Annotated in this window: 36 protein-coding genes and 1 pseudogene (1 of these 37 cut by a window edge); 19 read left to right on the top strand and 18 right to left on the bottom strand. The window is 62.7% G+C overall.

The annotated features are described in order from the left end of the window. Positions 1-280: 280 nt before the first annotated feature. Positions 281-3,019, bottom strand: a complete 2,739-nt coding sequence (secA, locus tag ACFO24_RS11000) for a preprotein translocase subunit SecA (protein WP_377738378.1) — start codon at positions 3,017-3,019, stop codon at positions 281-283. Between the two features lie 179 nt (positions 3,020-3,198). Between secA and ACFO24_RS10995 the strand changes: the two genes are divergently transcribed. Continuing rightward, a complete protein-coding gene (locus ACFO24_RS10995; RefSeq protein WP_207575613.1) occupies positions 3,199-3,510 on the top strand; it encodes a DciA family protein in 312 nt (103 codons plus the stop codon). A gap of 64 nt (positions 3,511-3,574) precedes the next feature. On the opposite strand, the gene ACFO24_RS10990 is transcribed toward ACFO24_RS10995, so the two are convergent. The 6 genes from ACFO24_RS10990 to ACFO24_RS10965 all read right to left on the bottom strand — a co-directional run bounded on the left by ACFO24_RS10990 (position 3,575) and on the right by ACFO24_RS10965 (position 9,298). After that, a complete protein-coding gene (locus ACFO24_RS10990; RefSeq protein ID WP_377738377.1) occupies positions 3,575-4,558 on the bottom strand; it encodes a chemotaxis protein in 984 nt (327 codons plus the stop codon). Between the two features lie 153 nt (positions 4,559-4,711). Beyond that, on the bottom strand, positions 4,712-6,130 hold the full coding sequence (locus tag ACFO24_RS10985) for a sulfite reductase subunit alpha (protein ID WP_377738376.1): 1,419 nt from the start codon (positions 6,128-6,130) through the stop codon (positions 4,712-4,714). Then, positions 6,123-7,154 carry an FAD:protein FMN transferase gene (locus ACFO24_RS10980; protein WP_377738375.1) on the bottom strand — a complete coding sequence of 344 codons (1,032 nt, stop codon included), beginning with the start codon at positions 7,152-7,154 and terminating at the stop codon, positions 6,123-6,125. The genes ACFO24_RS10985 and ACFO24_RS10980 overlap by 8 nt, the downstream gene beginning before the upstream one ends. A 133-nt stretch (positions 7,155-7,287) precedes the next feature. Continuing rightward, positions 7,288-8,100, bottom strand: a complete 813-nt coding sequence (locus ACFO24_RS10975; RefSeq protein WP_377738373.1) for a DUF4198 domain-containing protein — start codon at positions 8,098-8,100, stop codon at positions 7,288-7,290. A gap of 26 nt (positions 8,101-8,126) precedes the next feature. Beyond that, positions 8,127-8,663, bottom strand: a complete 537-nt coding sequence (locus ACFO24_RS10970) for a DUF2271 domain-containing protein (RefSeq protein ID WP_377738372.1) — start codon at positions 8,661-8,663, stop codon at positions 8,127-8,129. A 23-nt stretch (positions 8,664-8,686) separates the two neighbouring features. Next, complete coding sequence (locus ACFO24_RS10965; protein ID WP_377738371.1) at positions 8,687-9,298, bottom strand: PepSY-associated TM helix domain-containing protein; 612 nt, start codon at positions 9,296-9,298, stop codon at positions 8,687-8,689. Between the two features lie 162 nt (positions 9,299-9,460). On the opposite strand from ACFO24_RS10965, the gene nagZ reads away from it, so the two are divergent. Both nagZ and ACFO24_RS10955 read left to right on the top strand, forming a co-directional pair. Further along, positions 9,461-10,555: a beta-N-acetylhexosaminidase gene (nagZ, locus tag ACFO24_RS10960; protein WP_377738370.1), complete on the top strand. Its 1,095-nt coding sequence runs from the start codon at positions 9,461-9,463 to the stop codon at positions 10,553-10,555. 14 nt (positions 10,556-10,569) lie between these two features. Beyond that, positions 10,570-11,637, top strand: a complete 1,068-nt coding sequence (locus tag ACFO24_RS10955) for a 6-phosphofructokinase (protein WP_377738369.1) — start codon at positions 10,570-10,572, stop codon at positions 11,635-11,637. 23 nt (positions 11,638-11,660) lie between these two features. On the opposite strand, the gene ACFO24_RS10950 is transcribed toward ACFO24_RS10955, so the two are convergent. Further along, positions 11,661-12,581 (bottom strand): LysR family transcriptional regulator, encoded by a 921-nt coding sequence (locus tag ACFO24_RS10950; RefSeq protein WP_377738368.1) that lies wholly within the window; start codon positions 12,579-12,581, stop codon positions 11,661-11,663. Positions 12,582-12,771: 190 nt separating this feature from the next. On the opposite strand from ACFO24_RS10950, the gene ACFO24_RS10945 reads away from it, so the two are divergent. Next, positions 12,772-13,806 (top strand): DMT family transporter, encoded by a 1,035-nt coding sequence (locus ACFO24_RS10945; RefSeq protein WP_377738367.1) that lies wholly within the window; start codon positions 12,772-12,774, stop codon positions 13,804-13,806. 264 nt (positions 13,807-14,070) lie between these two features. Here ACFO24_RS10945 and ACFO24_RS10940 read toward each other — a convergent pair whose 3' ends face one another. Next, positions 14,071-14,562 (bottom strand): Lrp/AsnC family transcriptional regulator, encoded by a 492-nt coding sequence (locus ACFO24_RS10940; RefSeq protein WP_377738366.1) that lies wholly within the window; start codon positions 14,560-14,562, stop codon positions 14,071-14,073. A gap of 177 nt (positions 14,563-14,739) precedes the next feature. Here ACFO24_RS10940 and glmS point away from each other — a divergent pair, with 177 nt between their 5' ends. Both glmS and ACFO24_RS10930 read left to right on the top strand, forming a co-directional pair. Further along, positions 14,740-16,638, top strand: a complete 1,899-nt coding sequence (glmS, locus tag ACFO24_RS10935) for a glutamine--fructose-6-phosphate transaminase (isomerizing) (RefSeq protein WP_377738365.1) — start codon at positions 14,740-14,742, stop codon at positions 16,636-16,638. A gap of 641 nt (positions 16,639-17,279) precedes the next feature. Continuing rightward, positions 17,280-17,444, top strand: a pseudogene (locus ACFO24_RS10930) (flagellin); the annotation flags it as partial. A 14-nt stretch (positions 17,445-17,458) separates the two neighbouring features. Here the strand turns inward: ACFO24_RS10930 and mdeB are convergent. Then, positions 17,459-20,089, bottom strand: coding sequence for an alpha-ketoglutarate dehydrogenase (gene mdeB / locus ACFO24_RS10925; RefSeq protein ID WP_377738364.1), 2,631 nt, complete (start codon positions 20,087-20,089; stop codon positions 17,459-17,461). Between the two features lie 118 nt (positions 20,090-20,207). Between mdeB and ACFO24_RS10920 the strand changes: the two genes are divergently transcribed. Further along, entirely contained in the window at positions 20,208-20,675 is a 468-nt protein-coding gene (locus ACFO24_RS10920; RefSeq protein WP_377738363.1) for an Lrp/AsnC family transcriptional regulator, read from the top strand. 94 nt (positions 20,676-20,769) lie between these two features. Here the strand turns inward: ACFO24_RS10920 and ACFO24_RS10915 are convergent, their stop codons facing one another. Together ACFO24_RS10915 and hyi are read right to left on the bottom strand one after the other, a co-directional pair. Then, a complete protein-coding gene (locus tag ACFO24_RS10915; RefSeq protein ID WP_377738362.1) occupies positions 20,770-22,050 on the bottom strand; it encodes a glycerate kinase type-2 family protein in 1,281 nt (426 codons plus the stop codon). Between the two features lie 9 nt (positions 22,051-22,059). Continuing rightward, on the bottom strand, positions 22,060-22,845 hold the full coding sequence (gene hyi, locus ACFO24_RS10910; protein ID WP_377738360.1) for a hydroxypyruvate isomerase: 786 nt from the start codon (positions 22,843-22,845) through the stop codon (positions 22,060-22,062). Positions 22,846-22,994: 149 nt separating this feature from the next. Here hyi and ACFO24_RS10905 point away from each other — a divergent pair, with 149 nt between their 5' ends. The 12 genes from ACFO24_RS10905 (at position 22,995) to ACFO24_RS10850 (ending at position 40,337) form a co-directional block, all read left to right on the top strand. Then, positions 22,995-24,878: a histidine kinase gene (locus tag ACFO24_RS10905; RefSeq protein ID WP_377738359.1), complete on the top strand. Its 1,884-nt coding sequence runs from the start codon at positions 22,995-22,997 to the stop codon at positions 24,876-24,878. A 12-nt stretch (positions 24,879-24,890) separates the two neighbouring features. Beyond that, positions 24,891-25,589 (top strand): response regulator, encoded by a 699-nt coding sequence (locus ACFO24_RS10900; protein WP_377738358.1) that lies wholly within the window; start codon positions 24,891-24,893, stop codon positions 25,587-25,589. Between the two features lie 201 nt (positions 25,590-25,790). Further along, on the top strand, positions 25,791-27,077 hold the full coding sequence (locus ACFO24_RS10895; RefSeq protein ID WP_377738356.1) for an MFS transporter: 1,287 nt from the start codon (positions 25,791-25,793) through the stop codon (positions 27,075-27,077). Between the two features lie 47 nt (positions 27,078-27,124). After that, complete coding sequence (locus ACFO24_RS10890; RefSeq protein ID WP_377738355.1) at positions 27,125-28,483, top strand: MFS transporter; 1,359 nt, start codon at positions 27,125-27,127, stop codon at positions 28,481-28,483. A 27-nt stretch (positions 28,484-28,510) separates the two neighbouring features. Next, positions 28,511-32,299, top strand: coding sequence for a nitrate reductase subunit alpha (locus ACFO24_RS10885; protein ID WP_377738354.1), 3,789 nt, complete (start codon positions 28,511-28,513; stop codon positions 32,297-32,299). A 17-nt stretch (positions 32,300-32,316) separates the two neighbouring features. Beyond that, a complete protein-coding gene (gene narH, locus ACFO24_RS10880) occupies positions 32,317-33,840 on the top strand; it encodes a nitrate reductase subunit beta (protein WP_207575635.1) in 1,524 nt (507 codons plus the stop codon). A gap of 16 nt (positions 33,841-33,856) precedes the next feature. Beyond that, positions 33,857-34,549, top strand: coding sequence for a nitrate reductase molybdenum cofactor assembly chaperone (gene narJ, locus ACFO24_RS10875; RefSeq protein WP_207575636.1), 693 nt, complete (start codon positions 33,857-33,859; stop codon positions 34,547-34,549). Next, positions 34,546-35,265 (top strand): respiratory nitrate reductase subunit gamma, encoded by a 720-nt coding sequence (gene narI / locus ACFO24_RS10870; protein ID WP_377738353.1) that lies wholly within the window; start codon positions 34,546-34,548, stop codon positions 35,263-35,265. The genes narJ and narI overlap by 4 nt, the downstream gene beginning before the upstream one ends. A 404-nt stretch (positions 35,266-35,669) precedes the next feature. Beyond that, positions 35,670-36,452 (top strand): peptidylprolyl isomerase, encoded by a 783-nt coding sequence (locus ACFO24_RS10865; RefSeq protein ID WP_207575638.1) that lies wholly within the window; start codon positions 35,670-35,672, stop codon positions 36,450-36,452. Positions 36,453-36,476: 24 nt separating this feature from the next. Next, positions 36,477-37,163 carry a carbonic anhydrase gene (locus ACFO24_RS10860; protein ID WP_377738352.1) on the top strand — a complete coding sequence of 229 codons (687 nt, stop codon included), beginning with the start codon at positions 36,477-36,479 and terminating at the stop codon, positions 37,161-37,163. Positions 37,164-37,177: 14 nt separating this feature from the next. Further along, positions 37,178-37,603: a ribonucleotide reductase subunit alpha gene (locus ACFO24_RS10855; RefSeq protein WP_377738350.1), complete on the top strand. Its 426-nt coding sequence runs from the start codon at positions 37,178-37,180 to the stop codon at positions 37,601-37,603. A gap of 217 nt (positions 37,604-37,820) precedes the next feature. Next, positions 37,821-40,337 carry a heavy metal translocating P-type ATPase gene (locus ACFO24_RS10850; RefSeq protein ID WP_465251391.1) on the top strand — a complete coding sequence of 839 codons (2,517 nt, stop codon included), beginning with the start codon at positions 37,821-37,823 and terminating at the stop codon, positions 40,335-40,337. A 573-nt stretch (positions 40,338-40,910) separates the two neighbouring features. Here the strand turns inward: ACFO24_RS10850 and ACFO24_RS10845 are convergent. The 6 genes in view from ACFO24_RS10845 to pilB are tightly spaced (at most 58 nt apart) and all read right to left on the bottom strand, a layout consistent with a single transcriptional unit that may run on beyond the window. Then, positions 40,911-41,132 carry a DNA gyrase inhibitor YacG gene (locus ACFO24_RS10845; RefSeq protein ID WP_207575642.1) on the bottom strand — a complete coding sequence of 74 codons (222 nt, stop codon included), beginning with the start codon at positions 41,130-41,132 and terminating at the stop codon, positions 40,911-40,913. 23 nt (positions 41,133-41,155) lie between these two features. Next, on the bottom strand, positions 41,156-41,920 hold the full coding sequence (gene zapD, locus ACFO24_RS10840; protein ID WP_207575643.1) for a cell division protein ZapD: 765 nt from the start codon (positions 41,918-41,920) through the stop codon (positions 41,156-41,158). A gap of 58 nt (positions 41,921-41,978) precedes the next feature. Then, the gene (gene coaE / locus ACFO24_RS10835; protein ID WP_377738349.1) at positions 41,979-42,587 is read right to left on the bottom strand and encodes a dephospho-CoA kinase; all 609 of its coding nucleotides are present in this window, start codon (positions 42,585-42,587) and stop codon (positions 41,979-41,981) included. Beyond that, positions 42,587-43,435, bottom strand: a complete 849-nt coding sequence (locus ACFO24_RS10830; protein ID WP_377738387.1) for a prepilin peptidase — start codon at positions 43,433-43,435, stop codon at positions 42,587-42,589. Before ACFO24_RS10830 ends, coaE begins: the two co-directional genes overlap by 1 nt. A 35-nt stretch (positions 43,436-43,470) precedes the next feature. Beyond that, positions 43,471-44,685: a type II secretion system F family protein gene (locus ACFO24_RS10825; protein ID WP_207575646.1), complete on the bottom strand. Its 1,215-nt coding sequence runs from the start codon at positions 44,683-44,685 to the stop codon at positions 43,471-43,473. Between the two features lie 28 nt (positions 44,686-44,713). After that, positions 44,714-45,353, bottom strand: the end of a protein-coding gene (gene pilB, locus ACFO24_RS10820) for a type IV-A pilus assembly ATPase PilB (RefSeq protein ID WP_377738347.1). The gene runs 1,079 nt beyond the window's last position; 640 of the gene's 1,719 nt are visible here — the last part of the coding sequence; the start codon falls outside the window, past its right edge; it ends in the stop codon at positions 44,714-44,716.

Below are 45,353 nucleotides of genomic sequence, written 5' to 3'. Positions count from 1 at the left end.
TATAGCAAAGCAAACCCCCAGTCCCAAAAGACTGGGGGTTTTGTTTTTGTAGCGCCTTGCGCTTGCTGGGTAAGAGTTCAGGGCTTATTGGGCACTAAAAGTGGCTAAGGAGCTGCGCAAATAGCTATTGAGAAAATGCTGCAGCGCTCATCCCCTGAGTTAATTTCCTGCGCTAGCCCCTGGGTAATCCGGTAACCTCCCCGACAAAAAAATGCCAGTCAGTGGTGAACTGACTGGCATTGTGGGTTGAAGCGAATCTTTTATTTAGCAGTGGGTTGGATTACGACAGCTTGCCGTGGCATTGCTTGTATTTCTTGCCGCTGCCGCAAGGGCAGGGGTCGTTGCGACCTACGCGCACGCCTGCTGGCAGGGGGGGGAGTTCGTCGTCTGCAGGGGTGTCGCTCTTGTCGCCATCAGCGCTGGCGTATTGCATGCCGGGAATATGGCCGGCGCGGTCTTCGATGCTGTCGGCGGCCTGCTGTAGGGCTTCGGGTTCGCGAATGCGGACGGTGAGCAGCACGCGTGTGACTTCGTTCTTTACCACGTCGATGAGTTGGCTGAACAGCTCAAACGCTTCACGCTTGTACTCTTGTTTGGGCTGTTTTTGTGCAAAGCCGCGCAAGTGAATGCCTTGGCGCAGGTAGTCCAGTGCGGCCAAGTGGTCGCGCCAGTTGGTGTCAAAGCTTTGCAACATCACGGCGCGTTGGAAGTGCATGAATTGTTCGCTGCCTGCCAAGTCAAGCTTGCTCTCGTACTGGGCGATGGCGGCTTTTTGTACCAGCTCCAGAATATCTTCGTCGGTGATGCTTTCGTTTTTGGCCACTTGTTCTTGCAGGTTGAGCTGCAAATGCCATTCACCCAATGCTTTTTCGAGAGCAGGCAGCGCCCACTGCTCCTCCATTGATTCCTCTGGAACGTATTGGCGCACCAAGTCTTCTGCGCAGCCAGCTATCATTTTCTTTATCAGCCCGGTCAGATCGGGCGTGTCCAAGATGGCGTTGCGCTGTTCGTAAATGACTTTGCGCTGCTCGTTGGCCACGTCGTCGTATTCCAGCAGTTGTTTGCGCACGTCAAAGTTGCGGCCTTCGACCTTGCGCTGGGCGCTTTCGATGCTGCGTGTGACCATGCCAGCCTCAATGGCCTCGCCTTCGGGCATTTTCAGGCGGTCCATGATGGCGCGGACGCGGTCGCCCGCGAAGATGCGCATGAGCTGGTCATCCAAGCTGAGGTAAAAGCGCGAGGAGCCGGGGTCGCCTTGGCGGCCCGAGCGGCCCCGCAGCTGGTTGTCGATGCGGCGGCTTTCGTGGCGTTCGGTGGCAATGATGCGCAGGCCGCCCAGCGCTTTGACCTCTTCATGGTCTTTTTGCCATTGGCTGCGCAGGGCTTCGATTTGTTGCTGTTTTTGGCTTTCAGTCAGTTCTGCGTTGGCTTCAATGGCGGCAACTTCTTGGCTGATATTGCCGCCCAGCACGATGTCGGTGCCGCGACCGGCCATGTTGGTGGCGATGGTGATCATGCCCTTGCGGCCAGCCTGGGCGATGATGTCGGCCTCTTTGGCGTGCTGTTTGGCATTGAGCACCTGGTGCGCCAGTCCGGCCTTGGTCAGCAGTTCGTCGATGATTTCCGAGTTCTCGATCGAGGTGGTGCCCACCAGCACCGGCTGGCCGCGCTCGTGGCAGGCGCGGATATCGTCGATGGCGGCTTTGTACTTCTCGGGGGTGGTCTTGTAGACGCGGTCGAGTTGGTCCTCGCGGCGGCTGGGTTTGTTGGGCGGGATGACGATGGTTTCCAGTCCGTAGATTTGCTGGAATTCGTAGGCTTCGGTGTCGGCCGTGCCGGTCATGCCCGAGAGTTTGCTGTACAGGCGGAAGTAGTTCTGGAAGGTGATCGAGGCCATGGTTTGGTTCTCGGCCTGGATGTTTACCCCTTCCTTGGCTTCGACGGCCTGGTGCAGGCCATCGCTCCAGCGGCGGCCCGACATCAGGCGGCCGGTGAATTCATCGACGATCACCACTTCGCCGTTTTGCACCACGTAATGCTGGTCGCGGTGGTAGATGTGGTGCGCCCGCAGCGCAGCGTACAGGTGGTGCACCAGCACGATGTTCGCGGGGTCGTAGAGTGAGGCTCCTTCGGGCAGCAGACCTGCTTTGGTCAAGATGGCTTCGGCGTTTTCGTGGCCTTGCTCGGTCAAGAAAACTTGGTGGGATTTTTCATCCACCGTGAAGTCACCAGGTTTGGTCACGCCCTCACCAGTGCGTGGGTCGGCTTCGCCTTCTTGGCGGGTGAGCTGTGGGGCGATTTGGTTGATGGCCAGGTACAGCGAGGTGTTGTCGTCGGCTTGCCCGCTGATGATCAGGGGGGTGCGCGCTTCGTCGATCAGGATGGAGTCCACCTCATCGACGATGGCGAAGTTCAGCGCCCGCTGCACCCGGTCGCCTGCGTCGTACACCATGTTGTCGCGCAGGTAGTCAAAGCCGTATTCGTTGTTGGTGCCGTAGGTTACGTCGGCCAGGTAGGCCAGCTGCTTTTCTTCGCGCGGTGCTTGGGGCAGGTTCACCCCTACCGACATGCCCAAAAAGTTGTACAGCGGGCGCATGGTTTCTGCGTCGCGGGCTGCCAAATAGTCGTTTACTGTGACGATGTGCACGCCTTTTCCGGTCAGTGCATTCAGGTACACGGGCAAGGTGGAGGTCAGTGTTTTGCCTTCGCCGGTGCGCATTTCGGAAATCTTGCCTTGGTGCAGGCCGATACCACCCATCATTTGCACGTCAAAGTGGCGCATTTTCAGCACGCGCTTGGAGGCTTCACGCACCACCGCAAAGGCTTCGGGCAGCAAATCGTCCAGGGTTTGGCCTTGGGCTAAACGGTCTTTGAATTCTTGGGTTTTGCCGCGCAAGGCCTCGTCGGAGAGCTTTTCAAACTCAGGCTCTAGCGCATTGATGCGGGCAACGGTTTTGCGGTATTGCTTGAGCAGCCGGTCATTGCGGCTACCAAAGATGGAGGTCAGGAATTTGGCCATGCACGTTCAGCCCGCCAAGCGCTGCCAATCGCCTTCGATCGCTGCGGCTCAGGGGCCATCCTTTACGAGTTGTGTTTACGGTTGCAACGGTTCAAAAGTGGGGATGTATTGCGCCGTTGCAAGCGGGTTATCTGGCAAAAAGCCAATCGGTAATTCTACCTGCCTCGGATAATGGGGCTATGCAGCATCGACGACACCATGCCATTAGTGTGCAACAAGCCAGCCAAGAAGCGCCTGAATTGGTGCAGCTGTTGCGCCTGAACCAAGAGTCGCAGCAGCGGCTGCGCAGCATCATGGCCCTGGTGCCGCCGGGGCTGCGTGCGAGCGTGCAGGCGGGGCCGATTGAGGGCAGCACCTGGAGCGTGCATGTGCCCTCGCCCACGGCGGCGGCCAAGTTGCGCCAGTTGCTGCCGGCCTTTGCCGCCCATTTGCGCAGTAAAGGGTGGGATGTGCAGCACATTCGGGTGTATGTATTACCGCAAAACCGATAGCGCATGGGGCATAAAAAAAGCTGCCTCAGGAGCAGCTGGGCAGCTTTTTTTGAAGTGGCTGGGTTTATTCGGCCATCATCGGATTTTTGGCCAGTGCTTCACGAATGGCATAGGCCAGCTCGGCGGGCTGGAATTTGGAGACATAGCCGTTGGCACCGACTTTTTGGACCAAGTCTTCGTTGGTGGTGCCTGAGAGCGAAGAGTGAATCAGCACCGGCAATTGGGACAGGCGCGAGCTTTGTTTGATTTGGCTGGTGAGGGTGAAGCCATCCATTTCGGGCATCTCCAGGTCGGTGAGCACCATGCCGACTTTTTCATAAACACTGCCCCCTTCGCTGGCGGCTTGGTCGGCCAGGGCATTGAGGCGATCCCAGGCTTCTTTGCCCGATTTGACGATTTCAAAGGGTGCCTCTAGCTCTTTGAGGGTTTGCTCAATCAAGGCACGGGCCACAAAGGAGTCGTCGGCGGCCAACACGATGCTGTTGCCTTTCATTTTGACCTTGGCACCAATGTTTTTCCCGGCCACGGAGGGGCGCTCTTTTTCTGGGGTGACCATGTTCACGATGGCCTCTACGTCCAGGACTTGGGCCAGGCGCTGTTCGCCGGTGGCCTCGTCTTTCATGCGGGCAAAGCTGGTGACCAGGGATTTGACAGAGCCGCTCGATTCGGCAGGAACGACTTGCGTCCAGTCCAGTCGGGCAATGTCTTCCACGGATTCGACCGCGAAGGCTTGCACGGTGCGTGCGTATTCGGTGACCAGCAAGATGTTCAGGCCGGTCTCGGGCTTGCAGCCGACGATGGCGGGCAGGTCAAACACGGGAATCACTTGCCCGCGCAGGTTCAGCACCCCCAGGGAGGAAGGGTCGGCCCCCACCACGGGCGTGATTTGGGGCATGGCCATGATTTCGCGGATTTTGAAAACGTTGATGCCAAACAGCTCCGACTGCCCCAGCGTTTTGTCTTTGCCCAGGCGAAACATCAGCATTTCAAATTTATTGGAGCCAGCAAGGTTGGTGCGTTCGTCGATATCGGATTGGTGTGTGCTCATGGTCAGTTCTCCTGCAAGGGCAGCGGGCGGTTAGCCGCAGATCATAGTTGGTATTGCGGATTGTTACTGTGCTGATGCCCGTGATTGTGCGAGCGCTTTGCGCCGGGCGGTTACTGGGCAAGCCCGTAGCAGCAAGGGTGCGCCGGTATTTTTTTAATACACATCGCGCCGATAGCGGCCTTGCTGCAGCAGGTCGTCCACCGCAGCGCTGCCCAAAATGCTGCGCAAAGCGGTATCCACCCCTTCGGCCATGCCGTGCAGGCTGCCGCACACGTACAGGGCGGCGCCACGGGTTTGTACCCATTCGCGCAAGCGATTGGCGTGCTGGTGCAGGCGGTCTTGCACATAGGTTTTTGCGTCACCATCGCGCGAAAAGGCCCAATCCAGGTGCTGCAGGTGGCCAGTGGCGTGCCAGGCGTGCAGTTCGGCCCCGTAGAGCTGGTCGTGTGCGGCTTGGCGCTCCCCGGCGATGAGCCAGTTGGCGTGCTGGCCCTGCGCAGCGCGGGTGCGCAGGTGGGCCCGCAGCCCGGCCAATCCGGTGCCATTGCCAATCAGAATGAGCGGGCGCTGGGCGTTGCCCTCCAGCCGAAAGCCGGGGTGGGCCCGCAGTTGCAGGGTGAGCGTGGCACCCACGTCCAAGCCGGTGGTGAGCCAGTGCGAGGCCTGCCCTGGTGTGCCGTCGTCGCGCCAGGTTTGGCGCACTAGCAGGTGCAGGCGGCCATCGGCGGGGATGGAGGCGATGGAGTAGCTGCGCGGCGCAGGCGGCTCTTGCGCCTCTGTTGCCTCTGTTGCCAGTGGTGGCAGCAGCTCGACCAAATCGCCGGATTCCCACGTGGTGTTCGGCGCCTGCGTGGCCAGCTCCAGGTGAAAGACGGCGCCGCCTTGGCTGCCGGGGTTCAGGTGCTGGCGCTGCACCAGCGTCCAGGTGGAGCGGGCGGGGGCGGGGGCACCGGGGGCGTTGGCCAGGGCGCTGGCATCCAGGTGCAGCGCGGCGGCCAGGGTGTTTTGCCAGTGGGTCAGGGTGGCAGCGGCGTTGCCGGATTGGTCGGCCTCAAGGCGTTCGTGCAGTGGCTGGGCTTGTTGGGCCTGCAGCCACGCATCCAGCGTGCGGCCAAAACCGCAAAACTGGCGGTAGTGGCGGTCGCCCAGGGCCAGCAGGCTGTACTGCAGCGCGGATAAATCGAACGCTTGCGCCATGCACTGGCGCTGGAACAGGGCGGCATTGTCGGGCGCATCGCCCTCGCCATAGGTGCTGACGATAAAAAGGGCGTGCGTGGCCGCTTGCAGTTGCGCGGGCGTAGTGTGGTTGAGCGCCTGCACGGTGACGGCCCAACCAGCGGCGTGCAGTGGCTGGGCGCATTGCTCGGCCAACTGCTGGGCCTGCCCGGTTTGGCTGGCGTAGGCGATGAGGATGGGGCGATGGCCGCTGGCCAGCGCGGCGGCTTGCGCCTGGGCGTGCAGGCGGGCGCGGCGGTGGCGCTGGTAGAGCACCAGGCACAGCAGGGCGTAGGCCAGCAGCAGGGCCAATGCCCAGGCCCAGCGGGTGGGGTCGGGGGTGAGCAGGTCAGACATGGGGCTCAAGGGCTGGCGCGAAGGGGGGGTTCCCAAGCGCTGCCTCCCAGGCGCGGCTGCATCGGGTGACTGCGGGGCTGCTTAGCAGGGCGGCAATGCCATGCTGCTCGGCAAATTCCCAGCCCGCTTCGGGGCCGAGCACGGTCAGCAGCGTGGCCAGGGCATCAGCGTGCAGGCATTCGGCGTGCAGCACGGTGACGCTGGCCAGCGCGTGCGCAATGGGTGCGCCGGTGCGCGGATCGAGGGTGTGCGAATAGCTGCGCCCCTGCCACTGGTGGCAGTGGTAGAGGCTGCCCGAGGTGGCGATGGCGCAGTCGCGCAGGGCGATGGCTTGTGGCGGCGCATCGGGGGCCGGGCCGACAGCAGCAGGTACAGGGGCGATGGCCACGCGCCAGGGCTGGCCATCGGGGCGCTGGCCGCTGCCGCGCAGTTCGCCGCCGATTTCGACCAGGGCGTTGCGCAGGCCCAGGGCGTGCAGGCGCAGCAGCACGGCATCCACGGCGTAGCCCTTGGCGATGCCGCTTAAATCCAGCTGCAGGCCGCCGTGTTGCCGCCAGCCGCGTTCCGGGTGGTAGTGCAGGCCTTGCCAGCCGCTGCACGCTTGTGCCTGAGCGATGGCGTGCGGGCTGGCGGGCCGCCAATCGGCAGCATCCAGGGGCGCGTGCGGGCCAAAGCCCCAGGCGGCCACCAAAGCGCCCAGAGTGGGGTCGAATGCGCCGCCGCTGGCCTGGGCCCAGTGCAGGCCCGCGTGCAATACGGTGCTCAGATCGGCGGGCAACGCGTGCCAGGTATCGGCCGGGGCGCGGTTGAATTGGGCGAGGGTGGAGTCGGCAGCCCAGTGGCTCATGTGGCGCACCACGCTGGCCAGCACGTCCTCAATGGCGCTGCGCAGGGTTTGCAGCGGCAAAAACTGCGGATTGCCAACGCGCACGCGCCAATGCGTGCCCATGCTGGTGCCGTTCAGGCTGTGCAGCGTGTCCGGGTCGGCGCGGCGCAGGCGCTGGGGGGCTGCCAAGGTGGGCAAGGCGGGTGCTGCGTGCGCAAAGCTGACGTTCTTTAAAAGAGGAGCTTGTTCCGCTGAATTTACGGGGTTTTCAAGCTTTAAAGCCTCTAAAGAGTAATGAATGCGCACGCTAGAAGCTCACTTTTATAGGCTTTTAGGGCAGCACTTCCAGCGTGCCAGCGTAGGTCAGGCGGCGCTCTTTGGCCTGGGGCAGGCTGGTTTTATCGTCCTTCAGCTCCGCTTCCAGCCAGTAGGCACCGGCCGTGGGCCAGGTGACGGTGAATTCGCCTTGGGCATTGGTGGTTACTTTGATCTCATTGATGCTGTCGCGGTAGCGCGAGCCGCCCGGGGTGAGGGTGACGGTGATGTTGGCGGCCGGCTGGCCGTCGGCAGTCAAGCGCAGGGTGGCGGCTTCACCGGCGACCAGATCGTTGGGGTGGTGGCCTGGGGTGGGCAGCAGCTCCAGCCCCTGGCCGGTGGCGGCAATGGCGCTGGGTTTGCCCAGGGTGACGAAGGTTTCGATACGGCCCACGGCTTGGGTGACTTTCAGCTCCTGGGCATCGGCGGGCACTTCGGCGGCGAATTTCTCCGGGGTGCCGCGCCAGCGCTTGGGCTGGCCCTTGGCATCTTTGTAGCTGGCGAACAGGCCGCTGTTTACCGTGGCGATGCGGTAGGTGCCGGGCTGCTGCAGGTGCAGGTCAAACACGTTGCGCAGCTTGCCCTGGTGTGGGTTTTGTGGCTGCAGGGCGCTGCCGTCGGGGGCGGTGATCTGCAGGCCTTGCACATTCAGCGGCACGTGGTTGAAGAAGAACAGGTCGTTGGAGACGGCGGCATCCACGGTGATCCAGTCGGCTTTGGACAGCACCGTGGTGGAAGGCAGCAGCCAGGCGTTGTGCGCCTGGGCAGGCAGGGTGGCTGCGCAGGCCAGGGCCACGGCGGCGGTCAGGCGGGTGAGGGTTTTCTTCATCGTGAACTCCAGGGAAGGGGACAAATTTACGGTTTGACTTGCAAGGTGATGGCCCCCAGCTCCGTCTGGCCTTGGGCCTGCAGGCTGGTGGCCTGGGCGGCGGGCCAGGTGAAGGGGATGCTGACCAGCTCGCGCCCGCCCACTTCACGGGCGGCCTCCACCACCAGCTTGTAGTGGCCGGCGGGCAGGGCGGCCAGGGGGGCTTTGCCTTCGGTGAACTCCAGGGTGTGCTTGCCCACCGGGCGGGTGGGGCTGGTCACGCCGTCAATGGGCAGGTCCAGCTCGCGCCCGGTGCGCCGCCACCATTGGCGCATGTCTTTGAGCCATTTGGTGCCTTCGGCGTTTTTCAGCTTCAGGTCGTACCACACGGCCAGGGTGCTGGCCACGCTGTTGTCGGCCCGCTCAATCCACACGGCCACGTAGGGGCGGTGGTATTCAGCCACTTGCAGGCGGGGAATTTCCACGCCCACCGTCAAACTGGCCGCCAAGGCCGGGGTGCCCAGGGCGGTAAAACCGGCAGCGGCCAGGGCCGCAGTGCCAAAGCGCAGGTGCAGGGGGGTCATCGGTTCGCTTTCCTTCTTTTCAATCAGTGGATAAACAGCAGCGCCAGCAGCGCCGGCAGCAGCAGGCCCAGGCCCAGCACCGGCCAGGCCATGGGCCGGTTTTTGGCGTGCAGGTACAAGATGCCCACGCCGGTGGCGCTGAACAGCACGCAGGCGATGGCAAAAATGTCAATAAACCAGCGCCAGGCTGCGCCGGTGTTGCGGCCTTTGTGCAGGTCGTTGAAATACGAAATCCAGCCCCGGTCGGTGCGCTCGTATTCGGCCTGGCCATCGGGCAGGCTGATGCGCAGCCAGGCATCGCCACCGGGGCGCGGCAGGGACAGGTACACCTCGTCCTCAGAGAATTCGGCCTCGCGCCCGGCGGTGGCAATCTGCCAGGTGCTGTCCAGCCAGGCCTGCAAGGCCGGGGGCAGGGGGGCAGGGCCGGTGGGCAAATCGTGCAGCAGCGCGGCGGGCACCTGCGCCTGCCGCTGGGTCACCTGGGGGCGGCCCTCAATATCGGCGGCGTGGTTCAGCGTAAAGCCGGTGATGGAAAACAGCAGCATGGTCACCAGGCTGACGGCGGCGCTGACCCAATGCCATTGGTGCAAAGTTTTCAGCCAGCGGGCGCGAACAGAGGGGGCAGAGGTGGTCATGCAAAAAAGGTGGGCAATCAGCGTGCAAAGCCGTGCATTCTAGCGAATCTAAATGAAAATGAATCCTATCTACAAAGATTTGCCAACTCTTTACATCCGCGCCAGCGTGCAGCGCTGGCGTACCATTGCGGGCTTCGTTTTTTGCGACTTACGGATGCTTTTATGCCCACTGCTTTTGCTGCCCCGCCTGCCTGCCATGCCCCGTTGATCATTGATATTGCGGGCACTGCGCTGACGGACATCGACCGCCAACGCCTGGCCCATCCGCTGGTTGGCGGCATGATTTTGTTTGGCCGCAACTGGCACGACCGTGCCCAGCTCACGGCCCTGTGTGCCCAGATCAAGGCGCTGCGGCCCGACCTGCTCATTTGCGTCGATCACGAAGGCGGGCGCGTGCAGCGCTTTCGCACCGATGGGTTCACCCACCTGCCCGCCATGGGTGTGCTGGGCCAGTTGTGGACGCAGGCCAGCCCCGAACGCGCCCGCCAGGCAGCGCTGGCCTGCGGCTACGTGCTGGCGGCCGAATTGCGCGCCTGTGGGGTGGATTTGAGCTTTACCCCCGTGCTGGATTTGGACTGGGGCACCAGCAGCATCATTGGCGACCGCAGCTTTGGCCGCGACCCGGCCACCGTCACCAGCCTGGCGCAAAGCCTGATGCACGGCCTGCTGCAGGCGGGCATGGCCAACTGCGGCAAGCATTTTCCGGGGCACGGCTTTGCCGCAGCCGATTCGCACGTGGCCATGCCGGTGGATGAGCGCAGCCTTGCGGCCATCCTGGCCGATGATGCTGCCCCCTATCCCTGGCTGGCGCAGGTGCTCACCAGCGTCATGCCCGCGCACATTGTTTACCCCGAGGTGGACAGCCGCCCCGCTGGCTTTAGCGCCCGCTGGCTGCAAGACATCCTGCGCGGCCAGCTTGGCTTTGACGGGGTGATCTTCAGCGACGACCTGAGCATGGAGGGCGCGCGCGTCATTGACGGCGCACCCGTCAGCTACACCGCCGCCGCTCTGGCCGCCTTGCACGCGGGCTGCGATGCCGTGCTGCTGTGCAACCAAAGCGTGGGCGATGGCCAGCCGGTCGATGCCTTGCTGGCCGGTTTGGCCGCCGCGCAAACCGCTGGGCGCTGGCAGCCCAGCGCCTCCAGCGCCCAGCGCATGGCCCGCTTGCGGCCCACGGCCCCGGCGCAAGATTGGGCTGCCTTGCAGCAGGATGCGCGTTACCAGCAGGCGCTGCGTTTACTCCCAGCCCTTGAATAAGAAAGACTTCCCCCATGAAAGTAGGCATCCTCACCGGCGGCGGCGACTGCCCCGGACTGAACGCGGTCATCCGCGCCGTGACCAAATCCTTGATTGGCTATGGCCAGTGCGAGGTGCTGGGCATTGCCGACGGTTTTGAAGGCCTGATGGCCCCGCAGCCGCAGGCACGGCCTTTGCGCTGGGACGATGTCTCGGGCATCTTGCACCGGGGCGGCACCATTTTGGGCACCAGCAACAGCGCCAATCCCTTGAAAGATGCCGCCACCTTGGCCCAGGTGCAGGCCAATGTGCAGGCGCTGGGGCTGCAGGTGGTGGTGGCCATTGGCGGCGATGGCACCATGAGCCTGGCACACGGCGTGGCCCAGGCCACGGGCATGCACTGCGTGGGCGTGCCCAAGACCATTGACAACGATATTGCCCACTGCGAGCGCAGCTTTGGCTTTGATACGGCCGTGGCCACCGTCACTGAGGCCCTGCACCGCGTCGAAAGCACGGCCAACAGCCACCACCGCGTGATGATTGTCGAAACCATGGGCCGCCACGCCGGCTGGTTGGCGCTGGAGGCAGGGCTGGCCGGCGGGGCCGATGTGATCTTGCTGCCCGAGCTCGATTACGACGTGCCCACCATCGCTGCCACCTGCCGCCGCCGTGAAGAGCGCCAGCGCTACACCATCATCTGCATTGGCGAAGGGGCCAAGCAAAGCGGTGATCGCCAAACCGTGCAAGCGCACGTGCCAGGCAGCCCCGACCCAGTACGCCTGGGCGGTGTTGGCCACGTCTTGCGCGAGCAATTGCAGCCCTACCTGAACAGCGAGGTGCGCACCACCGTGCTGGGCCACGTTCAGCGCGGCGGTGATCCCACGCCCTACGATCGCGTGCTGGCCACCCGCTACGGCCACAAAGCCGCGCAACTGGTGCTGGCCGGGCAGTTTGGCCAGATGGTGACCCTGCAAAACGGCCAGATCGGCAGCGTGCCGATTGCCCAGGTGGCCAACACCCAGCGCAAGGTGCCGCTGGACCATGAGCTATTGGTCATGGCGCGGGACATCGGCATGTGCTTGGGTGAGCGGGCTGCTGGGTGATGCCTGTCTGCCTGCCTGCCGACTCAGCCCAGCGCAGGGTGCTCCAGGGGCTGGGCGCACACCTGCAAATGCGCCACCAGCGCTGCAGCAAAGCCGGACAGCGCCCGGCCTTGGCGCGTGCAAATATGCAAGTCGCGCTGCGCCCAGGGCTCCTGCAACTCCAGCACCGCCAGCGGATGGCGTGCGCTGGTGGCTGGTAAGGCGCTGCGCGGCACCATGCCGATGCCCACCCCGGCGCTGACCATGCGGCAGACGGCCTCGAAGCTGCGCACCTGAATGCGCACATCCAGATGCTGGCCCAGCGCGGCAGCGGCGTTCATGGTGAAGGTGTGGATGGCCGAGCCGGTGTGCAGCATGACAAAAGGATGCTCCAGCACCTGGGCAAAGCGCAGCGGCCCGCGCCCGGCCAGGGCGTGGTCTTGCGGGGTGATGAGCACCAACCGGTCGCGCCGGTAGGGCTGCAACTGCACGCTGCTGCCATCAATGGCGCTGCTATCGGCCAGCACGCCCAGCTCGATATCGCCGTGGGCCACGGCCAGGGCAATGTCGCTGCTGGTGCGCTCTTCCAGCGTCACGCTGACCTGGGGGTGCTGGCGCAAAAAGCTGGCCAGATCGTCCGGCAGAAAAGTGTGCGTGGCATGGGTGTTGGCCCACAGGCTGACATGGCCGCGCACGCCGCTGGCAAAGGGCGAGAGGTTGGCGTGCATCTGCTCCAGCGCCGCCAACACCTGCCGGGCATTGCGCAGCAGGGCCTCCCCGGCGCGGGTCAGGGCTACGCCCCGGGCCTGGCGTTGAAACAATTGGGCCCCCAGGGCCGCCTCCAGCCGTTGCAAACGGTGGCTGGCCGAGGACGGGGCCAAAAACGCCCGCGCTGCACCGCGCGTGAGGTTGCCCTCTTCGGCAATGGCGACAAACAGGCGCAGGTCGGTCAGGTCGTAGTGCATGGCGGTGCTGGGTGGTGAAGCTGGTGGTTAAGTGGCTAAGCATTAAGTGGCTAAGCATTCGTTTTTGACGAATTCTGTGCTGGGTGATGGGCAATTGTGCAATGGGTGGCGGGCGGGCACCATTCGCGCCCATCGTATGTCCGCTGGGTGGTCGGCGGATGGTTCCCGGATTTTTTTGCACTGTTCTCGTATGCCTTGGAAACATTGGTCTGCCGAACGCCTCGGGCTGGCGCTTGCCGTGCTGGCGGCGCTGGGTTTCTCGTTCAAAGCCATTTTTGTCAAGCTGGCCTATGCCGTGCCTCAGCCGGTGGCCGTCGATGCGGTCACGCTGCTGGCGCTGCGCATGGCGTTTTCGCTGCCATTTTTCGCCTGGATGGGCTGGCGTGCGCACCGGGCGGCCGGTGGTGCCGGGCTGGATCGGCGCAGCCTGGTGTGGGTGGTGGCGCTGGGGCTGCTGGGGTACTACGGTGCCAGCATTCTGGATTTTTTGGGGCTGCAATACATCAGCGCCAGCCTGGAGCGGCTGATTTTGTTCACCTACCCGCTGCTGACCATTCTGATTGGCGTGTTCTTTTTTGGTAAGCGCCTGGGGTGGCCAGAGGGCGCAGCGCTGCTGCTGTCGTATGCCGGGATTGGGCTGGCCTTTGCCCACGACCTGCACCTGGCCGCCGATATGCGCACCGTGCTGCTGGGGTCGGCGCTGGTGCTGGGCTCGGCCCTGTCCTATGCGTTTTACCAGGCGGGCAGCGAACCGGCCATTGCCCGGCTGGGGGCCATGCGCTTCAGCGCCCTGGCGCTGCTGGTGTCCACCTTCGCCACCCTGGCGCACTTTGCCGCCACCCAGCCGCTGGCCGCCTTGCAGCAACCGCTGCCGGTGTACGGCCACGCGCTGGGCATGGCGGTGTTCTCCACCGTGCTGCCGGTGCTGATGACCTCGGCCGCCATCCGCCACATTGGCGCAGGGCGCACGGCGCTGGTCGGCTCGCTGGGGCCGGTGATGACGATTTTCTTCAGCGCCTGGTTGCTGGGCGAAGCCCTGTCCTGGTGGCAACTGGGCGGTGCCGCCCTGGTGCTGTCCGGCGTGCTGCTGATCGGCATCAGCCGCCAACGCACCACAACAAACAGCCCGGCTGCAGCGGAGCAGCCAGCAAAGCCGCTCCCCCACAACCACAGCGCATCGGTAAGAGCGCAGCCGTCCAAGCCGCATCGAGCGCATCCCGTCTGACTCACCGCAGTTGTCCGAGCGCAGCGCCGCAAAGCGGCGCGTAGCGAGTTCTGCGGTGCCAAAGCTGCGCCAGCACGCTTTCTTTGCTGACTTTCTTGCGCGTGCAAGAAAGCCAGTCGCCCGCCGGGGCGAGTCCCGGCCAGCAGACAAACAATCAAAAAAGAAAGCTACTACCGCACACAACCATTAGCTTTCAAAGAAAAAAAGCAAAAAAACTAATAAATACAAGCGCAACAAGCTGCAAAAAACATAATAAACCCCTGCTCACCCCAAGTCCCACTGCGTCCCAAACTTCGCCCGCTTGGTCGCAAAAAACGCCTTCGCATTGCGCACATTGGCCGGTTGGGTAAACAGCGCCTGGCTGACGCGCAGGTAATCGGGCATATCGCGGCAGGCCAGCACCAGCACAAAGTCGGGGCCGGGGCTGACGCGCCAGCACTGCTGCACCGCCGGGTGGGCGCAGGCCAGGTGCTCAAAAGCATCCAGCGCCTCGGCGTGCTGGCGCTCCAGCGTCACCTCGACCAGGGCCTGCAGGCCCGGCCCGTGCACCGCGCTGAGGGCCTGCGGGGCGAGGATGGCCACTTGCTTCTCCAGCACGCCGCGCTCCCACAGCCGTTTGACCCGGCGCAAACAGGTGGGGGCCGAGATGCCAACGGCGGCGGCCAGCGCTTGGTTGCTGCGGCTGGCATCGGTTTGCAAAAGGGTGAGCAATTGCAAGTCGATGGCATCGAAATCGGTGTTTTTAATTTCATCCATAAACTAATTATGAAATTATTTTTCAGAATCAAGGGTACTTGAATTTAAATTTCATCTTCGCTAGAGAAGTTAATTTTTATTTCTTTTGGCTTCTTCTAGGATGGCGCACATTGCAGTTTTTATGCGGTTTTTGTGCGCTTTTCGCGTGGTTTTGGCTTTCTTGGAAGGAATGGTTGTATGTGTGGCATCGTCGCGTCTGTCTCGAATCGCAACATCGTGCCCCTGCTGGTGCAGGGCTTGCAGCGGCTGGAATACCGGGGTTATGACTCCTGTGGCGTGGCCGTACACCGCATGGTCAGTGGCTCGCCCATCAGCCAGGGCCTGGAGCGCACCCGCAGCACGGCGCGGGTGGCGCAATTGCTGGCGCAGGTGCAGACCGAGGATTTTCAGGGCCTGACCGGCATCGCCCACACCCGCTGGGCCACGCACGGCGCACCGGCCGTGGCCAATGCCCACCCGCACTTTAGCTACGGCCCCGGCCTGGATGCGGGCAGCGGCGTGCCCGCGCGCGTCGCCCTGGTACACAACGGCATCATCGAAAACTACGAGGAACTGCGCCGCCAGCTGCAGGCCAAGGGCTATGTGTTTAGCAGCCAGACGGACACCGAAGTCATCGGCCACCTGGTCGATAGCCTGTACAACGGCGACCTGTTTGAGGCCGTCAAAGCCGCCCGCACCGAACTGCGCGGGGCCTACGCCATTGCCGTGCTGCACAAGGACGAGCCGCACCGCGTGGTGGGGGCGCGTGCCGGTTCGCCCCTGGTGCTGGGTGTGGGGCGCGATGAAAATGAATTTTTCCTGGCCAGCGACCCCATGGCCATTGCCGGGGTGACCGATCAAATCGTGTACCTGGAAGAGGGCGATTTGGTCGATTTGCAGCCGGGCCGCTACTGGCTGGCCGATAAAACCGGCCATGTGCTGCTGCCCGAGCAGCGCCCGGTCAAAACCGTGCAGGCCTTCAGCGGCGCGGTGGAGTTGGGGCCGTACCGCCACTACATGCAAAAAGAGATTTTTGAGCAACCCGATGCCATCGCCAACACGCTGGACGGCATCAGCGCCATCGTGCCGGAGCTGTTCGATGGGGCCGATGGCAACGCTGCCTGGCGCGTGTTCAAAGACATTGACCGCGTGCTCATCCTGGCGTGTGGCACCAGCTACTACAGCGGCTGCACCGCCAAATACTGGCTGGAGTCGATTGCCGGCATCCCCTGCAGCGTGGAGGTGGCCAGCGAATACCGCTACCGCACCAGCGTGCCCGAGCCGCGCACCCTGGTGGTCACCATCAGCCAATCGGGCGAAACCGCCGACACCCTGGCCGCCCTGCGCCACGCGCAAAGCCTGGGCCTGACGCAGACGCTGACCATCTGCAACGTGGCCACCAGCGCCATGGTGCGCGAGTGCAAGCTGCGCTACATCACCCGCGCGGGGGTCGAAATTGGCGTGGCCAGCACCAAAGCCTTCACCACCCAGCTGGCCGGGCTGTTTTTGCTGACGCTGGTGCTGGCGCAAACCAAGGGCCGCTTGACCGAGGCGCAAGAGCAGGACTATTTAACCGCCATGCGCCACCTGCCCATGGCCCTGCAGGCTGTGCTGGCGCTGGAGCCGCAAATCGTCAGCTGGGCCGAAGACTTCGCCAAGCGCGAAAACGCCCTGTTCCTGGGCCGGGGCCGCCACTACCCGATTGCGCTGGAAGGGGCATTGAAGCTCAAAGAAATCAGCTACATCCACGCCGAGGCCTACCCGGCTGGCGAGCTCAAACACGGCCCGCTGGCGCTGGTCGATGCCGCCATGCCGGTGGTGACCGTCGCGCCCAACGATGAGTTGCTGGAAAAGCTCAAAAGCAATATGCAAGAAGTGCGCGCACGCGGCGGCGTGCTCTATGTGCTGGCCGATGCCGACACGCACATTGAAAGCGCCGAGGGCCTGCATGTGATTCGCATGCCCGAGCACTACGGGGCGCTGTCGCCCATCCTGCACGTGGTGCCGCTGCAGCTGCTGGCGTACCACACCGCCGTGGCCCGCGGGACGGATGTGGACAAACCGCGCAATTTGGCCAAAAGCGTGACGGTCGAATGACCGTTGCGCTTTTGAAGCGGCATAGCCGCTGCGCGTAGCGCCCAAATTGCGCGGTTTGGACGCCGCTCACTTCGCGCAGCGAAGTTATGCGGCGGCACAAACCCAGGAACCTTGCCAAGAGTGTGACGGTTGAATAACCGTCGCGCTCTTGGGGGCGCGTAGTGCCCCGCCGCAGGCGCAAGGTTGATGGGCTTGCGGCGTAAGCTCATGTCGGCGTAGCCGACGTGAAGCTGCGTAGCAGCGTGCTGGAGCCACAACCGCGCAATTTGGCCAAAAGCGTGACGGTGGAGTGAGGGGCAGTACTGCTGCTGGTTTTGTTCGATTGAGGTCTGCTGGCCGGGTTTCGCCCCGGCGGGCGACTGACTTTCTTGCACGCGCAAGAAAGTCAGCAAAGAAAGCGCTGCTGCGCAGGCTTGGGCGCTGTGGAACTCACTTCGCGCCTGCGGCGCTACGTTCAGACAGCCACAGCAAGTCAGACGGGAGGCGCTTTGCGCTATCTAACCGCTGTGCCTTGATGGATGTGCTGTTGTGCAGGGCTTCTTCGCTTGCTACGCAGTTTCAAAAGGTGCAGCCCAGCCAACTGCGTATGCCTATCGTGGCGTTATTTCGCTTGGCGCTCTGCTTCGCTGGCCTGCTGGTCAACCAACCAAAACCTCTCTGCCGCCCGTGGGCGCATCGTGGATGCCGACTTTGCCAAGGAAACCGCCAACCTGGCACGCGTGCAAATCCTGCAACAGGCGGGGATGGCCATGGTGGCCCAGGCCAACCAGATTCCGCAAAACGTCTTGCAGCTGCTGCAAGGCTGACGTACCAGAACGGATTACCCCCTGAGCAAGCCCTGTGCCGTGGCAGCAATATTTTTTGCATCCACGCCAAACGCCTGGCGCAAGGCGGCCCGGGTGTCGCTGCGGCCAAAGCCGTCGGTGCCCAGGGTGCGGTAGGCGCGGCCTGGGGGCAGGTAGGCCCGCACGGTTTCGGGCACGGCGCGCACGTAGTCGGTGGCGGCCACGATGGGGCCTTGTGTGTGCGCCAGCACCTGGGCCAGCCAGGGCGTGGCGGCACCGTCTGCATGGCCCTCGCAGGCCTGGCCGTCGCGGGCCAGCTCGCTCCAGCTGGTAACGCTGACCACGTGGGCGTTGATGCCCTGGGCGGCCAGTTGCTCGGCCGCTTGCAGCACTTCGGTCAGGATGGCGCCAGAGCCCAGCAGGGTGACGTGTTTTTCGGATGAAATAGCGCCTGAGCCGTTGCTGGTATTGCGGAGATAGCTCTTAAAAAGATAAGCGCCGCGCAGCACGCCGGCATGGGCGGTTTCTGGGAGGTCGGGCTGGGCGTAGTTTTCGTTCATCGTGGTGAGGTAGTAGAAAACATCGCGCTGCTCGACCAGCATTTCGCGCATGCCGGTGTCGATGATGACGGCCAGCTCCCCGGCAAAGGCCGGGTCGTAGGCCTTGCAGTTGGGGATGGTGGCGGCCACCAGGTGGCTGGTGCCGTCTTGGTGCTGCAGGCCTTCGCCGCCCAGGGTGGTGCGCCCGCTGGTGGCCCCGATCAAAAAACCCCGGGCGCGTTGGTCGGCAGCAGCCCAGATGGCATCGCCCACGCGCTGAAAGCCAAACATCGAGTAGTAGATATAAAACGGCAGCATGGCCAGGCCGTGCACGCTGTAGCTGGTGGCAGCGGCCGTCCAACTGGCCAGGGCACCGGCTTCGCTGATGCCTTCTTCCAGAATTTGTCCATCTTTGGCCTCGCGGTAAGCGAGGATGGAGCCGATGTCTTCGGGCGCATATTGCTGACCAGCGCTGCTGTAAATGCCCACTTGCTTGAACAAATTGGCCATGCCAAAGGTGCGCGCCTCGTCGGCCACGATGGGCACGATGCGCGGGCCCATCGTGGCATCTTTGAGCAAATTGGTCAGCAGGCGCACAAAGGCCATGGTGGTGCTCATCTCCTTTGCTTGCGGGGCCAGGGCGAACTGGGCGTACTGCGCCAGCGGCGGCACGGGTACGGTGGCGCACTGGGTTTGGCGCCGGGGCAGGTAGCCGCCCAGTTTGGCCCGCTGGGCGTGCAGGTAGCGCATTTCGGCGCTGTCGGCACCGGGCTGCAAAAACTCCAGGTTCAGCGCCTGTTCGTCGGTCAGGGGCAGGTGAAAGCGGTTGCGAAAGGCGATCAGCTCCGTGTCATCGAGCTTTTTCTGGCTGTGCGTGGTCATCTTGCCCTGGCCGGCGGTGCCCATGCCGTAGCCTTTTTTGGTGTGCGCCAAAATCACCGTGGGCTGGCCCCGGTGCGTGGCGGCAGCGGCGTAGGCGGCGTAAATCTTCACCAAATCATGGCCGCCGCGCTTTAAGCGGTCGATTTGCTCGTCGGTCATGCCCTGGGCCAACTGCTCCAACTCGGGGTGTTGGTGAAAGAAGTGGTCGCGGTTGTAGCGCCCATCCTTGGCGGCAAAGGTTTGCATTTGGCCATCCACCGTCTCGCCCAGGGTGCGCACCAGGGTGCCGGTCAGGTCGCGGGCGAACAGGCCGTCCCAGTCGCTGCCCCACAGCAGCTTGATCACGTTCCAGCCGCTGCCGGTGAACAGGCGCTCGAGTTCATCAACGATGCGGCCATTGCCGCGCACCGGGCCATCCAGGCGCTGCAGGTTGCAATTGACCACCCAGACCAGGTTGTCCAGCCCCTCGCGCGCGGCCAGGGTCAGGGCGCTGGTGCTTTCGGGCTCGTCCATCTCGCCATCGCCAAACACGCCCCAGACTTTGCGGCCTGCGCAATCGAGCAGGCCCCGGTCGGTCAAAAAGTGCATGAAGCGGGCGTGGTAAATGCTGCTGATCGGCCCGATGCCCATCGAGCCGGTGGGGAACTGCCAAAAATCAGGCATGGCCCAGGGGTGCGGGTAGCTGCACAGGCCACGGGCCCCGGCGCTGGGGGCGGTGATTTCTTGGCGGAAATGCAGCAGGTCTTGCTCGGTCAAAAAGCCTTCCAAAAACGCGCGGGCGTACACGCCAGGGGCGCTGTGCGGCTGGAAAAACACCAAATCGCCCCGGTGCTGACCGGCATCGAGGCCCTCGCGGGCGTGGAAGAAGTGGTTAAAGCCCACCTCAAACAAATCGGCGGCGCTGGCGTAGCTGGCAATGTGGCCGCCCAGCTCGCCATAGGCTTTGTTGGCGCGCACCACCATGGCCAGGGCGTTCCAGCGCATCAGGCTGGCCAGGCGCTCTTCCACCGCCAAATCGCCGGGGAAGGCGGGCTGCGCCGGCGCGGCAATGGTGTTCACGTAGGGGGTGTTCAGCGCCGGTTGCCAGCCCACCTGGGCGCGGTGGGCGGCATCGGCCAGGGTGTCCAGAATGAACCGGGCGCGGGCCGGGCCGTGGGTGGCCACCAGGGCGGTGAAGGCATCGCGCCACTCGGCGGTTTCTTGCCCGTCGGTATCCAGGGCAGCGGGGGCAGGTAAGAGGGCCATGAAATTCTCCAATAGTGAGAAAAACTGTAGCAAAAAATCTCCGAAATAGGCTACTGAAAACGCAGTGGCTGCCCTGGTTTGCAGCACAATATGCCGCAAAAAAAAGGATTGAAAGCATATGAAGCTGGATAGCACCGATTTGCGTATTTTGGCGGCGTTGCAGGCCGATGGCGCTTTGTCCAATGTGGAGCTGGCCCGGCGCGTGCATTTGTCGCCCTCGCCCTGTCTCACGCGGGTCAAAGCCCTGGAGTCCGCCGGGGTGATCGAGCGCTATGTGGCCCTGGTCAATGCCAAAAACTTGGGGCTGGGGCTGAACGTGTTCATCAGCATCAGCCTGAAAACCCAAAGCAAGGAGGTGCTGGCCGACTTTGAGCGGCGCATCGCCGAGCACGACGAGGTGATGGAGTGCTATTTGATGAGCGGCGATTCGGATTACCTGATCCGGGTGGCCTTGCCCGATATTGCCGCGCTAGAGCGCTTTATCTTGGAGCAGCTCACGCCGATTGCGGACATCGAAAAGATTCGCTCCAGCTTTGCCTTGAAGCAGGTGCGCTACAAGACGGCGCTGCCGCTGGCGCATCTTTAAGAATGTGATAGCGCTTCCCGCACGGATACCTAGAAAAATATAAAAAAAAGCCTTGATTTTGTTATATATAAAGCGCCAATAGCTATTGATTTGGTTATTTGTTCAAGATCAGAATCGCCCGGAAATCATTCACATTGGTCAGCGTTGGCCCCGTCACCACACTGGCCCCCAGGGCTTGAAAAAAGCGGTGCGCATCGTGGCCGTCCAAGTGGGCCAAGGGGCTGAGGCCCTGGGCAAAAGCCTGCGCCAAGGTGTGCGGCCCGCTGCTGGCCCCGGCAATCTCGGCCCCGCCATCCACCCCATCGGTATCGCCCATCAGGGCATGGATGCGCGGATGCCCCCGCGTGGCCAGGGTAAAGGCCAGCAGGCATTCGACATTGCGCCCGCCCAGGCCCGCCGCTTGCGGGGTGCTGCGCAGGGTGACGGTGGTTTCTCCGCCACTGAGCAGCACACACGGCGGCTGAAAAGGCTGGCCGCGCTGGGCCACTTGCAAGGCCAGGGCGGCGAGCACTTGGCCCACATCGCGGGCCTCGCCCTCGATGGCATCGCTCAGGATGTGGCAGGCAATGCCGTGCTGCTGCGCCACCCGGGCGGCCGCTTCCAGGGCCTGCTGGGGCGCGGCAATGAGGTGGGTGCGGGCAGTGGCCAGGCGCGGGTCGTTCGGTTTGATGGATTCGCCCGCGCCGCTTTCCAGTGCGGCCAGCACCTGGGGCGGCAGCTGCAGGCCATAGCGCTGCACGATGGCCAGCGCATCGGCGCAGGTGCTGGCATCGCCCACAGTGGGGCCAGAGGCAATGTCGGCCGGGTGGTCGCCGGGCACGTCTGACAGCAGCAGGGTGATGACCCGGGCCGGGTGGCAGGCGGCGGCCAGGCGGCCGCCTTTGATGGCCGAAAGGTGGCGGCGCACGGTGTTCATCTCGCCAATGCTGGCCCCGCTGGCCAGCAAGGCGCGGTTGATGGCCTGCTTGTCCTGCAGCGTGATGCCCGGCAGCGGCAAAGGCAGCAGGGCCGAGCCGCCGCCCGAAATCAGCGCCAGCACCACATCGTCCGCCGTCAGGCCCTCGGCCAGGGCCAGCATGCGCTGGGCGGCGTGCAGCCCGGCGGCATCGGGCACAGGGTGGGCGGCCTGCACCACTTCAATGCGCTGGCACGGCACTTGGTAGCCGTAGCGGGTGACGACCAGGCCACTTAAGGGCCCGGGCCAGTGTTGCTCGACCACCTGGGCCATGGCGGCCGAGGCTTTGCCTGCGCCCAGGACGACCAAGCGGCCTTTAACCTCCTCAGGCCGGGGCAAATAGGGCGGTACGCACTGTGCGGGCTGGGCGCTGGCGATGGCGGCGGCGAACAGGTGCTGGAGCAGGTCAGGTGGCAGCATGGTGAAAACTCAATTGGAGTGCAAAAAATTTTTCAACCACACCAGCCCGGCCTGGGTATCGCCCAGGGGGTGGTATTCGCAGCCGACCCAGCCCTGGTAACCGATGGCATCCAGGTGGCGCAGCACAAAGGGGTAGTTGATCTCGCCTGTGCCCGGCTCGTGGCGGCCTGGGGTATCGGCAATTTGGATGTGGCCAATGTGCGGCAGCAGGCGCTGCAAGGTGGTGGCCAGCTCGCCCTCCATGCGCTGCATGTGGTAGATGTCGTACTGCAGTTGCAGGTTGGGGTGGGCCACGGCGTGCAGCACGTCCAGGGCCTGGGCGCTGCGGTGCAAGTAGAAGCCAGGCATGTCCACGGTATTGATCATCTCCACCACCAGGCCGATGCCGTGCTGGGCCAGGGCCTCGGCGGCAAAGCGCAGATTGGCCACCAGGGTGTGGCGCACCAGCACCGGATCGGTATCGGCGGGAGTGCAGCCGGCCAGGCAATTGAGGCGCGGCACCTGCAGTGCGCTGGCGTAGGCGATGGCCTGGGCCACGCTGTCGCGAAATTCTTCTATGCGATCGGGGTGGCACGCAATGCCCCGGTCACCGGCATCCCAATCGCCGGGGGGTAGGTTGTGCAGCACCACACGCACCTTGCTGTGGGCGATGGCATCGCGCAGGTCGGCGATGGCAAAAGCGTAGGGAAACATGAACTCCACTGCGCTAAATCCGGCCTGGGCGGCGGCGGCAAAGCGCTGCAAAAAGGGGCGCTCAGGAAACAGCATGCTCAGGTTGGCACTGAATTGCGGCATAGGAAAAATATTTTCAGTACAAAAAAGTGGCCCAAGCTTAGCGGGGTTGGGGCTGGGTTGGGGACAATGCACAGCGCCAGCGTGCTGCGCTTTTGCGCTGTTGTTCATTTTCCACTTCTCTGGCGCACGCCGTGCGCAAGGTGCCGCCCATGTTTCGTTTGCTGTCGCTGTCGGCCAAGATCAAAGCCGTGAGCTTGGTGTTCTTGCTGGCCGGGTTGGCCTCGGTCAGCATTACTTTGTGGGTGACCTGGCAGCTTGAAGGCGGCGCGGCGGCGGTGAATGAGGCGGGGCGCTTGCGCATGCAGGTGTTTCGCATGCAGCTGTCGTTTCAAAACCATGAGCAGCACTTGCTTGACCAGGGCAATGCGCGGTTTAGCGCCAGCCTGCAGTTGCTGCGCGAGGGCGATCCGTCGCGGCCTTTGCAAATTTTGTGGACACCGCCGCTGCGCGCGCAGTTTGCCCGCATCGAAGAGGGCTGGCAGCACCTGAGCCGCATGCAAACGGCGGCCACCTTGCCCGAGTTTCGCGCCCAGGGCGATGCCCTGGTGCAGGTGATTGATGACTTGGTGACGTTGCTGGAGCGCGAAATGGTGCGCTGGACGGCGGGCCTGCACCTGTTCCTGCTGATGATGGTGGCGCTGGTGATTGGGGCGACCATCGTGTTCTGGATGATGAGTTACTGGGAGGTGCTCTACCCCCTGGAGCGCCTGGAAGGCGGCATGGCCCATATCCGCCAGGGGCAGCTGCAAACGCGCTTGCAGCTGGAGTCCAGCGGGGAGTTTGGCCGCGTGGCCTCGGGCTTTAACCTGATGGCCGCTTCGCTGCAATCGGCCCGGGAGAATCTGGAATTCAAAGTGCGCGAGAAAACCGCCAGCCTGCAGGCCCAGCACGCCCAGTTGCAGGCGCTGTACACCGTCAGCGCCCAAATGGCCGAGGCCGACAACCTGCAGACGCTGGCCCAGGGCTTTGTCCACCAAGTGCGTGCCAGCGTGCAGGCCGATGCCGTGGCGGTGCGCTGGTCGGACGAGGCCAATGAGCGCTACGTGCTGCTGGCCAGCGAGGGCCTGCCGCCCAGCCTGAGCACCCAAGAGCATTGCCTGCCCACGGGCGCGTGCATTTGTGCGCCGCCCAAAGAGGGGGCCAAAGCGCGGGTGATTCGCCTGCACACGGACGAGGTCGTCACCCTGCCCCATTGCCGCGAGGCCGGCTACGTCACCCTGGTGGGGGTGCCGCTGCGCCACCAGCAGCGCCTGCTGGGCGAGGTGAATTTGTACTTCGTGCAAGAGCAAACCCTGACCCCCGAAACCCATGCCCTGCTCACAGCCATGGCCGAGCACTTGGCCAGTGCGATGGAGAGCCTGCGCGTCACGGCCCTGGAGCGCGAGGCCGCCGTGGCGCAAGAGCGCAGCCTGATTGCCCGCGAGTTGCACGATTCGATTGCCCAATCGCTGGCGTTTTTAAAAATCCAAACCCAGCTGCTGCGCGATGCCATTGCCAAAGGCAACACCGCCGCCCGCGACCGCAGCGTGAGTGAATTGGAGGTGGGCGTGCGCGAGTGCTACGCCGATGTGCGCGAGCTGCTGGTGCACTTTCGCACCCGCACCAGCGATGAAGACATTGGCCATGCCCTGCGCTCCACCTTGTCCAAGTTTGAGCACCAAACCGGCCTGAAAGGGGTGCTCATCATGGGCAGCGCCGAAGGCTTGCCGCTGCCCCCCGATGTGCAAGTGCAGGTGCTGCACATCGTGCAAGAGGCGCTGTCCAACATCCGCAAGCACGCCCAGGCCACCCAGGTCACGATGAGCGTGCAGCGCCACCCGGTGTGGACTTTCAGCATTACCGACAATGGCTGCGGCTTTGCCTCGCAAGAAGTGGCACCAGATTCTTTGCACGTGGGCCTGGGAATAATGAAGGAGCGCGCTGCGCTTATTCATGCTGATTTACAGGTGATTTCCACCTCAGGATCGGGTACTACCGTGCGGTTGCAGCTGCCATCTTTAGCCGCTTTGCCCGCCTTGGGCGACCCCCTTTGATTTTTGACCGCCATGCCTGCTTACCCTGACCCGATCACCGTTTTTGTTGTCGATGACCACACCTTGTTTCGCCGGGGGCTGATGGCCTTGATTGGGCAGGATGCCGGGCTGCAGGTGATTGGCGATGCCAGCGATGCCAGCGAGGCGCTGCGCCAAGTGCCACAGCTGCAGCCGCAGGTCATCTTGCTGGACAACCACCTGCCCGGCGTGCTGGGGGTGGATGCCATTGCCGGGCTGCGCCAGGCCAGCCCCACCAGCCGGGTGGTGATGCTCACGGTGAGTGAAGACGGGCAGGATTTGGCCACGGCACTGCGCAATGGGGCGCAGGGCTATTTGCTCAAAACCATGGATGGCGAACTGCTCTTTGAAGCCATCCGCCGCGCGGCGGGGGGCGAGCCGGTGGTCAGCCCCGAGCTGCTGGGCAAGCTGGTGACCGCCTTTCAAAGCCAAGGGGCCCCCGAACCCGCCGCCGTGGCCGAGGGGGCGCAGGGCACACCGGCCGCAGCGGCTTCGCCTTCGCCTTTGTCGCCGCGCGAAGAGGAGGTGCTGCGCGAAATTGCCCAGGGTGCGAGCAACAAGGAAATTGCCCGGCGGCTGGATATTGCCGAAACCACGGTGAAGATTCACGTGCAGCACATTTTGCGCAAGCTGGGCCTGTCTTCGCGGGTGCAGGCGGCGGTGTACGCCTCTGACCGCATACGCAGTGAATAATTGATAGCTGCATCCGCTTTACACATAAGCAGTTAAAGCGGTTTTTATTGAAAAATTAATTCCAAGGGACTACTCCTTTGGAACGAGGGTACCTGCAGCCCTATCGTTCTTCTGCCTTGCCTTTTAGCCCCACTGGCGGATAGGCAGCGCCAGGGCGAACGGGGAGGATGCAGGCCATTGCTGCTCTACCGGATTTTTGCAATGGCCTTCGCTTCTACCCCTTCTGTCAGTGCTGAGCGTTACAGCCGCCAGGCTTGGTCGGTGCTGATTGCCAGCACCTTGGCGTTTACCGTGTGCTTCATGGTCTGGATGATGTTCGGTGTGATCGGCATCCCCATCAAGAAGATGCTGAACCTGAATTCCACGCAATTCGGTCTGCTCATGTCCATGCCCGTGCTAACCGGCTCGCTGGTGCGCGTGCCGTTGGGCATCTGGACGGACAAGTACGGCGGCCGCATCGTCATGGCCTGCGTCATGGCCATCACTGTGCCAGCCATCTGGCTGATGACCTACGCCACCGAATACTGGCACTTCCTGGTGATCGGCCTGTTCGTCGGCCTGGCCGGTGGTTCTTTCTCGGTGGGCACCCCGTATGTGGCCCGCTGGTTCCCCAAGAACCGCCAGGGCATGGCCATGGGCGTGTACGGTGCCGGCAACTCGGGCGCCGCGGTCAACAAGTTCGTCGCGCCGGTGCTGCTGGTGGCCTTCGGCTGGGCCATGGTGCCTCAGGTGTATGCGGCCATCATGCTGGGTACGCTGGTGCTGTTCTGGCTGTTCAGTCACAGCGATCCGTCGCACCTGGTGCCCAGCAACGTCAAGTTCACCGACCAGCTCAAGGCGTTGAAGGACCCCAAGGTGCTCAAGTACTGCCAGTACTACAGCATCGTGTTTGGCGGCTACGTGGCCCTTTCGTTGTGGATGGTGCAGTACTACGTGGGTGAATACGGGCTGGATATCCGCGTCGCGGCCCTGCTGGCCGCCTGCTTCTCGCTGCCCGGCGGCGTGCTGCGCGCCATCGGCGGGGTGCTGTCCGACAAATACGGTGCGCACAAGGTCACCTGGTGGGTGATGTGGGTCAGCTGGATCTGCCTGTTCCTGCTGTCCTATCCGCAGACCGACTTCACCGTCACCACCGTCGACGGGCCCAGGACCTTCCACATCGGCCTGAACGTCTACGCCTTCACCGCGCTGATGTTCGTGCTGGGCATCGCCTGGGCCTTCGGCAAGGCCAGCGTGTTCAAGTACATCAGCGACGACTACCCCGGCAACATCGGCGCCATCAGCGGCATCGTCGGCCTGGCCGGTGGCCTGGGCGGCTTCATCCTGCCGATCATGTTCGGCGCGCTGATGGACTGGACGGGCATCCGCTCCAGCGCCTTCATGCTGATGTATGGCGTGGTCTGGGTCTCGCTGATCTGGATGTACTGGACCGAAGTGCGCCGCACCGAGGTCATGGGCAGCAACGCCGCTGCCTCGCCGTTGGCCTAGACGGTCAAGTGACGCTTCACACCCCCATTCACCCGCAAGGAAACACCATGGCTACCCTCAATCCTTCGGCCACCACCGATGGCACCTGGCTGTCGCGCTGGGAGCCCGAAAACACATCATTCTGGAGCGCCGGCGCGTCCAGACTGGCCTGGCGAACACTGACCATCACCACCCTGAATCTGACGATGGCCTTCATCGTCTGGTTCCTGGTCTCGGCCCTGGTCGTTCGCCTGCCGCAGATCGGTTTCAAGTTCACGCCGCAGCAGCTGTTCTGGCTGGCGGCCATGCCCGGCCTCGCTGGCGGCACCCTGCGTCTGGTGCACATGTTCCTCACGCCCATGTTCGGCACGCGCCTGGTGGTCAGCCTGTCCACCCTGAGCCTGTTGATCCCGCTGGTGGGCTGGTTCTACGCGGTGCAGGATCCGGGCACCCCGTACTGGATGCTGATGCTGCTGGCCTTCCTGGCCGGTCTGGGCGGCGGCAACTTCTCGTCCTTCATGCCGTCGACCAGCCTGTTTTTCCCCAAGCGGCTGCAGGGCACGGCGCTGGCCATCCAGGCCGGTATCGGCAACTTCGGTGTGTCCATCGTCCAGTTCGTCACGCCCTGGATCATCGGTTTCGCGCTGATGGGTGGCGCCGCCTTCATGGGTGACTCGCAGACGCTGACCAAGGCGGGCGTGCAGAGCCAGGTCTACCTGCAGAACGCTGCCGCCGTGATGATCCCCTTCACCTTCGTCTTCGGTGTCAGCGCCTGGCTGATGCTCAAGTCGGTGCCGGTCAAGGCCAACTTCGCGCAGCAGTTCGACATCTTCCGCTCGCGCCACACCTGGAGCATGACCTCGCTGTACGTCATGACCTTCGGTGCCTTCTCGGGCCTGGCCGCCACCTTCCCGCTGCTGATCAAGCAGATCTATGGCGGCTTCGAAGGTGCGCCCGATCCGCTGGCCTGGGCCTTCTACGGTCCGCTGGTGGGTTCCGCTGCCCGCGTGGTGGCCGGTCCGCTGTCCGACAAGCTCGGCGGTGCCCGCGTCACGCACTGGGCTGGCCTGGGGATGCTCGCCTCCACCGTCTGGGTGACCACACTCACCAGCCCCACCGGTCTGGACAGCTTCCCGATGTTCGTGGCCGGCATGCTGACCATGTTCTTCTTCGCCGGCGTGGGCAACGCCAGCACCTTCAAGCAGATGCCCATGCTGTTCGAGCCGCGCCAGGCCGGTGGTGTGATCGGCTTCACCGCCGCCATCGCCGCCTACGGGCCCTTCCTGTTCGGCATGCTGTTTGCCGCCTCCTTCGGCGCCTTCAAATCCGCCACGCCGGTGTTCTACGGCCTGGCCGCCTTCTTCGCCTTCAACGTCGTGCTGAACTGGTGGATGTATGCCCGCCGCGGCGCTGCCAATCCCTGCTGACCCCAAGAAAACTCACTGGAGCCCACGATGAGCCATTTTCTCGACCGACTCACTTATTTCTCTCAACCGCGCGAGACCTTTGCCCAAGGCCACGGCGAAACCAACGGTGAAGACCGCACCTGGGAAGACGCTTACCGCGACCGCTGGGCGCACGACAAGATCGTGCGCTCCACCCACGGCGTGAACTGCACGGGCTCTTGCTCGTGGAAGATTTACGTCAAGGGCGGCATCGTCACCTGGGAAACCCAGCAGACTGACTACCCGCGCACCCGCCCCGACCTGCCCAATCACGAGCCGCGCGGCTGCGCCCGGGGCGCGTCGTACAGCTGGTATTTGTATTCGGCCAACCGCGTGAAATACCCCCTGGTGCGCGGCCGCCTCTTGAAGCACTGGCGCGCGGCGCTGGCCGTGGCCAACAGCCCGGTCGATGCCTGGGCCGCCATCGTGCAAAACCAGGAAGCCCGCCAGGAATGGCAAAAGCAGCGTGGCCTGGGCGGCTTTGTGCGCAGCACCTGGGACGAGGTGAACCAGATGATTGCCGCGGCCAACGTGTACACCATCAAGCAGCATGGCCCGGATCGCATCATTGGTTTTTCGCCCATCCCGGCGATGTCGATGATTTCGTATGCCGCCGGCAGCCGCTACCTGAGCCTGATCGGCGGCGTGTCGATGAGCTTTTACGACTGGTACTGTGACCTGCCGCCGTCCAGCCCGCAGACCTGGGGCGAGCAGACCGACGTGCCCGAGAGCGCCGACTGGTACAACTCCAACTTCATCATCGCCTGGGGCTCCAACGTGCCGCAGACGCGCACGCCCGACGCCCACTTTTTCACCGAGGTGCGCTACAAGGGCGCCAAGGTCGTGGCCGTGACGCCCGATTACTCCGAGGTGGCAAAGCTCGCCGACCTGTGGATGCACCCCAAGCAGGGCACGGATGCGGCGGTGGCCATGGCCATGGGCCACGTCATCTTGAAAGAGTTCTACTTCAACAAGCGCAGCAGCTACTTTGACGACTATGCGCGCCGCTACACCGACCTGCCGCTGCTGGTCGTGCTGGAGGACAAAACCCTGCCCGATGGCCGCGTGGTCAAGGTGCCGGGCCGCTACGTGCGGGCCAGCGACTTTGTCGGCCAACTGGGCCAGGCCAACCACCCGGACTGGAAAACCGTGGCCTACAACGTCGATGGCCAGGTGGCGCTGCCCAATGGCTCGATCGGTTTCCGCTGGGGCCAAGACGGGCGCGATGACCAAGGGCTGTGGAACCTGGAGAACAAAGATGCCCGCCAGGGCAACACCGTCAAGCTCAAGCTCTCGGTGCTGGAAGACGGGGCGCAAGCCCATGAAGTGACCGATGTGGCCTTCCCCTACTTTGGCGGGATTGATACCCCCAACTTCAACGCCAACGACCAGGGCAACGATGTAATGCTGCGCCGCGTGCCCATTACTTATTTGGATTTAAGCGGCGAAGGCGTTACTGGGCGTGTGGCAGTAGCTACGGTTTTTGATTTGCAAGTGGCCAACTACGGGGTGAACCGGGGCCTGGAGGGCGAGGGGGCCGACGGCGGATACGATGCCAACGCCCCCTACACCCCGGCCTGGCAAGAGCGCATCACCGGCGTGCCGCGCGAGCAAATCGTCACCATTGCCCGCCAGTTTGCCGACAACGCGGACAAGACCCACGGCAAGTCCATGGTCATCATTGGCGCGGCCATGAACCACTGGTACCACTGCGACATGAACTACCGCGGCATCATCAATATGCTGATGCTGTGCGGCTGCATCGGCCAATCGGGCGGCGGTTGGTCGCACTATGTGGGCCAAGAAAAACTGCGCCCGCAAACCGGCTGGACGGCGCTGGCCTTTGCGCTGGATTGGATTCGCCCGCCGCGCCAGCAAAACTCCACCAGCTTCTTTTACGCCCACACCGACCAGTGGCGCTACGAAAAACTGGGCGTGGAAGAAGTGCTCTCGCCCCTGGCCGACAAGGCCGCCTACCAGGGCAGCATGATCGACTTCAACGTGCGCTCCGAGCGCATGGGCTGGCTGCCCAGCGCCCCGCAGTTGGAGATCAACCCGCTGCAAGTCGTCAAAGACGCGGCCGCCAAAGGCGTGGATGCCAAAGACCACGTGGTGCAGGGGCTGAAAGACGGCAGCATCAAACTCAGCTGCGAAGACCCGGACAACCCGCTGAACTGGCCGCGCAACATGTTTGTCTGGCGCTCCAACATCCTGGGCAGCTCGGGCAAAGGGCATGAATACTTCCTCAAGCACCTGCTGGGCACCACCCACGGCGTGCAGGGCAAGGATTTGGGTAAGGACGAGGCCAAGCCCCTGGAAGTGAAGTGGCACGACAAAGCACCCGAGGGCAAACTCGATTTGCTGGTGACGCTGGACTTTCGCATGAGCACCACCTGCTTGTATTCGGACATCGTGCTGCCCACGGCCACCTGGTACGAGAAGAACGACCTCAACACCAGCGACATGCACCCCTTCATTCACCCGCTGTCGGCGGCCGTGGACCCGGCCTGGCAGGCGCGCAGTGACTGGGAGATTTACAAAGGCTTTGCCAAAGCCTTCAGCGAAGTGTGCGTAGGCCACCTGGGCGTGGAAAAAGAGGTGGTGCTCACCCCCATCATGCACGACACCGCCGGCGAGCTGGCCCAGCCCTTTGATGTGAAAGACTGGAAGAAGGGCGAGATCGACCTGATCCCCGGCGTGACCGCGCCGCAAATCACCGTGGTCGAGCGCGACTACCCCAATACCTTCAAGCGCTTTACCGCCCTGGGCCCGTTGCTGGACAAAGTGGGCAACGGCGGCAAGGGCATTGGCTGGAACACGCAGACCGAGGTGGAACAGCTGGGCGACTTGAATGGCCGTGTGCGCGAAGAAGGCGTAACGCAGGGCCGCCCAAAAATCGTCACCGACATTGATGCCACCGAGGTGGTGATGATGCTGGCCCCCGAGACCAACGGCCACGTGGCCTGCAAGGCCTGGGAGGCGCTGGGCAAGCAAACCGGGCGCGACCACGTCCACCTGGCGCTGCACCGCGAGGACGAGAAAATCCGCTTTCGCGACATCCAGGCGCAGCCGCGCAAGATCATCAGCTCGCCCACCTGGAGCGGGCTGGAGAGCGAGAAGGTCAGCTACAACGCCGGCTACACCAACGTGCATGAGCTGATTCCATGGCGCACCCTGACGGGCCGCCAGCAGTTCTACCAAGACCACCCCTGGATGCGCGACTTTGGCGAGGGCTTTGTCAGCTACCGCCCGCCGGTACACCTCAAGGCCCTGCACGAGGTGCAAGGCAAGATGCCCAACGGCAACCCCGAGATCGCGCTGAACTTCATCACGCCGCACCAGAAATGGGGCATCCACAGCACCTACAGCGACAACCTGCACATGCTCACCCTCAACCGGGGCGGGCCGGTGATCTGGCTGAGTGAAGACGATGCCAAGCGCGGCGGCATTGTCGATAACGACTGGGTCGAGCTGTTCAACGCCAACGGCGCGATTGCCGCCCGGGCCGTGGTCAGCCAGCGGGTGAACAACGGCATGGTGCTGATGTACCACGCGCAGGAAAAGATCATCAACACCCCCGGCTCAGAAATCACCGGCACGCGCGGCGGCATCCACAACTCGGTCACCCGGGTGGTCTTGAAGCCCACGCACATGATTGGCGGCTACGCGCAGTACAGCTACGGCTTTAACTACTACGGAACGATTGGCACCAACCGCGACGAGTTCGTGCTGGTGCGCAAGATGCGCCGCGTCGATTGGCTGGATGCTGAAACCGAAGCAGCGGCCCAACACGCCTGAAAAAGAAGGAGAACACAATGAAAATTCGTGCCCAAATCGGCATGGTGCTGAACCTGGACAAGTGCATTGGCTGCCACACCTGCTCGGTCACCTGCAAAAACGTCTGGACCAGCCGCCCCGGCGTGGAATACGCCTGGTTCAACAACGTTGAGACCAAGCCCGGCATCGGCTACCCCAAGGAGTGGGAGAACCAGGACAAATGGAACGGTGGCTGGAGCCGCCACGCCGATGGCTCCATCACCCCGCGCCAGGGCGGCAAGTGGAAGATGCTGATGAAGATCTTCGCCAACCCCAACCTGCCGCAGATTGACGACTACTACGAGCCCTTCACCTTCGACTACGACCACCTGCAGTCGGCCCCCGAGATGAAGGCCGCCCCCACCGCCCGCCCGCGCAGCCTGATCACCGGCCAGCGCATGGAAAAAATCGAGTGGGGCCCGAACTGGGAGGAAATCCTGGGCGGCGAGTTCGCCAAGCGCAGCATCGACGTGAACTTCGAGCAGGTGCAAAAGGAGATGTACGGCCAGTTCGAAAACACCTTCATGATGTACCTGCCGCGCCTGTGCGAGCACTGCCTGAACCCGGCGTGCGTGGCCTCGTGCCCCAGCGGCTCGATCTACAAGCGCGAGGAAGACGGCATTGTGCTGATCGACCAGGACAAATGCCGGGGCTGGCGCATGTGTGTTTCGGGCTGCCCGTACAAAAAGATTTACTACAACTGGCAAACCGGCAAGGCCGAAAAGTGCATCTTCTGCTACCCGCGCATCGAGGCGGGCCAGCCCACGGTGTGCAGCGAGACCTGCGTGGGCCGCATCCGCTACCTGGGCGTGCTGCTGTACGACGCAGACCGCATCCAGGAAGCGGCCAGCGTGGAGCGCGACCGCGACCTGTACCAGGCGCAGCTGGACATCTTCCTCGACCCCCACGACCCGGCAGTGATTGCCCAGGCCAAGCGCGATGGCATTGCCGACAACTGGATCGAAGCGGCGCAGAAAAGCCCGGTGTACAAGATGGCCGTGGATTGGAAAATCGCCCTGCCGCTGCACCCCGAATACCGCACCCTGCCCATGGTGTGGTACGTGCCGCCGCTGTCGCCCATCACCTCGGCGGCCAATGCCGGCCACCTGGGCGTGAATGGTGAGATTCCAGACGTAGGCCAGCTGCGCATTCCCGTGCAGTACCTGGCCAACTTGCTCACCGCCGGCGACACCGCCCCGGTCATTCGGGCGCTGGAGCGCATGCTGGCCATGCGCTCTTACCAACGCAGCGTCCACGTGGACAAGGTGCAAAACCTGGCCGTGCTCAAACAAGTGGGCCTGACCGCGCACGACGTGCAGGACATGTACCAGGTGATGGCCATTGCCAACTACGAAGACCGCTTCGTCATCCCCAGCACGCACCGCGAGTACGCCGAAAACGCCTTCGACATCCGGGGCGGCTGCGGCTTCTCGTTTGGCAACGGCTGCTCGGACGGCTCCACCCCGGTCAGCATCTTTGGCAGCAAGAAAAAGCGCACCGTGCCCATCAAGGCCACGGTGTAAGAAAGGAGCGGTAACCATGTTGAAAACCACCTCCACCCCGGCCAGCCTGCGCATCACCTTGCGCGTGCTGGCCCGGCTGCTGGACTACCCCGATGCCCAGCTGCGCCCGCAAGTGGGTGAGCTGCTGCAGGCCCTGGCCGAAGAGAACGTGCTGGGCAAAGACCGCCTGGCCGAGCTGCACGCCCTGGGCCGCCAGCTGGCGCAGCACGATATGTACGCCCTGCAAGAGCGCTATGTGGAAACCTTTGACCGGGGGCGGCAGACCTCGCTGCACCTGTTTGAGCACATCCACGGCGATTCGCGCGAGCGCGGCCCGGCGCTGCTGGATTTGGCACAAACCTACGAGAAAGCCGGTTTGCTGTTCAACGCCCCCGAGCTGCCCGACCACCTGGGCGTGGTGCTGGAGTTCGCCTCCACCCAGCCCGCCGCGCTGGCACGCGAGTTTCTGGGCGAGATGACGCACATCCTGAACGCCCTGTTCACCGCCTTGCTGCAGCGCCAAAGCCCGTACGCCAGCGTGATTGCCGCCATCCTGGAGGCAGCGGGCGAAAAAGCCCAGGCCGTGCCCCTGGCCCCCGAGCCGGACATGGACGAGGCCTGGGCCGAACCCGAGCCCTTTGACGGCTGCACCAACCAAGGGCAAAACCGCCCCAGCCCGCAAACGGTGCGCAAAACACGTTCTCAATCTTCCCAAGGAGTTGCGCCATGACCGCCTGGCTTGATCACTTTTTGTTCGGCCTGTACCCCTACATCTGTCTGGCCGTGTTCTTTATTGGCAGTTGGATTCGCTTTGACCGCGACCAGTACACCTGGAAAAGCGACTCTTCGCAGTTGCTGCGCCGGGGCAGCTTGCGCTGGGGCAGCAACCTGTTTCACATTGGCGTGCTGTTTTTGTTCTTCGGCCACAGCGTGGGCATGCTCACCCCGCACTTTATGTACGAAGCCTTTATCAGCGCCGGCGACAAGCAGCTGATGGCCATCGTCAGCGGCGGCATTGCCGGGCTGCTGGCCTTCATTGGCGTGAGCCTGTTGCTGCACCGGCGCCTGACCGACGCACGCATCCGCGCTACCAGCAAAACCAGCGACATCCTGCTGCTGTGGCTGCTGTGGGTGCAACTGGCGCTGGGGCTGGCGACGCTGCCGCTGTCGGCCCAGCACCTGGATGGCTCGGTCATGATGCAGCTGGCCGGCTGGGCGCAAGCCATCGTCACCTTCCAAAGCAACGCTGTGGGGCTGCTCGATGGCGTGAGTTGGGTGTTCAAACTGCACATGGCGCTGGGCATGACGGTGTTTTTGATCTTCCCTTTCACCCGCCTGGTGCATGTGTGGAGCGGCTTTGGCACCCTGGCCTACATCGCCCGGCCGTACCAACTGGTGCGGGCGCGGCGCATGAATGTGCCTGCGGGCCAGAACCAACCCCGCTAAGGAGAGAAGCCGTGCACACCGGAACCGTTTCTGAAGCTGCGCAGCAAGCGAAGAAACTTTCCGCTCCAGCGCATCCGTCCGGGCACAGCGGCCAGCACAGGCAAGCCGCCTCCCGTCTGACTCACCGCAGTTGTCTGAGCGCAGCGCCGCAGGCGCGAAGCGAGTTCTGCGGTGCCCAAGCTGCGCCAGCACGCTTTCTTTGCCTCCTTTCTTGCGCGTGCAAGAAAGGAGGTCGCCCGCCGGGGCGAGACCCGGCCAGCGGAACCAACAACCCGCAAGACCGCATTGTTCGTAAATACTCTTAAAGAGAAGCTGTTACCGCACGCAAATAAACATTTTTGAAAACAAAACCATCAAAAACCTTGTATTTAAAAGCGCAAAAAGCTATCAATAAAGGATTCGCTATGCCACAAGCCATCGCTACAGCCGAAGCGGCCCACATCAACGGCATCCCCCTGCACGCCCCTGGCGAACACCTGCCCCCCGAGCTGCTGCGCCAACGCGCCTGCACCGAGCTGCTGCGCCAGCAGGCCCTGCAGCAAGGCTTGCTGGCCCAGGACGACCCGGCCCCGCACGACGGTGCCACCAGCGCCGCCGCCACGGCCGCCATCGAGCAGTTGCTGGAGCAGGCTTTGAGCGTGCCCGAGCCATCGGAAGAAGCCTGCCGCCGCTACCACGCTGCCCACCCCACCATTGGCGCGCGGGGCGAACGCGCCCACCTGCGCCACATTTTGTTTGCCGTCACACCGGGGGTAAACGTAAACCTGTTGCGCCAGCGGGCCGAGGCCTTGCTGCTGGAGCTGCGCTGCGCCGACGAGGGCGGCCCCGCCTTTGCCGAGGCGGCCAAAAAATGGTCCAACTGCCCCAGCGGGGCCGAAGGCGGTGACCTGGGCTGGCTCACCCGCGAGGATTGCGCCCCGGAATTTGCCCGCGATGTATTCGAGGGCCAAGAAATCGGCGTTCTGGCCCGCCTGGTCCACAGCCGCTTTGGCCTGCACGTGGTGCAGGTCTGCGCCCGGCAAAAACCCGAAGCCAAGCCCTTTGAGCAGGTGCATGCCGCCGTGGCCCAGCAACTGCGCCACCAAGCCTGGCTGAACGCCCTGCGCCAGTACCTGCAGCTGTTGGCGGGCGAGGCCGAGGTGGTCGGCATCGACCTGGACGCGGCCAGCACCCCGCTGGTGCAATAAGCCGCAAGCGCAAGCAAAAAGCGTATGCCTGATGACGAGCTGCTGGAGCGCCTCCAGCACTTTCACCACAACGCCTTCCCCCAGTACCGGGCGCAGTTCCAGGCGCTGGTGCAGGATGGCCAACACCCGACGACGCTGTTCATTGGCTGCTCCGATTCACGCCTGCTGCCCTACCTGCTCACGGGCGCGGGGCCGGGCGAGCTGTTTTTGGTGCGCAACGTGGGCGCGTTTGTGCCGCCCTACGACGGCTCGCACGGCCACCATGGCACCACGGCGGCCATTGAATACGCCACTCTCACGCTGAACGTGCAGCGCATTGTGGTTTGCGGGCACAGCCACTGCGGGGCCGTGCAGGCGCTCTACCAGGGCGTGCCGGACGAGGCCATCAACCTGCGCCGCTGGCTTGACCTGGGCCGGGCGGCGGTGTTGCCCCAGCCCTGTTGTGCGCAGGTGCTGCGCCGCACCGAGCAGCGGGCCGTCGTGCTGCAACTGGAGCGCCTGCTCGATTACCCTATGGTGCGCCAGCGCGTGCAGCAGGGCCAGCTCACCCTGCACGGTTGGCACTATGTGATTGAAGAGGGGCAGGTGTATGTTTTTGATGTGGCCAGCGGTGGCTTTATCGCTGCCTCACAAGCGGCGCACAGCGGCACCATGCCCTGCCCGTCCTACCCCCCTTATGTTGAACACGATGGCCAGGTGCTGGCCGTCTAGGAGCACTGCACGCTATGCACACGATTGAACACTTTGACGACCTGCTGCGCATCGCCCGCGCCCAGCCTGAGCCGCAGCGCCTGCTGCTGGTTTTTGCCAGCGCCGGCCTGCCCGACCAGCCCAGCCCGCGCCAGCAGGCGCAGTTCGCCCAGGCCCAGGGCGGCACGCTGGAGCCGCTGCTGTGCGTGGACAAAAAACCGGCAGAAATCGCCTCGTTTGCCGCCCTGTTGGAAGAGTCGCACACCCTGGAGGCCCCCTTGCCCCAGCCCTGGTCGCTGGTCTTTGTCGCCGCCCTGGGCGGGGTGCTCCATGAAGAGCCCAGCGATGCCCAGGTCGATGCGCAACTGCACCGCATGGTCGAATCCATTCGCGGCGGCATGGTCAATGCCTACCTGCCCTTCAACCGCCAGGGCCAGCCGGTGCAACTGCAACCGGGCTAGTGAGGGAGGCTCTGCACGAATCCTCGCGCCGCCTGCGCTGTGGCCTCGGGCGGTCTGCTGCGTTGTAAATCCTCGCGATAGCTTCGGCTATCGCTGTGGTTTACGCCTTGCAGCCCATCCCGATCCACAACGCAAGCTTGGCTGCGAGATTCGCGCAGAGCCGCCGCCTCCCTCCACCGTTTGACCTTGCCACCATGGCAAGCCTTACAGTCCCGGCATGACTGAAGGAACCACTGCCATGCATGCTGCTGCCAGCACCCCGGCCCGCCACTTTCCCGCCGTCACCCTGCCGGTGCAGGGCATGACCTGCGCCTCGTGCGTGGGCCGGGTCGAGCGGGCCTTGAAAAAACTGCCCGGCGTGGCCAGCGTGCAGGTCAATCTGGCCACCGAAAGCGCCACCCTGCACTTTGACGGGCCGCCCGACGTGGCCGCGGCCATCGCCACCATTGAAAAATCCGGCTACGCCGTGCCGCAGGCCAGCGTTGAGCTGCAGGTGCAGGGCATGACCTGCGCCTCGTGCGTAGGCCGGGTCGAGCGCACGCTGCGCCGCGTGCCCGGCGTGCAGGATGTGGCGGTGAACCTGGCCACCGAACGCGCCCGCATCCAGCTGCTGGCGGGCACGCCGGTGCAGGCGCTGATTGCTGCCGTACACAAGGCCGGTTACGAAGCGGCCCCTGTCGTGCAAGAGGCCAGCGCCCAGGCCCACGATGCCCAGGCGCAGCGCCAGGCCGCCGAGCGCCAGCGCTTGCAACGCAGCCTGGGGTGGGCCTTGGTGCTGGCCTTGCCTGTCTTTATTCTGGAAATGGGCGGGCATGTTTTCCCGCCGCTGCATGGGTGGATCGAGGCCACCATCGGCATGCGCACCAGCTGGCTGCTGCAATGTGTGCTGACCAGCGCCGTGCTGCTGGGGCCGGGGCGGCAGTTCTACGCCCTGGGCGTGCCTGCCCTGCTGCGCGGTGCGCCGGACATGAATTCCCTGGTGGCGCTGGGCACGGCGGCGGCGTTTGCCTATTCGGTGGTCGCCACCTTCGCCCCCGGCGTGCTGCCCACGGGCACGGTGCATGTGTACTTCGAGGCAGCAGCCGTCATCGTCGCGCTGATCTTGCTGGGTCGTTTTTTAGAGGCGCGGGCCAAGGGCCAGACTTCCGATGCCATCCGCCGCCTGGTGCAATTGCAGGCCAAGACCGCCCGCGTGCAGCGCGGCGCTGGCGCATGGCAAGAGGTGGACATCGTGCAGGTCATGGCCGGCGACCGCGTGCAGGTGCGCCCCGGCGAGCGCATTCCCGTCGATGGCGTGGTGCTGGAGGGCGAGAGCTTTGTCGATGAATCCATGGTCAGCGGCGAACCCGTGCCTGTGGCCAAGCAGGCCGGGGCCGAGCTGGTCGGCGGCACGGTGAACCAAAACGGCGCGTTGGTTTTTGAGGCCACCAAGGTCGGCGGTGATACGCTGCTGGCGCAAATCATCCGCATGGTGGAGCAGGCGCAAGGGGCCAAGCTGCCCATCCAGGCGCTGGTCGATAAGGTCACCATGTGGTTTGTCCCGGCGGTGATGGCGGCGGCGCTGCTCACCTTCCTGGCCTGGTGGCTGTGGGGGCCGCAGCCCGCACTGAATTTTGCGGTGGTGAATGCCGTGGCCGTGCTCATCATCGCCTGCCCCTGTGCCATGGGGCTGGCCACGCCGACCTCGATCATGGTCGGCACCGGCCGCGCGGCGCAGCTGGGCGTGCTGTTGCGCAAGGGCGAGGCGCTGCAGCAGCTCAAAGCCACCCGCGTCGTGGCCGTCGATAAAACCGGCACCCTGACCCTGGGGCGACCCGTGCTGACCGATCTGGCCCTGGCCTCCGGTTTCGACCGCGCCCCGGTGCTGGCGGCCATCGCGGCGGTCGAGGCGCAGTCCGAGCACCCCATTGCCCGCGCCATCGTCCAGGCCGCCGAGGACGAAGGGCTGGCGTTGCCCACGGTGGCCCAGTTCGAAAACCTCTCCGGCATGGGCGTACGCGCCCAGGTGCAAGGACACCACGGCGGCCAGCGCATCGAAATCGGTGCCGATCGCTTTATGCGCCAGCTGGGGCTGGATGTGACCGCGTTTGCTGCTGCCGCCGAGCAACTGGGACAAGAGGGCAAAACCCCGCTCTACGCCGCCATCGATGGCCAGCTGGCCGCCATGCTGGCCGTGGCCGACCCGATGAAGCCCAGCACCCCCGCCGCCATTGCCGCGCTGCACCAACTGGGGCTGAAGGTGGCCATGATCACCGGCGACAACCGCCACACCGCCCAGGCCATTGCCCGCCAGCTGGGCATTGACGAAGTGGTGGCCGAAGTGCTGCCCGGCGGCAAGGTCGAGGCCGTGCAGCGCCTGCAACAAAGCCATGGCACGCTGGTGTTTGTTGGCGACGGCATCAACGATGCCCCGGCGCTGGCCCAGGCTGATGTGGGCATCGCCATTGGCACCGGCACCGATATTGCGGTGGAAGCGGCGGACGTGGTGCTCATGTCCGGCGACCTGGGCGGGGTGCCCAAGGCAATTGCCCTGTCCCAGGCCACCATGGCCAATATCGCGCAAAACCTGTTCTGGGCCTTTGCCTACAACGTGGCGCTGATTCCGCTGGCCGCCGGGGTGCTGTACCCGGTCAATGGCATGCTGCTGTCGCCCATGTTTGCGGCGGGGGCGATGGCCTTGTCCAGTGTGTTTGTGGTGAGCAATGCGCTGCGGTTGCGCAGGTTTCAGCCTTAGATCGTGAACACGTTCCTAGGGTGGATGATAAAAAGAAGCTTTTTGCGCTGGTATTTATTGAAATTTAAGGTGTTTTTATAGTGAATTTGTTTGTTTGATTGCGGATGCAGCTATTTATTTATTTATTTTTCTTTCTGATTTTTGCGGCGGCTGGCCGGGACTCGCCCCGGCGGGCGACTGACTTTCTTGCCCGCGCAAGAAAGTCAGCAAAGAAGGCGTGCTGCGCAGCTTTTGCACCGCAGAACTCGCTACGCGCCGCTTTGCGGCGCTGCGCTCGGACAACTGCGGTGAGTCAGGCGGGAGGCGGCGTGCTGGTTATGGCGGCTGCGCTCTAAGAACGTGTTCATGGTCTCGAATGAAGGTGTGGGGGATGCGGTTCGGGATGGGTTGCGAGGCGCAAACCACAGCAATAGCTTGGCTATTGCGAGGATTTGCAACGACGCAGACCGCCCGAAGCCGCGCCCACACACCCATGAGGAGATCGTGAACACGTTCTAACGGATGCGCTGTGGTTGGGCGTGGCTGCTTCGCTTGCTGCGCAGCTTCAGAAAATTCACAGTCCAAGCGCAAGCATCAAGCGTCCTGACTATCGGGGGCGCTATCCGCCTCGGATTCCCGGCTGGGAACGCGAAACTCTTCGGCCGCCCAGGCTCCCAGGTCGATGCGCTTGCAGCGTTCGCTGCAAAAAGGCCGCCAGCGGTTGCTGGGTGCAAACAGGGCCGGGCCGCCGCAGGTTGGGCAGGCCACTGTGGGCGGTGTCGATGCGGGTGGCTGGGGGGCGGCAGGTGTGGTCATGGGGCCGGGGCAGGAGCGGGTTTTTAGGCGCACAGCGTGAGCTCAAAATCGGCATTGACCGTGCTGGTCTGCCAGTGGTAATGGCCGTTTTGCAATTGCATTTGCTGCAGCCGCACAGAAACGATCAGGCGGTTGCCACTGATTTCAGGGATCAAGCCCAGCGCTGGATCAATGCGCAGCCGCAGCAATTGGTAGGCTTTGGACGAGGGCAGCGATTGCTGAAATTGCCCATTGCTGGCCGCCACCCTTTGCGGGGTTCCTGTGTCCCGCAAGAGGCCCAGAAGCAGAAAAATGGCATCGGCCAGGGGCTTTAAGCATTGGCCCCAGTGGCGCAAATCATTCTGGCGCTGCTCCGCCGGGAAGTGCTGCCAGTGGTGGTAAGCCGGCAGGTCAAAACCGTTGGTGCCACCAGGGATTTCCAGGCGGCTGCGCAGGGCGTTGAGCATTTCGCTGTCGAGCAAGCTTTGGCCGGATTTACCCGTTTGGGCATGCAAGCTGGCATAGCGTTGGTTGAGCTGGTCGATGATTTTGGCCAGCATGTTCTGGGCGATGTCCGGGTTGTCATGCAGGCCATCGAGAATGTTTTTTTGTCGCTCTAAATCTCGCATCACGTCCGATTTGAGGTCGGTGCGCGAGGCAATTTCCACAATCTCAAACATGGTGGCCAACGCAAAATGGTGGTCCAAGGCCGATTCACGGCCCATCAATTCGAGCAAACGGCGAAAAAGCTGCTCCAGGCGCAAGTAAGTGCGCACACGCTCGTTGAAGGGGTATTCGTACAGAATCACGCGGGGACTTTGCGGTGGTTGGGCAGTAGCGGACAGGTTTTCCGGGCAGGGGCGCTAATCATAACGGCAACTTTTGTGAAATTGATAGCACCTGTGCCCGCAATTGCTCCAAAGTGATTCCGTCATTCACGATGATCCAATCGGCCACAGCGCGGCGTGCTTCTCGTGTGGCTTGGCTGGCAATAATGCTGCGCACCGCTGATTCATCGAGCTGGCTGCGCTGCATTACACGGGTAATTTGGGTGGCTTCACTGCAATCGACGACCAAAATGGCATCCACCTGCGCGCGCCAATATGCCGATTCGACCAGCAAAGGAATATCGAGCACCACAACCTTGGCCCCCGCGTGTTCGGCTTGGGCAATTTGTGCTGCCAGGGTCGTTTGCACCAGGGGGTGGAGGATGGCTTCCAGGCGCTGGCGCTCATGGGGGTGCTCAAACACCAAATTGCGCATGGCTGCGCGATTCAGGCTGCCATCCGCAGCCATCATGTGGGGGCCAAAAGCGTCGGCAATTGCTGGCATGGCTGCGCCGCCGCTGGCTGTCAAGTTGCGAGAAACAGCATCGGCATCCACTACCGTGGCCCCATATTCGGCCAAGAGTTGGGCAACGGTGCTTTTGCCGCTGCCAATGCCACCGGTCAGGCCGAGCTTGAAAATACCGGCCATTACAAACCAAGCAAAGCCAAGAATTTTTGCATCATGGTTTGCGCCCCAAAAAATAATACGGCAAAACCGGCGCCAGCCAAAAATGGCCCAAAAGGAATATATCCACCCGGCCGCAAGCGGCTATTGATTTTTAAAGCGATGCCAATGATTGCGCCAATGACCGACGAGGCCAGCAAAATCGGTACCAAGGCCTGCCAGCCAAACCAAGCCCCCAACGCTGCGAGCAACTTAAAGTCGCCGTAACCCATGCCTTCTTTGCCAGTGGCTAATTTAAAAACCCAGTAAATACTCCACAGCGATAAATAACCCGCAGCAGCGCCCCACACCGCATCTAGTAAATTAATTCCCGTCCAGCCCAAAGTGGTTGCCATCAAGCCCGCCCATAGCAGTGGCAAGGTCATGCTGTCGGGCAGCAGCGTGGTATCCCAATCAATCAATGCCAGGGCCAGCAAGACTGCACTAAAGCCGCACCACACCAAGGCGGCGGCAGTCGGCCCCCAATGGGCGGCATTCCAGGCAAACAGCAATGCGGTGGTGATTTCCACCAACGGGTAGCGCACACTAATGCGGTGCTGGCACTGGCTGCAGCGCCCACGCAACACCAGCCAACTGAGCACGGGAATATTTTCAAACCAGCGAATGCCGTGCCCACACTGGGGGCAGCGCGAGTGTGGGTGTGAGAGGGTCAGCGCTGGTGCGGGAGGGGTAAAGTCCTCTTGCCCTGCTTGTGCTGCCATGTGCTCGGCGCACTCGGCATCCCATTGCGCTTCCATGATTTTGGGCAAGCGGTGGATGACAACATTTAAAAAGCTACCAACCAATAAGCCCAAAAAACCGAAAACAATCATCGCACCGGTAGTACCTAATGAGGCTAAGAACTCCATTAAACCACCTGGCCGAGTTTAAAGATGGGCAGGTACATGGAGACAACAATGCCGCCAATAATAGTTCCCAAGAAAACGATAATAATCGGCTCCATCAGGCTGGATAAGCCTGCGACCATTTCATCTACTTCGGCTTCATAAAAATCAGCAGCTTTGCCTAGCATGTGGTCAATAGCGCCGGATTCCTCCCCAATGGCGCACATTTGCAGCACCATACTCGGGAATACGTTGGCATCGGTCATGGCGACAGCCAAACTGGTGCCGATAGAGACGGATTTTTGAATTTTATCAGTGGCCTCTTTGTAAATAATATTGCCAGAGGCACCGCCGACAGAATCCAAGGCTTCGACCAAAGGAACGCCGGCCGCAAACATGGTGGACAGGGTGCGTGTCCAGCGGGCAATACACGATTTATCAATCAGTGCCCCAAAGACGGGTAGCTTGAGCAAGGCACGATCCATAAAAACTTGGACTTTGGGGCTGCGCTTCCACGCTTGTAGAAAAAAGTAAATGCCGCCGCCCAAAATACCAAAAATCAACCACCAGTAAGTAGTAAAAAATTCACTCATCCCAATCACGAACATGGTCGGAGCAGGAAGGTCAGCGCCAAAAGAGCTAAATACCTCTTTAAAAGCTGGAATCACGAAAAGCATAATCAAAGTCACAACCACAAAGGCTACGATAATCACCGAGATTGGGTACATCAAGGCGGATTTGATTTTGCTTTTAATTGCTTCGGTTTTTTCCATGTACGTCGCTAAGCGATCAAGCAGTGATTCTAAAATACCTGCAGATTCACCGGCTTCAACCAGATTGCAGTACAGATCGTCAAAGTACATGGGATGGCGACGAAAGGCAATACTGAGGGAAGTCCCTGTTTCTACGTCTTGCCGAATTTCGTTGAGTAACCTGGTCACGCTGGGGTTGGGGTTGCCTCGGCCAACAATGTCAAACGACTGGAGTAAGGGGACCCCGGCCTTCATCATGGTGGCCATTTGACGGGTAAACAGTGCAATATCTTTGGGTTTGATTTTTTTACCCGAAGACATTTTGCGTTTTTTTATTTTTGTAACCAAAATACCTTGGCGGCGCAAAGTATTTTGTGCCGTTGCCTCGCCTGCAGCACGCAATTCACCCTGGACAATGCGGCCTTGTCGATCCTTGCCCACCCACTCAAAAACCGATTCTTTAACTTTTATCGTTCCAGTAGCCATGCGTACCTCTGGTTAAGCTTTGTTTGTTTTATAGATTGGTGACAGCGATAACTTCTTCCAAGGAGGTTACGCCTTGTTTGACTTTGTGTAGCCCTGATTCGCGCAAAGATTTAACCCCTTCTTTGCGTGCTTGATTGGCAATTTCCAAAGCAGAACCATCTTTGAGAATAATTTCTTGCATCGCCTCGGAGATGGGCATGACTTGGTAAATACCGACCCGGCCTTTGTAGCCATTGTTGCATTCAGCACAACCTACGGGTTTATAAGGTGTCCATCTGCCATCCAGCTCTTCTTCTTGGTAGCCCGCTTCCAAAAGGGCTTCATGTGGAATATCGACCGGTTCTTTGCACTTTTTGCAAAGCCTGCGGCCCAGCCGCTGGGCGGTAATCAATATCACACTGGATGCAATATTAAAGGGTGCGATGCCCATATTGCGCATGCGGGTGAGGGTCGTGGGTGCATCGTTGGTGTGCAAGGTAGATAACACCAAGTGACCGGTTTGTGCAGCTTTGATAGCAATGTCGGCAGTTTCCAGATCGCGAATCTCACCCACCATGATCACATCTGGGTCTTGGCGCAGAAAGGATTTAAGAGCGACGGCAAATGTCAGGCCCGCTTTGTCATTCACGTTCACTTGATTGACACCCGGCATGTTAATTTCGGAAGGG

The sequence above is a fragment of the Comamonas denitrificans genome (assembly GCF_042654745.1).
GTDB lineage: Bacteria > Pseudomonadota > Gammaproteobacteria > Burkholderiales > Burkholderiaceae_C > Comamonas > Comamonas denitrificans.
Note: the sequence above shows the minus strand (reverse complement) of the source record. Positions and strands in the feature narration are given on the sequence as shown.

Coding starts and splice junctions, on each gene's coding strand:
- secA (WP_377738378.1), bottom strand. CDS start 3,019: ATGGCCAAATTCCTGACCTCCATCTTTGGTAGCCGCAATGACCGGCTG.
- ACFO24_RS10995 (WP_207575613.1), top strand. CDS start 3,199: ATGCAGCATCGACGACACCATGCCATTAGTGTGCAACAAGCCAGCCAA.
- ACFO24_RS10990 (WP_377738377.1), bottom strand. CDS start 4,558: ATGAGCACACACCAATCCGATATCGACGAACGCACCAACCTTGCTGGC.
- ACFO24_RS10985 (WP_377738376.1), bottom strand. CDS start 6,130: ATGTCTGACCTGCTCACCCCCGACCCCACCCGCTGGGCCTGGGCATTG.
- ACFO24_RS10975 (WP_377738373.1), bottom strand. CDS start 8,100: ATGAAGAAAACCCTCACCCGCCTGACCGCCGCCGTGGCCCTGGCCTGC.
- ACFO24_RS10970 (WP_377738372.1), bottom strand. CDS start 8,663: ATGACCCCCCTGCACCTGCGCTTTGGCACTGCGGCCCTGGCCGCTGCC.
- ACFO24_RS10965 (WP_377738371.1), bottom strand. CDS start 9,298: ATGACCACCTCTGCCCCCTCTGTTCGCGCCCGCTGGCTGAAAACTTTG.
- nagZ (WP_377738370.1), top strand. CDS start 9,461: ATGCCCACTGCTTTTGCTGCCCCGCCTGCCTGCCATGCCCCGTTGATC.
- ACFO24_RS10955 (WP_377738369.1), top strand. CDS start 10,570: ATGAAAGTAGGCATCCTCACCGGCGGCGGCGACTGCCCCGGACTGAAC.
- ACFO24_RS10950 (WP_377738368.1), bottom strand. CDS start 12,581: ATGCACTACGACCTGACCGACCTGCGCCTGTTTGTCGCCATTGCCGAA.
- ACFO24_RS10945 (WP_377738367.1), top strand. CDS start 12,772: ATGCCTTGGAAACATTGGTCTGCCGAACGCCTCGGGCTGGCGCTTGCC.
- ACFO24_RS10940 (WP_377738366.1), bottom strand. CDS start 14,562: ATGGATGAAATTAAAAACACCGATTTCGATGCCATCGACTTGCAATTG.
- glmS (WP_377738365.1), top strand. CDS start 14,740: ATGTGTGGCATCGTCGCGTCTGTCTCGAATCGCAACATCGTGCCCCTG.
- mdeB (WP_377738364.1), bottom strand. CDS start 20,089: ATGGCCCTCTTACCTGCCCCCGCTGCCCTGGATACCGACGGGCAAGAA.
- ACFO24_RS10920 (WP_377738363.1), top strand. CDS start 20,208: ATGAAGCTGGATAGCACCGATTTGCGTATTTTGGCGGCGTTGCAGGCC.
- ACFO24_RS10915 (WP_377738362.1), bottom strand. CDS start 22,050: ATGCTGCCACCTGACCTGCTCCAGCACCTGTTCGCCGCCGCCATCGCC.
- hyi (WP_377738360.1), bottom strand. CDS start 22,845: ATGCCGCAATTCAGTGCCAACCTGAGCATGCTGTTTCCTGAGCGCCCC.
- ACFO24_RS10905 (WP_377738359.1), top strand. CDS start 22,995: ATGTTTCGTTTGCTGTCGCTGTCGGCCAAGATCAAAGCCGTGAGCTTG.
- ACFO24_RS10900 (WP_377738358.1), top strand. CDS start 24,891: ATGCCTGCTTACCCTGACCCGATCACCGTTTTTGTTGTCGATGACCAC.
- ACFO24_RS10895 (WP_377738356.1), top strand. CDS start 25,791: ATGGCCTTCGCTTCTACCCCTTCTGTCAGTGCTGAGCGTTACAGCCGC.
- ACFO24_RS10890 (WP_377738355.1), top strand. CDS start 27,125: ATGGCTACCCTCAATCCTTCGGCCACCACCGATGGCACCTGGCTGTCG.
- ACFO24_RS10885 (WP_377738354.1), top strand. CDS start 28,511: ATGAGCCATTTTCTCGACCGACTCACTTATTTCTCTCAACCGCGCGAG.
- narH (WP_207575635.1), top strand. CDS start 32,317: ATGAAAATTCGTGCCCAAATCGGCATGGTGCTGAACCTGGACAAGTGC.
- narJ (WP_207575636.1), top strand. CDS start 33,857: ATGTTGAAAACCACCTCCACCCCGGCCAGCCTGCGCATCACCTTGCGC.
- narI (WP_377738353.1), top strand. CDS start 34,546: ATGACCGCCTGGCTTGATCACTTTTTGTTCGGCCTGTACCCCTACATC.
- ACFO24_RS10865 (WP_207575638.1), top strand. CDS start 35,670: ATGCCACAAGCCATCGCTACAGCCGAAGCGGCCCACATCAACGGCATC.
- ACFO24_RS10860 (WP_377738352.1), top strand. CDS start 36,477: ATGCCTGATGACGAGCTGCTGGAGCGCCTCCAGCACTTTCACCACAAC.
- ACFO24_RS10855 (WP_377738350.1), top strand. CDS start 37,178: ATGCACACGATTGAACACTTTGACGACCTGCTGCGCATCGCCCGCGCC.
- ACFO24_RS10850 (WP_465251391.1), top strand. CDS start 37,821: ATGACTGAAGGAACCACTGCCATGCATGCTGCTGCCAGCACCCCGGCC.
- ACFO24_RS10845 (WP_207575642.1), bottom strand. CDS start 41,132: ATGACCACACCTGCCGCCCCCCAGCCACCCGCATCGACACCGCCCACA.
- coaE (WP_377738349.1), bottom strand. CDS start 42,587: ATGGCCGGTATTTTCAAGCTCGGCCTGACCGGTGGCATTGGCAGCGGC.
- ACFO24_RS10830 (WP_377738387.1), bottom strand. CDS start 43,435: ATGATTGTTTTCGGTTTTTTGGGCTTATTGGTTGGTAGCTTTTTAAAT.
- ACFO24_RS10825 (WP_207575646.1), bottom strand. CDS start 44,685: ATGGCTACTGGAACGATAAAAGTTAAAGAATCGGTTTTTGAGTGGGTG.